52 protein-coding genes and 2 tRNA genes (1 of these 54 only partly in view) are annotated in these 56,638 nt (G+C 61.1%); 35 read left to right on the plus strand and 19 right to left on the minus strand.

What is annotated here, in order from left to right; genetic code table 11:
* The 3 genes from NMB38_RS05625 to NMB38_RS05635 all read left to right on the plus strand — a co-directional run.
* Positions 1–20 (plus strand) — tRNA-Lys (locus tag NMB38_RS05625); it begins 56 nt to the left of the window's first position.
* 345 nt (positions 21–365) lie between these two features.
* Positions 366–917 (plus strand): hypothetical protein, encoded by a 552-nt coding sequence (locus NMB38_RS05630; RefSeq protein WP_225806674.1) that lies wholly within the window; start codon positions 366–368, stop codon positions 915–917.
* Positions 918–939: 22 nt separating this feature from the next.
* On the plus strand, positions 940–1,317 hold the full coding sequence (locus tag NMB38_RS05635) for a hypothetical protein (protein WP_490806094.1): 378 nt from the start codon (positions 940–942) through the stop codon (positions 1,315–1,317).
* A gap of 44 nt (positions 1,318–1,361) precedes the next feature.
* Here NMB38_RS05635 and NMB38_RS05640 read toward each other — a convergent pair whose 3' ends face one another.
* Entirely contained in the window at positions 1,362–2,156 is a 795-nt protein-coding gene (locus NMB38_RS05640) for an alpha/beta fold hydrolase (protein WP_392485290.1), read from the minus strand.
* 226 nt (positions 2,157–2,382) lie between these two features.
* Here NMB38_RS05640 and NMB38_RS05645 point away from each other — a divergent pair, with 226 nt between their 5' ends.
* Positions 2,383–3,168, plus strand: coding sequence for an EAL domain-containing protein (locus NMB38_RS05645; RefSeq protein WP_049696433.1), 786 nt, complete (start codon positions 2,383–2,385; stop codon positions 3,166–3,168).
* Between the two features lie 10 nt (positions 3,169–3,178).
* On the opposite strand, the gene NMB38_RS05650 is transcribed toward NMB38_RS05645, so the two are convergent.
* Both NMB38_RS05650 and NMB38_RS05655 read right to left on the minus strand, forming a co-directional pair.
* Positions 3,179–4,138 carry a cation diffusion facilitator family transporter gene (locus NMB38_RS05650; protein ID WP_028687389.1) on the minus strand — a complete coding sequence of 320 codons (960 nt, stop codon included), beginning with the start codon at positions 4,136–4,138 and terminating at the stop codon, positions 3,179–3,181.
* 12 nt (positions 4,139–4,150) lie between these two features.
* On the minus strand, positions 4,151–5,506 hold the full coding sequence (locus tag NMB38_RS05655; protein ID WP_494354916.1) for an APC family permease: 1,356 nt from the start codon (positions 5,504–5,506) through the stop codon (positions 4,151–4,153).
* A 431-nt stretch (positions 5,507–5,937) separates the two neighbouring features.
* Here NMB38_RS05655 and NMB38_RS05660 point away from each other — a divergent pair, with 431 nt between their 5' ends.
* Positions 5,938–7,449 (plus strand): YdgA family protein, encoded by a 1,512-nt coding sequence (locus NMB38_RS05660; RefSeq protein WP_490806096.1) that lies wholly within the window; start codon positions 5,938–5,940, stop codon positions 7,447–7,449.
* A gap of 225 nt (positions 7,450–7,674) precedes the next feature.
* Positions 7,675–8,733 carry a quinolinate synthase NadA gene (nadA, locus tag NMB38_RS05665; RefSeq protein ID WP_027914230.1) on the plus strand — a complete coding sequence of 353 codons (1,059 nt, stop codon included), beginning with the start codon at positions 7,675–7,677 and terminating at the stop codon, positions 8,731–8,733.
* A gap of 146 nt (positions 8,734–8,879) precedes the next feature.
* On the opposite strand, the gene NMB38_RS05670 is transcribed toward nadA, so the two are convergent.
* Positions 8,880–10,316, minus strand: coding sequence for a M48 family metalloprotease (locus NMB38_RS05670; protein ID WP_027914231.1), 1,437 nt, complete (start codon positions 10,314–10,316; stop codon positions 8,880–8,882).
* A gap of 121 nt (positions 10,317–10,437) precedes the next feature.
* Between NMB38_RS05670 and NMB38_RS05675 the strand changes: the two genes are divergently transcribed.
* Entirely contained in the window at positions 10,438–10,677 is a 240-nt protein-coding gene (locus tag NMB38_RS05675; protein WP_023536286.1) for a sulfurtransferase TusA family protein, read from the plus strand.
* An 18-nt stretch (positions 10,678–10,695) separates the two neighbouring features.
* A complete protein-coding gene (locus tag NMB38_RS05680; RefSeq protein WP_027914232.1) occupies positions 10,696–11,766 on the plus strand; it encodes an AI-2E family transporter in 1,071 nt (356 codons plus the stop codon).
* Positions 11,767–11,808: 42 nt separating this feature from the next.
* Here NMB38_RS05680 and NMB38_RS05685 read toward each other — a convergent pair whose 3' ends face one another.
* Together NMB38_RS05685 and NMB38_RS05690 are read right to left on the minus strand one after the other, a co-directional pair.
* Entirely contained in the window at positions 11,809–12,282 is a 474-nt protein-coding gene (locus tag NMB38_RS05685) for a peroxiredoxin (protein ID WP_023536252.1), read from the minus strand.
* A gap of 10 nt (positions 12,283–12,292) precedes the next feature.
* A complete protein-coding gene (locus NMB38_RS05690; RefSeq protein ID WP_023536329.1) occupies positions 12,293–12,853 on the minus strand; it encodes a glycine cleavage system transcriptional repressor in 561 nt (186 codons plus the stop codon).
* A gap of 258 nt (positions 12,854–13,111) precedes the next feature.
* Here NMB38_RS05690 and dapA point away from each other — a divergent pair, with 258 nt between their 5' ends.
* From dapA to NMB38_RS05715, 5 genes are all read left to right on the plus strand, one after another.
* Positions 13,112–13,999: a 4-hydroxy-tetrahydrodipicolinate synthase gene (dapA, locus tag NMB38_RS05695; RefSeq protein ID WP_027914233.1), complete on the plus strand. Its 888-nt coding sequence runs from the start codon at positions 13,112–13,114 to the stop codon at positions 13,997–13,999.
* 15 nt (positions 14,000–14,014) lie between these two features.
* Complete coding sequence (bamC, locus tag NMB38_RS05700; RefSeq protein WP_027914234.1) at positions 14,015–15,136, plus strand: NlpB/DapX family lipoprotein; 1,122 nt, start codon at positions 14,015–14,017, stop codon at positions 15,134–15,136.
* On the plus strand, positions 15,137–15,895 hold the full coding sequence (locus tag NMB38_RS05705; protein WP_027914235.1) for an MBL fold metallo-hydrolase: 759 nt from the start codon (positions 15,137–15,139) through the stop codon (positions 15,893–15,895). It abuts the gene before it with no gap.
* 29 nt (positions 15,896–15,924) lie between these two features.
* Complete coding sequence (gene purC / locus NMB38_RS05710) at positions 15,925–16,635, plus strand: phosphoribosylaminoimidazolesuccinocarboxamide synthase (protein WP_023536328.1); 711 nt, start codon at positions 15,925–15,927, stop codon at positions 16,633–16,635.
* 92 nt (positions 16,636–16,727) lie between these two features.
* A tRNA-Ser gene (locus NMB38_RS05715) sits at positions 16,728–16,817 on the plus strand.
* 186 nt (positions 16,818–17,003) lie between these two features.
* Here the strand turns inward: NMB38_RS05715 and NMB38_RS05720 are convergent.
* The 3 genes from NMB38_RS05720 to NMB38_RS05730 form a co-directional block, all read right to left on the minus strand.
* On the minus strand, positions 17,004–17,408 hold the full coding sequence (locus NMB38_RS05720) for a hypothetical protein (protein ID WP_028687393.1): 405 nt from the start codon (positions 17,406–17,408) through the stop codon (positions 17,004–17,006).
* Positions 17,405–17,869 (minus strand): ImmA/IrrE family metallo-endopeptidase, encoded by a 465-nt coding sequence (locus NMB38_RS05725; protein ID WP_323157874.1) that lies wholly within the window; start codon positions 17,867–17,869, stop codon positions 17,405–17,407. The genes NMB38_RS05720 and NMB38_RS05725 overlap by 4 nt, the downstream gene beginning before the upstream one ends.
* 163 nt (positions 17,870–18,032) lie before the next feature.
* Complete coding sequence (locus NMB38_RS05730) at positions 18,033–18,311, minus strand: DUF3077 domain-containing protein (protein ID WP_027914238.1); 279 nt, start codon at positions 18,309–18,311, stop codon at positions 18,033–18,035.
* Between the two features lie 743 nt (positions 18,312–19,054).
* On the opposite strand from NMB38_RS05730, the gene NMB38_RS05735 reads away from it, so the two are divergent.
* Genes NMB38_RS05735 through NMB38_RS05745 form a run of 3 tightly spaced genes read left to right on the plus strand, consistent with a single transcriptional unit; the run spans position 19,055 to position 23,005 of the window.
* A complete protein-coding gene (locus NMB38_RS05735; protein ID WP_059184108.1) occupies positions 19,055–19,915 on the plus strand; it encodes an SH3 domain-containing protein in 861 nt (286 codons plus the stop codon).
* An 8-nt stretch (positions 19,916–19,923) separates the two neighbouring features.
* Positions 19,924–21,780, plus strand: a complete 1,857-nt coding sequence (locus NMB38_RS05740; RefSeq protein WP_236165680.1) for a hypothetical protein — start codon at positions 19,924–19,926, stop codon at positions 21,778–21,780.
* A gap of 10 nt (positions 21,781–21,790) precedes the next feature.
* Positions 21,791–23,005 carry a hypothetical protein gene (locus NMB38_RS05745; RefSeq protein ID WP_027914241.1) on the plus strand — a complete coding sequence of 405 codons (1,215 nt, stop codon included), beginning with the start codon at positions 21,791–21,793 and terminating at the stop codon, positions 23,003–23,005.
* 160 nt (positions 23,006–23,165) lie between these two features.
* On the opposite strand, the gene NMB38_RS05750 is transcribed toward NMB38_RS05745, so the two are convergent.
* The 5 genes from NMB38_RS05750 to NMB38_RS05770 are packed head-to-tail and all read right to left on the minus strand — an operon-like array spanning position 23,166 to position 25,865.
* Positions 23,166–23,600, minus strand: a complete 435-nt coding sequence (locus tag NMB38_RS05750) for a hypothetical protein (RefSeq protein WP_490806097.1) — start codon at positions 23,598–23,600, stop codon at positions 23,166–23,168.
* Positions 23,601–23,655: 55 nt separating this feature from the next.
* Complete coding sequence (locus NMB38_RS05755) at positions 23,656–23,976, minus strand: AzlD domain-containing protein (RefSeq protein ID WP_028687398.1); 321 nt, start codon at positions 23,974–23,976, stop codon at positions 23,656–23,658.
* A complete protein-coding gene (locus NMB38_RS05760; protein WP_027914243.1) occupies positions 23,955–24,656 on the minus strand; it encodes an AzlC family ABC transporter permease in 702 nt (233 codons plus the stop codon). Before NMB38_RS05760 ends, NMB38_RS05755 begins: the two co-directional genes overlap by 22 nt.
* Positions 24,653–25,135, minus strand: coding sequence for a GNAT family N-acetyltransferase (locus tag NMB38_RS05765; protein ID WP_028687400.1), 483 nt, complete (start codon positions 25,133–25,135; stop codon positions 24,653–24,655). Before NMB38_RS05765 ends, NMB38_RS05760 begins: the two co-directional genes overlap by 4 nt.
* Positions 25,119–25,865 carry a 2OG-Fe dioxygenase family protein gene (locus NMB38_RS05770; protein WP_027914245.1) on the minus strand — a complete coding sequence of 249 codons (747 nt, stop codon included), beginning with the start codon at positions 25,863–25,865 and terminating at the stop codon, positions 25,119–25,121. The genes NMB38_RS05765 and NMB38_RS05770 overlap by 17 nt, the downstream gene beginning before the upstream one ends.
* 195 nt (positions 25,866–26,060) lie before the next feature.
* On the opposite strand from NMB38_RS05770, the gene NMB38_RS05775 reads away from it, so the two are divergent.
* Together NMB38_RS05775 and mqo are read left to right on the plus strand one after the other, a co-directional pair.
* Positions 26,061–26,921, plus strand: coding sequence for a LysR family transcriptional regulator (locus NMB38_RS05775; RefSeq protein ID WP_042139635.1), 861 nt, complete (start codon positions 26,061–26,063; stop codon positions 26,919–26,921).
* Positions 26,922–27,160: 239 nt separating this feature from the next.
* The gene (gene mqo / locus NMB38_RS05780) at positions 27,161–28,801 is read left to right on the plus strand and encodes a malate dehydrogenase (quinone) (RefSeq protein WP_196110494.1); all 1,641 of its coding nucleotides are present in this window, start codon (positions 27,161–27,163) and stop codon (positions 28,799–28,801) included.
* Between the two features lie 168 nt (positions 28,802–28,969).
* Here the strand turns inward: mqo and NMB38_RS05785 are convergent, their stop codons facing one another.
* On the minus strand, positions 28,970–29,305 hold the full coding sequence (locus tag NMB38_RS05785; protein WP_027914247.1) for an ArsR/SmtB family transcription factor: 336 nt from the start codon (positions 29,303–29,305) through the stop codon (positions 28,970–28,972).
* A 48-nt stretch (positions 29,306–29,353) separates the two neighbouring features.
* Between NMB38_RS05785 and xenA the strand changes: the two genes are divergently transcribed.
* Positions 29,354–30,445 (plus strand): xenobiotic reductase XenA, encoded by a 1,092-nt coding sequence (gene xenA, locus NMB38_RS05790; protein ID WP_027914248.1) that lies wholly within the window; start codon positions 29,354–29,356, stop codon positions 30,443–30,445.
* A 9-nt stretch (positions 30,446–30,454) separates the two neighbouring features.
* On the opposite strand, the gene NMB38_RS05795 is transcribed toward xenA, so the two are convergent.
* Complete coding sequence (locus NMB38_RS05795; protein ID WP_286884738.1) at positions 30,455–31,342, minus strand: LysR family transcriptional regulator; 888 nt, start codon at positions 31,340–31,342, stop codon at positions 30,455–30,457.
* Positions 31,343–31,483: 141 nt separating this feature from the next.
* Between NMB38_RS05795 and moaB the strand changes: the two genes are divergently transcribed.
* Positions 31,484–31,999: a molybdenum cofactor biosynthesis protein B gene (moaB, locus tag NMB38_RS05800; protein WP_368607940.1), complete on the plus strand. Its 516-nt coding sequence runs from the start codon at positions 31,484–31,486 to the stop codon at positions 31,997–31,999.
* A 132-nt stretch (positions 32,000–32,131) separates the two neighbouring features.
* On the opposite strand, the gene NMB38_RS05805 is transcribed toward moaB, so the two are convergent.
* The gene (locus NMB38_RS05805) at positions 32,132–36,817 is read right to left on the minus strand and encodes a dermonecrotic toxin domain-containing protein (protein WP_494354917.1); all 4,686 of its coding nucleotides are present in this window, start codon (positions 36,815–36,817) and stop codon (positions 32,132–32,134) included.
* A gap of 249 nt (positions 36,818–37,066) precedes the next feature.
* Between NMB38_RS05805 and ihfB the strand changes: the two genes are divergently transcribed.
* From ihfB to NMB38_RS05880, 15 genes are all read left to right on the plus strand, one after another.
* Positions 37,067–37,366 carry an integration host factor subunit beta gene (gene ihfB / locus NMB38_RS05810; protein ID WP_023536263.1) on the plus strand — a complete coding sequence of 100 codons (300 nt, stop codon included), beginning with the start codon at positions 37,067–37,069 and terminating at the stop codon, positions 37,364–37,366.
* Between the two features lie 18 nt (positions 37,367–37,384).
* Positions 37,385–37,648, plus strand: a complete 264-nt coding sequence (locus NMB38_RS05815; RefSeq protein WP_023536255.1) for a lipopolysaccharide assembly protein LapA domain-containing protein — start codon at positions 37,385–37,387, stop codon at positions 37,646–37,648.
* Between the two features lie 102 nt (positions 37,649–37,750).
* Positions 37,751–39,184, plus strand: a complete 1,434-nt coding sequence (locus NMB38_RS05820) for an MBL fold metallo-hydrolase RNA specificity domain-containing protein (protein ID WP_494354918.1) — start codon at positions 37,751–37,753, stop codon at positions 39,182–39,184.
* 314 nt (positions 39,185–39,498) lie between these two features.
* Entirely contained in the window at positions 39,499–40,941 is a 1,443-nt protein-coding gene (locus tag NMB38_RS05825) for a mannose-1-phosphate guanylyltransferase/mannose-6-phosphate isomerase (RefSeq protein WP_027914253.1), read from the plus strand.
* 127 nt (positions 40,942–41,068) lie between these two features.
* The gene (locus NMB38_RS05830) at positions 41,069–42,430 is read left to right on the plus strand and encodes a phosphohexomutase domain-containing protein (RefSeq protein WP_027914254.1); all 1,362 of its coding nucleotides are present in this window, start codon (positions 41,069–41,071) and stop codon (positions 42,428–42,430) included.
* A 2-nt stretch (positions 42,431–42,432) separates the two neighbouring features.
* Positions 42,433–43,227, plus strand: coding sequence for an ABC transporter permease (locus NMB38_RS05835; protein ID WP_027914255.1), 795 nt, complete (start codon positions 42,433–42,435; stop codon positions 43,225–43,227).
* Positions 43,224–44,444: an ABC transporter ATP-binding protein gene (locus NMB38_RS05840; RefSeq protein ID WP_023536279.1), complete on the plus strand. Its 1,221-nt coding sequence runs from the start codon at positions 43,224–43,226 to the stop codon at positions 44,442–44,444. The genes NMB38_RS05835 and NMB38_RS05840 overlap by 4 nt, the downstream gene beginning before the upstream one ends.
* Positions 44,437–45,825 carry a methyltransferase domain-containing protein gene (locus tag NMB38_RS05845; RefSeq protein ID WP_494354919.1) on the plus strand — a complete coding sequence of 463 codons (1,389 nt, stop codon included), beginning with the start codon at positions 44,437–44,439 and terminating at the stop codon, positions 45,823–45,825. Before NMB38_RS05840 ends, NMB38_RS05845 begins: the two co-directional genes overlap by 8 nt.
* Complete coding sequence (locus NMB38_RS05850; RefSeq protein ID WP_457383839.1) at positions 45,825–48,350, plus strand: glycosyltransferase family 4 protein; 2,526 nt, start codon at positions 45,825–45,827, stop codon at positions 48,348–48,350. Before NMB38_RS05845 ends, NMB38_RS05850 begins: the two co-directional genes overlap by 1 nt.
* 81 nt (positions 48,351–48,431) lie before the next feature.
* Positions 48,432–50,021, plus strand: a complete 1,590-nt coding sequence (locus NMB38_RS05855; RefSeq protein WP_230396015.1) for a DUF6311 domain-containing protein — start codon at positions 48,432–48,434, stop codon at positions 50,019–50,021.
* Positions 50,021–50,971: a glycosyltransferase family 2 protein gene (locus tag NMB38_RS05860; RefSeq protein ID WP_033694998.1), complete on the plus strand. Its 951-nt coding sequence runs from the start codon at positions 50,021–50,023 to the stop codon at positions 50,969–50,971. Before NMB38_RS05855 ends, NMB38_RS05860 begins: the two co-directional genes overlap by 1 nt.
* Entirely contained in the window at positions 50,968–51,357 is a 390-nt protein-coding gene (locus tag NMB38_RS05865; protein ID WP_023536239.1) for a GtrA family protein, read from the plus strand. The genes NMB38_RS05860 and NMB38_RS05865 overlap by 4 nt, the downstream gene beginning before the upstream one ends.
* Before the next feature lie 67 nt (positions 51,358–51,424).
* Positions 51,425–52,468 (plus strand): glycosyltransferase family 2 protein, encoded by a 1,044-nt coding sequence (locus NMB38_RS05870; protein ID WP_080992900.1) that lies wholly within the window; start codon positions 51,425–51,427, stop codon positions 52,466–52,468.
* Entirely contained in the window at positions 52,465–52,803 is a 339-nt protein-coding gene (locus tag NMB38_RS05875) for a DMT family transporter (RefSeq protein WP_028687408.1), read from the plus strand. The genes NMB38_RS05870 and NMB38_RS05875 overlap by 4 nt, the downstream gene beginning before the upstream one ends.
* Before the next feature lie 57 nt (positions 52,804–52,860).
* Positions 52,861–54,927: an ArnT family glycosyltransferase gene (locus tag NMB38_RS05880; protein WP_345956655.1), complete on the plus strand. Its 2,067-nt coding sequence runs from the start codon at positions 52,861–52,863 to the stop codon at positions 54,925–54,927.
* Positions 54,928–55,015: 88 nt separating this feature from the next.
* On the opposite strand, the gene NMB38_RS05885 is transcribed toward NMB38_RS05880, so the two are convergent.
* Together NMB38_RS05885 and NMB38_RS05890 are read right to left on the minus strand one after the other, a co-directional pair.
* The gene (locus tag NMB38_RS05885) at positions 55,016–55,147 is read right to left on the minus strand and encodes a hypothetical protein (protein ID WP_345956884.1); all 132 of its coding nucleotides are present in this window, start codon (positions 55,145–55,147) and stop codon (positions 55,016–55,018) included.
* 390 nt (positions 55,148–55,537) lie between these two features.
* Positions 55,538–56,635: an acyltransferase family protein gene (locus tag NMB38_RS05890; RefSeq protein ID WP_345956656.1), complete on the minus strand. Its 1,098-nt coding sequence runs from the start codon at positions 56,633–56,635 to the stop codon at positions 55,538–55,540.
* Between the last annotated feature and the right edge of the window lie 3 nt (positions 56,636–56,638).

The following is a 56,638-nucleotide window of genomic DNA, read 5'->3' on the forward strand; positions in this document are numbered from 1 at the left end:
GAATCCTACACGACCCACCATCTTCGCAGCGGTTGCGAATACTTCAGCTAGACCACAGGGTCAGCGCCAAGTCTAGCAACCGTATGAATCGAGCAGTCAGCTCGCTTCTGTGTGAAATCTGTACGAAAAGCCCGCCCCTATCGGCGGGCTTTTTCGTTTCTGGTCAAAGCGCTTGGCCTATGGCCTGTCTGGCAGAGACTCTGCCTTTTTCACAGGCAGTGTTCTACATGCAAGTGCCCTCTGATGAAGTCTCAACGGGCGACTCCCTAGTGCAGGTGTACTAGATAGCCCTTTGCCCAATACTGCGGATGGGAAAATTCTCTGTCTAAGTAATGGCAGAGAGATGGCCAGTCATGCGCTCCCCAGTGAAACATCTGCTGTCGCTTGCACTCCTGTTAGGCGCCTTACCCGTCCACGCGGACAATGCCCCGAAGGGCGACTACTGGGTCGTTCATCATCAAGCCAGCCTGGGCAAGAGCAAGGCATACCTTGTAGACGGCGACCCCGGAAACATCTACGAGCGCCCCGGCGGCGTCAAATCCGTCGGCGTCTATCTGTTTGACCAGCAGCCCGGCAAGCCCGATTTCACGGTCTACGACGTCGAAGTCGACTGCAAGAACAAGCGGGCTCGTGTCACAGGAGCGCTTGACTTCAGCAGCGTGGCCAATACCTTGCGCAAGGCCAAGTTCTCCAACCAATGGCAGGGCGATCAACAACCGTGGTTGGCGCAAAGCCGTGATTTCATCTGTAAGCCAGCTGAGCGCCAAGCCCTCAAGATGGAGCACTTGGGCGTAATGTCAGCTTCGGAGTTGAGCCGCTCTGGCCCGAAGCTATTCGAGATACTGACACGCGAGGCGCTCAGGGCCGAGATCATCAGGCAGATCGATGACGCCTTCACACAGATGCCTGCCAAGTAACTGTCCACCAAGGAGAGAAGCCATGATCCGTCTGCTTGTGTTATGCCTGGGCGCTGTACTGCTTGGCGGATGCTCGTCGCTGGAGGCAACCAGTGCGTGGAAAGGCCGCCCGGTCGGCGAGCTGATCGATTACTTTGGCGTGCCCAGGATCATCATGGTGGCGCCTGATCAGGACATGGTGGTGCTCAGGTACGTGCGCGACAGCACGTATATTTCCCGGGAGGCTGCGGGCACCTATACCGGCCCTGAAAATGGCCAATTGGTGCACCGCGAGTATTGGCAGGATGTCGAGCACTCAGGCAGTTGCGAGATCAACGTTTTTGTCGACAGGGCGCACGTGGTGCAGAAAGTCAGGGCCAATGGTCGCTGTGCGGTCATTGACATGGCGCCCAAGGCGTAGCCCGGCAGTGGGAGGCAGGCACCGGGCGAATGCTCGCTGAGCGATTACCGATTTCGCCCCCCTTCATCATTGATTAAAAAAGCTTCCATCACAGGCAATAGCCATTGCGGATGCGTTTCATGAGGTGAATGATCAGCCAGTGCCAAGTTCAACAGCTGCGCCCCAGGCACTTGCTCTACCAACTCCAGTGCATTGGCTCGTGAAACCAGGCGATCACGATCGCCACGCACCACCAGCAATGGCGCGGTAATGCCCCCGACGCTGGCTGCGGGATAGCCGTGCTCACTGTCATCTAGCCACAACCCTCGGACGGCCTCCAGCAACCTTGCAAAGTCCGGTTGTGGGTTGATCGCCTCATAGCGAGCCACATCGTCGGCAAACAGGCCGCGCCACTTCGCGGCGGTGATGCCTTCGTACAGGGCCCGCGCAGGGTCGTTCTCTCCCAGCGCCCATTGAGCCCCAATGGTGACGAGTCGATCGACCGTGACGGCCTGCGAGGCGGCCATGCGCAGCGCGACGATTCCGCCATCGCTGTGCCCGATCAGGGTGACGCGTTCAAGCGCCAGGTGATCGATTACCCGCTCTACGTCGTGCTGCATGCGCGCATAGGTGAGTGGTGCGCCGCCTAGGGTAGACATGCCCTGGCCGCGGCTGTCGATGCCGATCACGCGCCAACGGCGGGCCAAGTGCGGGGTGATGGCATTGAAGCTTTCAATATGGCCAAGGCCGCCATGCAGCAGGATCAACGCGGGTGCGTCGGCTGCACCCAGTTGTTCGTAGTAAAGGCGTGCATCATCGACGGTGAGGTACTCGCCGCCCCGGTGGGTGAAGACAGTCATGTCGAAGTTGTCCATGTCGTCAGATGTTGGATCGGGCGACAGTGTACCGAGTTGCCCGCTTGAGCCCAATAAATCCAACCTATCGGGGCTTTTTATCGGGTCATCAACCTTGCGCACCGCACCTCTCGCCAGCCATGCTGTCAAAATGCCAACAACGCTGTTTTGACGTTCTCACGATCGTGTTATCCCAGCGCTACTTTCTCTTCATCAAGCTGCCGGAGACACCATGGCCGATTTGATCTTTGCGCAGCCTTTCGAAGCTGTAGGTTGCAAGCAATGCCGTGAGATGGCGGACCTGGGGTTCGGCATCACAATGGCCTTTCAACCTATCGTTCACCAGCCTTCGGGTAAACCCTACGCCTACGAGGCGTTGGTCAGAGGTGTCGGGGGGGAGGGGGCTGCGCAGGTGCTGGCCAAGGTCACACCCGATAACCTGTATCGCTTCGACCAGGCTTGCCGGGTCAAGGCCATCGAAAAAGCCTCCGAGCTTGGGCTCAACCGTGTGCAGGATTGCAAGCTCAGCATCAACTTCCTGCCCAACGCCGTGTACCGCCCCGCCACCTGTATCCGCGCGACGCTCGAGGCCTCCAGGCAGTTCGATTTTCCGGCCGACAGGCTGATTTTCGAAGTGACCGAAGGCGAACGGGTCGAGGACACCGAACACCTGAAGTCCATTTTCCGCGAGTACGACCGGCAGGGCTTCACCACGGCCATTGATGATTTCGGCTCAGGCTATTCGGGCCTGAACCTGCTTGCCGAGTTTCAACCGGACCTCCTGAAGCTGGACATGGCGCTGACACGCAACCTTGGCGCCGACCCGGTGCGTCAGGCGATCGTGGCAGGCATCGTGCTGGTGGCGCGGCGGCTGGACATTCTGTTGGTCGCTGAGGGCGTGGAAACAGCAGCCGAGTGCCAGGCGTTGGCCGCGCTGGGTATCGAGCTGATGCAAGGTTACTATTTTGCCCGCCCTGAAATCGAAGCGCTGCCGCTGATCGAACGCCTGCGTGGCTGAGTCCTGATGCTCATTCGGCCCACTCGGGGTCGCCGGTAAATACGACCGTCAGCCAGCGATTGGGCCCTTCGCCGCCGATGGCCTCGCCGATCTCGTTGCGCCAGGCATCCCACTGCTCGATGGTCTTGGCCGCCATCTGCGGCGGCACGATGAAGTACAGCTCAATCTCCCGCGAGCGTCCCACCTTGGCCACATAGGCGCGGTAGGACTGCAGGCCATGGCGTTCGACGAAAGCCTGCGCAACCGCGTCTACGTGCTGCTTGAGATCGCCCGGCGTGACGAGAAAGATATCCGCCAACGCCTGGCGAACGACCGACATTGGCAAGGGTACGATCACCAGGCAGACCAGTGCCAGCACGGCCGGGTCGATGTAGGGCGATACCCATTCAAGCGATGTGCCCTGCACGGCATAGCCAAAGCAGAAGGCGATCAACAGCGCCGCCGTGATGCTGGCGGACATCACCCAGCCCTTCACGTCCATGGCGACGAAGTCCGACCGCAGCTTGCGGTTGGCCTTGCCCTCGATCACCGCGATGCTCACGCAGGCGGTGACGGTGAGCGCCGCATAGACCATGGCGATACCAAACTCCAGGTGACGTCCACCTTCCAGCAGGCTGCTCACAGCGTTGATCAGGGCGTAGATGGCAACACCGCTGAGCAGGATGCCATTGAGTGCCAGCACCATCGGTTCCAGGTGCCAGAAGCCCATGGTGAAGCGCTCGCGCAGTTTGCGCGACATCTGCAGGCTGCTGGCATGGGAAGTGATCAGCCTGACCACCATCAACGACAGCCCGCTCATGCTGGCATCCACCAGCGAGTAGACGCCGTCGAACACGATGGAAAACGAGCCCGATGCCAAGCCAAAGGCAATGCCGATGCTGGCGATGAACAGGGTGACCGCGATCGAGGTGCGCAGCAGGCCCTGCTCACTGGTGATATCGAAGAAACCGGGTGGGGTTGAGCTGTGCATGGTCGGTACGCGTCATCCCTCGGCGATACAGTTGGGCGGCGCCGCTCTGAACGCCTTGGTCAACCAGGCCAGGTACACCAGGCCCAGCGTGGCCCAGACCCCGCCGAACAGCAGCGAGTGCATGTTCAGGTCCAGCCACAGCGAAACGATGATACAAAAGCCTGTGGTGGGCAGTACCAGGTACTTCAGCTGGTTGGCCAGCCCTCGGCGATTGCCCTCTCGCAGGTAGCAGTGATTGATCACCGACAAGTTGACGAAGCTGAACGCCACCAATGCACCGAAGTTGATGATGGAGGTGGCGGTGACCAGGTCGAAGAAGATGGCCGACAGCGAAATCCCCCCCACCACGGCAATGTTCAGTACTGGGGTCTTGTAGCGTGAATGCAACCGCGCAAAAACGCTCGCGGGTATGACCTTGTCACGGCCCATTACATATAGCAGGCGCGACACGCTGGTCTGCGACGCCAGCCCCGAGGCGATGGTGTTGATCACCGTGCACGCGATGAAGACCGACTGGAACAGCTTGCCGCCCACGTACAGAGCGATTTCCGGCAGCGCCGCTTCCTGATCGTGAAAGCGTGCCATGGTGGGGAAGTAGGCCTGAATGAAGTAGGAAACGGTGATGAATACAACGCCGCCGATCAATGCCGTGAGGAAGATGGCCCGCGGTATGGTTTTGGCTGGGTCGCGCGTTTCCTCGGACAGGCACGTGACCGCATCGAAACCCAGGAATGAGAAGCACAGAATGGTTGCACCAGCGGCCAGGGCGCTCAGGTGGGTCTGCTGGTCGGCGAAGGGCAACAGGCTCCATGCGGTGCCCAGGCCTTCGCCCTGGTCCAGCCCGCGTACGCACAGGTAGATGAACACCGCGATGATCGCCACCTGCACGCCAACGAACAGCAGGTTGAAATGCGCAACCAGATTGACGCTGCGCATGTTGATCAGGCTGATCAGGGACACGAAGGCCACGACCCAGACCCACTGTGGCACCTCGGGGAACATGGCAGACAGGTACAGTTTGGCCAGCAAGGCGTTGACCATGGGCAGCAACAGGTAGTCCAGCAAGGAAGACCAGCCTACCAGGAAGCCCACGTGTGGATTGATGGCACGTTGGGTGTAGGTGTAGGCCGATCCCGACTGGGGAAAGCGCTTGACCAGGGTTCCGTAGCTGACTGCCGTGAACAGGATGCCGGCCAGGGCCAGTATATAGGCGCTCGGTACGTGCCCAGCGGTGATGCCTGACACGATGCCGAAGGTGTCGAACACGGTCATGGGCGTCAGGTAAGCCAGGCCAATGATGATCACATGCCACAAACGCAAGGTCTTGCGCAGTTGGCCGGCTTCGGGTGCGTTGGGTTCAGGCTGCATGCTGACGGGGCTCCTGGGCGAGGGCTTGAAAGACAGGCACAGCGAAGGGCGCAGGCAGCAGCGGCGAGCGGGTGGGCTCCATATTGTTCACCTTTATGTTGGAGCAGCAGAGGCGTGACTGGATCACGCAAGTGATCAAAATAAAAAACGATAGGGTCTTGGGTGTCAAGTTAAACATGACAAGGTGTTTCGAATGCGCGATTTTTATCGATAAAACCGCAAACTCAAGCGTTTCTAACGTCGTTTTTGTGAATGCAAATGACATAAGCGTGTTCGTAAAAATTGACATCTTTGAAGTGGGCCTGTCCAACGGGCCGCCCTGCCTTTCCAGTGGCGCGGCCGCCAATCATCCTGGCCTTCGGTGATATGCTGCATTTTCCTGGCTGCGCAGGCGATGTGCGAGCCTTTATGGACATCAATCGGTTTAATTCATGACGAAGACTTCAGTAGCAATCCTGTCCGGCGTAGCGGTGGCCGTTGTCGCAGTGGTCGTTGGCGGAGCCTGGTACACCGGCAAGCAACTGCCGGGTGAGCTGGACCATGCCTTGGCCCTGAGCAACGCGCAGCTGCAAAAGTCACTGGTGAACACAGGTGGTAGCGTACGCATCGAGTTGGTATCGCTGGACCAGCGTTGGTTCAGCAGCACGGCACACTACCGTGTGATCGCTCGCGATGTGCATGCCAACAGCCAACAGGTGGTAAATTTTGATGTAGGCGTGACCGATCAGATCGAGCACGGCCCGTTCCCATGGTCTCGCGTCAAGACCCTCAGGTTGTTGCCAGTGTTGGCGCTGAGCAATACCACGCTGGACAAGGACGAAGTCACGGCGCCTTGGTACGCAGCCGCCGGTGACCGCGTGCCGTTCAGCGCCCAGACCAGCATGGGGTACGGCGGCAGTGTCGACAGCCAGGTTCACCTGGCGCCGGTCAAGCTCGAGGATGCCAACGGCACCAGCCTGGCGTTCTCGGGCATGGAACTTGGGGTCAGCGGGGATCGCGATGGCAAGGATTCGCGCTTCCATGGCGAGGCCGACCACTTCCTGATGAAACTGGTAAGTGAAGACCAGCCGCCCGTCATCTTTGAACTCAATGGGCTGAAGTTGGGTGGCAAGCTGGCGGCGACTGCGCATGACAACCTGTTCACGGGCAACGCTGACCTGTATCTGGCAGAGACCAAGGTCACTCTCGGGCCCAGGCAACAGGCGCTGGTCATCAAAGGGGGCGAGCTCAGTACCCTGCAAAGCCTCGAAGGCCCCGACACCTTTGGCGGGCGCGTTGAATACAAACTCGGGGACATCACTTGGGATGGGCGAGCGGTCGGTAAGGCCCAGATGATCGTCGGCTTCAAGTCCATCCATGCGCCCGCGCTGCAAGCGCTGAGCAACTGGTATGCAGCGCATTTGCCTGAGTTCGAGGCCGCGGCAACTGCCGGGCAGTCGGCGCCACAGATCAACATGACCGAAGCCGAAAAGGCCAAGTTCCAGGGCGACTTGCGCACGCTGCTGGCGGCAAAACCCAAGGTGGCGCTCGAAGACTTGAGCCTCAAGACCGCCAATGGCGAGAGTCACTTCAATGTGGCAATGGACTTCGATGCGCCGTCTTCCTTCGACTTGCCACAAGATCAGGCGCTAAAGCAGATGGTGACGCAGGTCACCGGCAAGCTGTCCTTGTCCAAGCCGATGCTAGGGGACCTGGCCACCTTGCAAGCGCTGCTGGACGGTCAGACCGATGCCCAGGCCATCGCTACGCAGTCTGGCCAGGCAGGGGAAATGGTCGGTTTGATGGCCGTGCAAAGCGGCCTGGCCACGGTGGAGGGCGATAAAGTGATCAGCGCGTTGCACTACGCCGATGGCATGGTTGATTTCAACGGCCAAAAAATGACGCTCGAAGCCTTTGCCGCGTTCGTTAACACGCAGCTGGCAATGCTCTCGCCGCAGCGCTGACAGCCCGGCGCTACCTGCCCTTGGGCCGCTGGCGCGAGGGCAGGTAGGGGTTGGATAAAAACCGCTTTAGAAATCTCGGGTTTCTCTGTAGCCTTCGGCCTCCATAATAATCCGCGCCCGCAGAGGGCCGTGGCGGCCTGCGCCGTCCGGCGCCCTTAGCCGATCTGTCAGGGCCGGGTGATACACTCGATTTGATGCGCGCACGCGCCTGCAGGTCCAGCGATCATGACCCAGATTTCCGAACGCTTGTTGGTTCAGGCTCACCTTGACGCCAAGCAGCCCAATCCGCTGACAGACGAGCAGCAGGCCGAATACCGTGCGGCCATCGCTGCCGAGCTCAAGGCGCAAAATGCCGTGCTGGTTGCTCATTACTACTGCGACCCGGTCATCCAGGCCCTGGCGGAGGAAACCGGCGGCTGTGTGTCCGACTCGCTGGAAATGGCTCGTTTTGGCAAGCAGCACCCTGCCGAGACCGTGATCGTGGCAGGCGTGCGCTTCATGGGCGAAACCGCCAAGATTCTTACGCCTCACAAGCGCGTGCTGATGCCCACCCTCGAAGCGACCTGCTCGCTCGACCTGGGTTGCCCCATCGAAGAATTCTCTGCCTTCTGTGACCAGCACCCCGAGCGTACCGTGGTGGTTTACGCCAACACGTCCGCTGCCGTGAAGGCACGGGCCGATTGGGTGGTCACCTCCAGTTGCGCGCTGGAGATCGTCGAAAGCCTGATGGACAATGGCGAGACCATCATCTGGGGCCCGGATCAGCATTTGGGTCGCTACATCCAGAAGCAGACGGGTGCCGACATGCTGCTGTGGGACGGTGCCTGCATCGTTCATGAGGAGTTCAAGTCGCGTCAGCTCGCCGACATGAAGGCCCTGTACCCGGACGCTGCGGTGCTGGTCCATCCCGAGTCGCCGGAGTCGGTGATCGACCTGGCGGATGCCGTGGGCTCCACCAGCCAACTGATCAAGGCTGCCCAGACGCTACCGAACAAAACCTTCATCGTCGCCACCGACCGCGGCATCTTCTACAAGATGCAGCAGCTGTGCCCGGACAAGGTATTTGTGGAAGCCCCCACCGCCGGTAACGGCGCGGCCTGCCGCAGCTGCGCCCACTGCCCGTGGATGGCGATGAATACGCTGGAGCGCGTGCTCGATTGTCTGCGCAATGGCGGCGACGAGATCTTCGTCGACCCAGCCTTGGTGCCCAAAGCCATCAAGCCGCTGAACCGGATGCTGGATTTCACCCAGGCGGCCAGGTTGAAGCTTTCCGGGAACGCGTGAGGCAAGCGCTGGCTTAAACGCTCATGTTGGCGCAATTACCCTCGTAGAAAAACCTCTATAGGAGCGGTCCGGCGCCCCGGCGAGACCGCTCCCACAGGCGCGCTGCTAAGCCTTGTGAGCGGTTCCGCTCCAGCCCCTAGAACGCCTCAGCGCCCCATCATCTCCCGCACCATGCGCTGCTGCTCCAGGACCTCTCGCTGGCGCTGGTCGATCTGCGAAGCCAGCGGGAAATTCCCCCCAGCGCGGCGCTTGGCATAGTCGAGCTGCTGAATGGCCTGATCGAAGTCCCCCACCAAGGTGAAGTATTCCGCACGCGCCCGGTGCAGGCCGATGGTATTGCCCGATAAGCCCCGCACCTCGGCCATGTCGTACCACACATCCGGATCATCCGGGCGGCTCTTGATGAGGTCGTTCAATACCTGCTCCGCCTCGGCCGGCTTGTTCTGCTTGACCAACAGGTCGGCGCGCACCTGCTTGAGCGGGTAATTACCCGGGTACAGCCCCTGCATACGCTCGGCCCGTTGCTGTGCATCGGCCAGGCGATTGTTGGTGATATCCAGGTCGATCTGCGCCAGGTTGTAGGTAATGTCATTGGGCGCCTTGGCCAGCAGCGGCTTGAGCATCTCCCGAGCCTCGTTGAGCTGACCACCCTTGATCTGTGCCAGCGCCAGCCCATAGCGCGCCGCATCGAGCTTGGGGTCTTCGTCGAGCTGGGCGCGAAAACGCTTGGCCGCAAGCCCCGGCGTACCCTCATACGTCAGCGCTACCCGGGCACGGATCAGCTGATAGCGCAGGCTGTCTTCCACACCGCCTTTCGGCGCCTGCTCGGCTCGGTTACGGGTGTCGGCGATACGCGACTCGGTTACCGGGTGCGTCAGCAGAAATTCCGGCGGCTTGGCGTCGTAACGGTACTGACGCGCCAGGCGTTCGAACATGGTCGGCATGTTGCGCGGGTCGTAGCCAGCCTTTTCCAGGTTCTGGATGCCGATGCGGTCAGCTTCCTGCTCGTTTTGCCGGGAGAACCTGCGCTGTTCCTGAATCGCTGCCGCCTGGGTGCCAGCAATCATGCCGATGCCGGCATCCCCAGCGCCACCGGCCGCCAGCACGATACCGGTAAGCAATGCCGCCATCATCGGCAACTGCATGCGCTGCTGGGCCTCGATGCCCCGGGCGAAATGCCGCTGGGACAAGTGCGCCAGTTCGTGCGCCAGTACCGAGGCGTACTCGCCCTCGGTCTGCGCATTGAGGAACAGGCCGCCGTTAACACCCACGATGCCGCCTGGCGCTGCAAACGCGTTGAGTTCGCGGCTGTCGATCAGGATGAATTCCAGGCGACGGTCCTGCAACTGGCTGGTTTCGGCCAGGCGGTACACGCTGGTTTCCACGTAGTCCTTGAGCTGCGGGTCGTTGAGCTGGTTGACCTGGCCGCGCAACAGGCTCAGCCAGGCACGGCCAAGCTGGTGTTCCTGCTGGGGCGAGACGATCGCCGAACTGGCGTCACCCAGCGACGGCAGGTCGTCAGCATGGCCAGGCAGGGCCATCAGGCAGGCCAGCGTCAGCAGGGTAGGGCGCAGTAGATTCATGCACGAAGCTCGCGTCGGTCAAAGATTGCTACTGTAGCGGGCTCACACGTTGGCGACCAGTGGCGCTATCCTAGGCGGCCGATCAGGCCGTAGGCCGGCATTGCCCTGGAGAGCCCCATTGATGAGCACCCCCCTGACCTGTGACGCCGAGCTCGATGCCAGCGGGCTGAACTGCCCGTTACCACTGCTCAAGGCCAAGATGGCGCTCAATGGGCTGGCCAGTGGTGCCGTACTCAAGGTCATCGCCACCGACGCAGGTTCCCAACGCGACCTGCGCACCTTTGCCAAACTGGCCGGTCATAGCCTGTTGCACGAAACGGCCGAGGCCGGTACCTACACCTACTGGCTGCGCAAGGCCTGAGTCCCACAAGGATCGTTCATGTTCAAAGTGCTACGCGACTGGGTCCAACGCTACTTCTCCGATGAAGAAGCGGTGGTGCTGGCGGTCTTGCTGTTTCTGGCGTTCACGGCGGTGCTCACGCTGGGCGGGATGCTGGCGCCGGTGTTGGCGGGCATGGTGCTGGCGTTTCTCATGCAAGGGCTGGTCAACGCCCTGGAGCGCCTGCGAGTGCCTACAAAACTGGCGGTCCTGCTAGTATTTGCCCTGTTCATGGGCGCACTGGCGGTGTTCATGCTGGTATTGGTGCCGCTGCTGTGGCACCAGCTGATCACCCTGTTCAACGAGCTGCCAGGCATGCTTGGTAAATGGCAGTCATTGCTGCTCCTGCTGCCAGAGCGCTATCCGCACCTAGTGTCGGACGAGCAGGTGCTGCATGCCATCGAGTCGGTCCGCGGCGAGATCGGCAAGTTCGGGCAATGGGCGCTTACCTTCTCCCTGTCCAGCCTGCCGCTGCTGGTCAACGCCATGATCTACCTGGTGCTGGTGCCGATCCTGGTGTTCTTCTTCCTCAAGGACCGTGAGCTGATTGGCCGCTGGGTCAGTGGCTACCTGCCGCGTCAGCGCACCTTGCTCAACCGCGTGGGCAGCGAGATGAACCGGCAGATCGCCAATTACATTCGGGGCAAGGGCATCGAAATTCTGATCTGCGGCATTGCGACCTACATCGCGTTCATCACCCTGGGCCTGAACTATGCTGCGTTGCTGGCCCTCCTGGTCGGGCTGTCAGTGGTGGTGCCCTATGTCGGGGCGGTGGTGGTCACCGTGCCGGTGACGCTGATTGCCCTGTTCCAGTGGGGCTGGGGAGACCAGTTCATCTACCTGATGACGGTCTACGCGATCATCCAGGCGCTCGATGGCAACGTGCTGGTACCGCTGCTGTTCTCCGAGGCGGTGAGCCTGCACCCGGTGGCGATCATCTGCGCGGTCTTGCTGTTCGGTGGGTTGTGGGGGTTCTGGGGGATTTTCTTCGCCATCCCGCTGGCTACCCTGATCAAGGCCGTGCTGGACGCCTGGCCTCGCCAGGAGCCCAGCGTGTCGCCCTTGCTCTGACAGGCTTGGGCTGCACCGAGGTTGGCGCAGCCCCTGCTTCGATCAGGCCTGGTTCAGCGTCTGGGCCGCGGCCAGTACCGCATCCACATGGCCGGGTACCTTCACCCCACGCCATTGCTGACGTAGCACACCGTCTTTGTCGATCAGGAAGGTGCTGCGGTCCACGCCCATGTATTCCTTGCCGTACAGCTTTTTAAGCTTGATCACGTCGAACAGCTGGCACAGGGCTTCGTCCTTGTCGCTGATCAACTCGAACGGAAAGCCCTGCTTGGCCTTGAAGTTCTCGTGGGACTTCATGCCGTCGCGCGAGACGCCGAGCACCACGGTATTGGCGGCTTCGAAGGCGCCATGCTGGTCGCGAAAGCCCTGGCCCTGAGTGGTACAGCCTGGAGTACTGTCCTTCGGATAGAAATACACCACCACCTGGCGGCCCTTGAGCGCCGACAGGCTGACCGTCTGCCCGCTGGTCGCCTGGGCAGTGAAGTCGGGGACAGGTTGGTCGAGTGCAACGGCCATGGGAACCTCCTCAGACAGGGTTTTGTGGGCGCCAGGGTTCGATCAGGGCGTCCAGGTTCAGCGCGTCGGCAAAGTCCAGGAACTGGTCGCGCAGCCAGCTGATCTGGGTGCCGGCCGGCAAGATCACCGTGAACTGAGCGTTGAGCATGCTGCTGCCGGTCTGCGGTGCCAGGTAGGTGTCGCAGGTCATGGCTTCGAGCTCGACACGGTGATCGAGGAAGAACTGGCACAGCTCGTTGATGATGTCAGGGCGGTAGGCGGCGCTGACATAGGCCACGTAGGGCAGGGCCTGCGGGCGCACTTCCTGGTCGGCGCTGCGCACCACGTCCAGGGTCAGGCCATGCTTCTTGCCAAGGCCAGGCAGCATGGCCTCAAGGCGCGCCAGGGCATCCCAGCTGCCGCCGACCTGCAAGACCAGTGCGCTGGTCTCGCCATGGCGGCTCAAGCGAGAGGTAACCACCGCGCAGCGGTTTTCGAAGGCTGCGCGGCTCAGTACATTGGCCAGCTCCATGGGGTTGGGCCCCAAGGCGCTGATGACGAGGAATTGTTCGCGGACAGTGGGGGTGGACATGCAGCATTCCTAAAGCGATGAGCGGTCGGTGCAGGACGGGCGAAAGCCTCCTGTAGGCAGCGCTCGGCACTCGCAGGCGAGGACGGGGCGCTGGCGGGGAGCAGGGTCTACGGCCCGGCGGGCCGTGCTGCACCGATCAAAGCATCAAGGGTAGCGAAATAAGGCGCCGAGGGGAATGCTCCGCCCGCCTGCTTCGCTTGTGCAAGGCCGATGCCCCCAGTACCATTACCGCTCTCTTTTTCCGGCAGGAGCAGATACATGATTGCGGGCAGTATGGTGGCACTGGTCACTCCCATGGATGCACAAGGGCGTGTTGACTGGGGCAGCCTCGACAAACTTGTAGACTTCCACCTGGAAAACGGCACCCACGCCATCGTCGCCGTCGGCACCACCGGTGAGTCCGCCACGCTGGATGTCGAAGAACACATCCTGGTCATCAAGCACGTGGTCGAGCGCGTCAAGCGCAGCAAGACCCCGATCCCGGTCATCGCCGGCACCGGTGCCAACTCCACTGCCGAAGCCGTGCACCTGACCCAGAACGCCAAGAATGCCGGCGCCGATGCCTGCCTGCTGGTCGTGCCGTACTACAACAAGCCGACCCAGGAAGGCCTGTACCAGCACTTCAAGCACGTTGCCGAATCGGTCGACATCCCGCAGATCCTGTACAACGTGCCAGGCCGCACCTCCTGCGACATGCAGGCCGAAACCGTAATCCGCCTCTCGACGGTGCCCAACATCATCGGCATCAAGGAAGCCACCGGTGACATGGCCCGCGCCAAGGCCATCATCGAGGGCGTTTCCAGCGACTTCATCGTGCTGTCCGGTGACGATCCAACCGCCGTCGAGCTGATCCTGATGGGCGGCAAGGGCAACATTTCGGTCACGGCCAACGTCGCCCCGCGGCAAATGGCCGACCTGTGCGAGGCCGCCCTTGAGGGCAATGCCGAGAAGGCCCGCGCAATCAACGACACGCTCATGCCCTTGCACAAAGACCTGTTCTGCGAGTCCAACCCGATCCCCGTCAAATGGGCGCTGGTCGAGATGGGCCTGATGAAAAAAGGCATTCGCCTGCCACTGACCTGGCTCAGCGAAGGCTGCCACGACAAAGTCCGTACTGCCCTGCGCCAGTCCGGCGTACTGGTTTAAGAGGAAGTACCCTGCATGAAGCGACTGGCTGGCCTTTCTGCCCTTGCCCTGATCATCTCCAGCACCAGTGGGTGCGGCTGGCTGTGGGGCGAGGATGGTTATTTCCGCGACCGCGGCAGCGATTACCTGCAGGCGCACTCGACCGCGCCCATGCAGCTGCCCTCGGACGTCAGCGGCGTCAAGCGCCTCGACCCCCTGCTGCCCATCCCGCGCAACGTTGCCGACGACAATGTCAGCGGTGAGTACGAAGTGCCGCGTCCGCAGCCGCTGACCGGCGGTGCGGGCCAGGCCAACGACTACAGCTTGCAGCGCAGCGGCAGCAGCCGTTGGGTGCTGGCCCAGCACGCCCCGGCCGAAGTCTGGCCGGTGGCGCGTCAGTTCTTCGAGGACAACGGCTTCCGTATTGCTCAAGAGCGCCCGCAAACGGGCGAATTCAGCACCACCTGGCAGCGTTTCGACGAACTCTCGGCCTCCCTTGGTCAGCGCCTGGCCAGCACGGCCAGCAGCAACGACAGCGAAGTGCGCGTGCGTGTGCGCATGGAGCCCGGCGTGCAGCGCAACACCTCCGAGGTGTACGTGGTCACCGTCGAGCGCCCGGCTGGTAGCAGCGCCGAACCCGACTTCCCGTCCAGCTCCACCAACACCGGCGCCGACGCCCTGCTGGTCGACGAGTTGCTCGCCAGCATGAACCGCAGCGCCGAGAAGGGCGGTTCGGTGTCGCTGCTGGCCGAACGTGATTTCGATGTGCCCAACCGCGTCAGCCTGAGCGAAGACGGCAGTGGCAACCCGGTCCTGAACGTGGGCGCCGACCTGGATCGCGCCTGGTCCAGCGTGGGTCGTGCCCTGGAGCAGGGTGGCCAGTGGCGGGTCGAGGACATCAACCGCAGCCTGGGCCTGTACTACATCAACCTGTCTGAAAAACCCGAAGACAAGGAGAACAAGCCTGGCTTCTTCGGTCGTGTGTTCGGCAGCGAGCCCACCAAGGAAGAGCGCGAAGCCCGTGCCGAGCGCTATCAGGTACGCCTGAGCAAAGTGGGTGAGAACGTGCAGGTCACGGTCGAGAAGAACATCAACACCGTGGCTCCGGCCGATGTCGCTCGCCGTGTGCTGAGCGCCATTCAGGACCACCTGGGTTAAGTGCGCTTCGCCGTACTTGGAAGCGGTAGCCAGGGAAACGGCACGCTGATCGCCAGTGGTGATACCTACATCCTGGTCGATTGCGGCTTTTCTTTGCGCGAGACCGAGCGGCGCCTGGCGCTGCTCGGTGTGTCGGCCGCTCAGCTGAGCGCCGTGCTGGTCACCCACGAACATGCCGACCACGTGCATGGGGTTGGTCTGCTGTCACGGCGCTACAATGTACCGGTCTACCTGAGCCAAGGCACCTTGCGCGGGCTGCGCAAGCCGGTGGAAGTGGCCGGTTTCCTGGCGTGCGGCCAGCGCCTGAGCGTCGGCAGCCTGGAGGTTACGGCATCGCGCGTTGAGCACGATGCCCACGAACCGTTGCAGTACGTGGTCAGCGACGGTACACGCCGTTTCGGCATGCTGACGGACCTGGGCTCGTACGACGCGCGGCTGCTGGACGGCTATCGCGACCTGGATGCGCTGTTGATCGAAGCCAACCATTGCCGCGACATGCTGGCGCGTGGTCACTACCCCTACTTTCTCAAGCAGCGGGTCGGCGGCATGCGCGGGCATTTGAACAACCACCAGGCCGCGAGCCTGGTACATGAGCTGGGCTGGAACACCCTGCAGCACCTGGTGCTGGCCCACCTCAGCAGCAAGAACAACCTGCCACACCTGGCCCGCCAGTGCTTCGTCGACACCCTTGGGTGCGACCCTGACTGGCTTGAGGTGGCAAATCAGGAACACGGGCTCGACTGGCGCGCCATCGCCTAGCCCACCCCTCACGCAAGCGGAGCCCAATCATGGAAAAACGCGACGAACTCTACCGCGGCAAGGCCAAATCGGTTTACAAGACCGATGACGCCGACCGCTTGATCCTGCTGTTTCGCAACGACACGTCGGCCTTCGACGGCAAGCGCATCGAGCAGCTGGACCGCAAGGGCACGGTGAACAACAAGTTCAACGCCTTCATCATGCAGAAGCTCGAAGAAGCTGGCGTGCCGACCCAGTTCGACAAACTGCTGGGCGACAACGAATGCCTGGTCAAGAAGCTGGACATGATTCCGGTCGAATGCGTCGTGCGTAACTACGCAGCCGGCAGCCTGGTCAAGCGCCTGGGCGTGGAGGAGGGCATCAAGCTGGAGCCTTCCACCTTCGAGCTGTTCCTGAAGAATGACGAGAAGGGCGACCCCTTTATCAACGAATCCCACGTTGTCGCCTTCGGCTGGGGCACCGCCGAGCAACTGGTCGAAATGAAGAAGCTGTCGCTCAAGGTCAATGACGTGCTGACCAAGCTGTTCGACGACGCCGGCCTGCTGCTGGTCGACTTCAAGCTGGAGTTCGGCGTCTTCCACGGCCAGATCGTGCTGGGCGACGAGTTCAGCCCCGACGGCTGCCGCCTGTGGGACAAGGAAACCCGCAAAAAGATGGACAAGGACCGCTTCCGTCAGGGCCTGGGCGATGTGATCGAAGCCTACGAAGAAGTTGCCAAGCGCCTGGGCGTGCCGCTGTAAGGCGCACGCACACGCAAGCGCCTGATACCACGCGGTTTTTTTGAAAATAAAGGTTTGCGTTTTCAGAATTCACTGGTATGATGCGCGGCATTGGAGAGATGCCGGAGTGGTCGAACGGGACGGATTCGAAATCCGTTGTACTGGCAACAGTACCTAGGGTTCAAATCCCTATCTCTCCGCCATACACGTAAAGCCCCGCAGATTTAGGTCTGCGGGGCTTTTTCGTTTTCCGTGATGTCTGGTAACGGGTAAAGCCAGGTAATGCTTTGGATTAATGCCTAATTTACAGCGCAATCCATAGATAGCTGCACGGACGAGCATTGTGGTTTGAACGCCTACGCGAAATACGGCCTTCAAAGAGGCGCGCGTCACTCCTTCTTCAAAAGATCCATGACGTCTTTCGCTGTCTGCAGGCTGGCGGGTAGTAGCGTCTCTTGCGCTTCGGATGGCTTGTCACGGTGGTGGAAATAACGAAGCAAAGCGATAAGCAGAATGGTAGGAATAGAGGCCAATGCCAGGATGATAGGTAGGTCGGTGACAGTGTGGGATTTGAAACTGGCTACGAAATACCATTTCCCCATAGCAATCCTGCCGTTTTCGATGAAAATAAAAGCGACGAGGAGGCTGTAAAAGAAAAGCGCCAAGCCGAGCGCTAACTTGGCAAGTCCCTGCTCCCATTTGAAACGCCAAAGCTCCTTTTCTAGATATCTCGAGAGTAGATTTTCATTGATGCTACTCTCACCTCCCGCTAGGCCTCCGTCTTCCTCGCTCATAGGATCCCAATATTCCTCAATCGGTACTCCATGGCAGCCGTGGAGACGCCGAATGCATTGGCCAGCCGCTTCAAGTCTGTTACTTTTTCTTGGAAAATCATGTGTTTGACCAGGGCAGCCGGCATCAAAAGAGCCGCTGCAAACCGGTTGGCTGCAACTTCCCTGGGGTCGCGTACCGATGCGCTCATTTGACGGTCGGTATCCCTTGGCGCGTCAATATCGCCATTAACGTGATGGCCGATTTCATGGGCAATGGTGAAGCGTTGACGAACTGTGGTTTCAGACGGGTTGTAGGTAATAAGCGGGGCCCCCTCTCGGAACACATAGTGCCCGCTTTCTCGGGAGCCTGGCTCTGCCGGCCGTACCTCGATACCCATCTTCTGAGCAATAGCCTTGGCGTCTACTGGGAGTTTGAAATCCCAATGGGCTTTGAGGACGTCAAGCGCGCTGCTGTACCTCATGCCGCCCTCCACGAAACATTCAGCCTATTTGATGCCGAATCATGTTCCCTTGCACTTCTGCGTCAACCGAATAATTGTGACAGTTCATCGCTTCCACACCGCCCTGTGAGCTAGGGGCAGCGACAGGGCGGCCGGCTATTCGGGCAAGCTGATAAGGGAAGCTCTACGACCCTTCGTTCATTAACCCGAGCTCCGCATCATCCAGCAGCGCCTTAGCCATCGCGCCTAGGTAATGCGAAGCCCATAGCAATTTCTGGTCGCTTTCCATCAGCCCCTTGATCACCATGTGGCATACATACCCCATCAATTCGGACGCCTGCTCCCTGGCATCCTGGCAGGGTATGCCAGGCTCGATGCGGAACAGCGGGTGTGTGTTGTCATCGCCCTGGTGAAAACGGGTCCTGCCAACGGTGGTGGGTTCATTTTTATCATCGGTTGGCATTTGTTTAGTCCCCATTCGCCGGTATGAACTGCATCAACGTCCGGTGCGAGCGGGGAGGGTGAGGTGGGTCAGGGACCATCTTGCGCATAAGTAGCTCCAGAGTCAGTCGGGCTGCTACGGCCTTGCTGTCAAACAAGAGGGTGGCAGCGATACGCGGGTTGACAGACCGAGGACTCCGGAGACTCGGCGCACACAAGGTGCCCCACGTACCACCGCCATAAGGGTTGCACGTGTGCGGAGAAGGGTCGGCCTGTCAAAGCCGGTCGTTGATCTGCAACGACCCGCCGAGACTAGAACGCGACCTGCCCCGTCGCAACCGTTTGAGCAGCGGGGCAGTATGTTTCGGAAACGGCCTACAAGGAAGGGGATTAATCTGAGTTCCGAGAGCAAAAGTACCGATTTAAAGCGATCCCGGGCCGCTCAGCCATCCGCAACATTTTGTCTTGATCTGCCATTCACCACCTGCGCTACAATGCCGCCTCTGTTCGCCTCTGTTCGCCTCTCATGCCTGGACAACACGCCGTAATGACTACGTGCGCCGGGCGATGAGTGCTTTCTGACATGGATTCGTTGGATGCTTTGCGCTTCGCTACACATACCCCTCACTGTTCGCTCACCCGTGGCGTCGCCTTCTGCGGCTTCCACTGGCTCCCCCCTGCAAGCCCATCACACCCACGCCCACGCTGCTGCCCGAGAGGCTGCGGTTTACGGCTGTGCGTCCACTGGAAAATGGAGTGATCCACGTGCATAAGAAATTCATCGCCTCCCTCTTGGCCGTCGCCATCGCCTCGACCACCGCCTGCGCCCAGCTTGGCATCAGCAAAGAACAAGCCGGCACCGTGATCGGCGGCCTGGCGGGCGTTGCCATCGGTTCGACCATGGGCAGCGGCAACGGCAAGCTGGCGGCCGCTTTGATCGCAGGCGGCATCGGTGCCTACGTGGGCAACCGCATCGGCAACATGCTCGATGAAAAAGACCAGCAGGCCTTGGCCATGCGCACCCAGGAAGTGCTGAGCCAGCAACAGGCCACGGCCAGTGCACAGCCGGTGACCTGGAAGTCCGACCACTCCGGCGCCAGCGCGCAGATCGTGACAGGCAAGGAGTACACCAAGACCAAGCAGGTCGAGGTCAAGCGCGCGCCGAAGATCCAGGCCGTTCCGTCGATGAAGCTGATCAACGAACCCTACGTGACCACCAGCGACAACCTCAATGTGCGCGCGGCGCCCAACGCCAAGGGCGAGAAAGTCGGCAGCCTGAAGAACCACACCGAATTCACGGCCGTCGGTTCAACCGGCGACTGGGTGTTGGTAGGGCGCAAAGGCGTGACCGTCGGTTACGTGCACAAGGACTACGTCGAGCCCAAGGCCCAGGCCGTGGCCAAGCGCGTTACCCCGGCGGTGAACCTGGATGAGCTGGACGTGGCGGCCAGTAGCGAAACCCAAGGCTTCGACCTGGATACGCTGCAAAGCCTGCCTACCCAGACCGTCGCTGCCGAAGCGGCTTGCCGCCCCGTGACGGTCAGCCTGAAGTCCAAGGAAGGCAAGACCGAACAGGAACAGAACACCTTCTGCAAACAGGCCAATGGCACCTGGGAACTGATTTGAGAACTTCCATGAAAAAGCACGCCCTTGCGCTCGCCGTGATCGGTGCTTGCGGTTTGGTACCGCAGGCTTTCGCCCACGAGCTGGCGTTTTCCAAGAAGGACAATATCAAGGTCGAAGTGCCCGGTGAGGCCGCGACCTGGTGCAAGCCCGAGGTCGAGCTGACCATCACCCGGCCTGCCTGGGACAACCCGGACATGCTCTCGGGCCTGCTGAACAAGTTGCCGTTCGTGTTCGCCAAGGACTGCTCCACGGCCAAGGTCAGCTGGAAGGCTGTCGATGGCAAGGGCGCGCTGTATGCCAGCGGCGCTGGCAATGCCAGCAACCTGGGCTTGATGAACCTGGCTGCTGCACCTGCTGCCTCCACGGCCCCAGCCCCTCAGCAGACTGAAACACCAGCGCCATCCTCTGCGCCAGCACCAGCAGAGGCACCTGCCCCTGCTGCTACACCTGCGCCTGCCGAGGCGCCAGCACCGGCCGTGGCGGCTGCCCCTACGCCGGCCGCCAAGCCAGAACCGGCCGCTGTTCCCACCCCAGCGCCCGCACCTGAACCGGCGCCAGCGCCTGCCGTCGCGCCCAAGGCAGCCGGCGCCGCTGTGACGGCAGCCCCCACCTCGGACTATGGCCGCGCAGTGGTGCTTAAAAACAGCAAGCTGATGCAGATCACTGATGCTGCGGGCTGCAAGTGGGTGCTCAATAGCACCATCATCAGTGAAGGCGACACCCTCACGTTCGGCACCACGCCAGCCATGCCCTGTCCGGCTTCCGGCTTTGGTGCGGGCAATTTCGAGAAGATCAGCTGGAAAGCCGAAGGCACCTATCGCGGCAACGACTGGAATCGCATCTACGTCCACCCCAGCGCCTTGATGTTCAGCAAGCGTTACGAGGCGGCGGTCAAGGACAAGTCGGTCAGCTACCTCACGGCCGAAGCGGACCAAGTGGCGTTGCTGGTGGGTGAAATTCCCGATCGGAACATGAAGGTGTACCTGGCGTTCGCCCGTCCTACCTACGGCGCTGTAGGGCCGTTCCTCGCCGACCCGTACTACGTCGGCGTAACCCCGGACGACGCCTTCGCCCTGGACCCGGCGAAATACAAGGAGACTGCGCTGCAGGCCTTCGACCTGATCAAGAACGCATCGCCGAGCACCACCGATGTGGCCGACCTGCTCATCGTCAAGGACCTGTCGGCCATTTCCAATAGAATCTGGGGCAACGACGACCAGAAGATCGTGCGCAACCGCATCGGCATGGGCCGCCAGGGTCTGTACTTCGATGTGCGCAACGGCACCAACTGGGCGCAGCAGCGCGAGAAGCAGCGCGTGCGTGAAGCCCGCAATCGTCAGCAGCAGTTGGCCTGGGAGCACACCCGTGTGCTTGAGCGCTACCAGCAGTTGCAGGAGCGCATGGGTGAATTCAAGGGGCGTGAAACCGAGGCACTGGCGCAGATGGCCGGCATCAAGGTGCGTTTCCCTTCGCCGCTGCAGCAGCAGGACCCTACGTCGTCGCAGAACGTGACGCCGATGATGGTGCATGTCACCGGCAAGAAGGGCGAGTTCTACACTGTCGACTACCCAGGCGAAGGGCGTCTGCTTGCCGAGCAGCAATACCCCGAAGGCTGGTACGTGGCCCAGGTTGCCAACGCCACCCCTTACTACCCGCTCGAAGACGGTCGCGCCATTCCTACCTACCGCGCCTACAGCGCGGGCGAGCCGAAGGCCTGCGAGCAGGAGCGCTGCGCCGATCGCGTGTCTTATGGCGCCGTGCTGGCCAAGGAATTCCCTAATGCAGGCATCGACTCCAACTGGACGCCCGAAGTCTCCCAACAGTTTGTGAACGACTGGAAAAACGCGTCGGCACAGGTCCAGTAAGGCATAACCCATGATCAAGCAGATGAACGCAAAGCAGAAGTTGATTGGCGGTGTGGCGGTCGTGGCGGTAGCGCTCGGCGTCACCTATGCCGTGGTGTCGAGCAGTGGCAAGAAGCAAGCCATGGCGTACTACGAAGACTTCAAAGAACGCTACTTCCTTGAAGACGTGCTGTCCGAAGGCGACATTTCGTACTCGGCGCTCTCCGGTAACCTGACAGTGGCCGACCCAGAGGTCCGTGTGGCCGCCGTGCAGACCAACGGCGCGCAACAGTTCATGCGCAGCATGGCCGGCGTGATGGCCTCGATGCGCGGCATGGACATGCACGAAGGCCTGGGCAACTGGGCCGAGTACCAGATGAACGCACTCGAATCACGCTACGTGACCGGCGTTTTCCTGAAGGCCGATGCGTTGAAACTGTCGCACAGCGGTGACAGCAAGGATGGCGAGATCCATGTCCAGTTGCTGGGCATGCAGATGGCCGACCCGTATATCGCGGCCCAGGGCCAGGACATCGTCCGTGTCGCCGATGTGAGCGACGAAATCCAACCGACCGCCGAGCTGACGGCCAACGGCCGCGCGAGCCAGGCGAAGATGCCTTGGGGGGTGAACCTGGCGGCGCGCCAGCCTGTCACAGGCGCTTTCCTGGTCAACAGCACAGGGCAATTCGGGACCAGGATCGACCTGGACCTCACGTTGCAGCGCTCCAGCGATGGCGAGGGCGTGATGACGTTCGTGGTCACTCACCGCAACGACGGTTCGAAGGTGGGCGAAATCGTGCGCAAGGCTACCTTGCACTCGATGCCCGAACTCGATGATGTGCAGGCCCAGTTCAAGGCAGCCCTGGGCGGTCAGATCGTCGCCGCCTTCAGCCCGCCTTCTGGCCTGGCCATGTTCAGCGAGGCAGTGTCGGAACTGGCGCGCAAGGCCAAGGTGGAGCGCTATGAGCTCAGCTACAGCGGCTTCAAGCCCGTGCGTACGGCCTTCGAAGCCTTCCAGCACACCACGCCCAACGCCAAGTTTGCCGACTTCTGCCAAGCGGTAGGGTTTTCTAGCTGGAGCAGCGACTTTGGCACCAAGGCCAAGCAGCACAGCGATTCGGAATGCGCCATTGCGCAGAAGCTGGCGGCTGGGGACGACTTCGAGGAAACCTACACCTTCAAGGAAGGCAAGAGCCTTTACGCCGCGTTGTTCGTGAGCAAGGCGTATGAGCTGGAGACGAACTAGGAGGTTGTTGGGGCGGGCCGTGTGCTAACCGCCTGCATGCCCGGGCCGCGTTGCGGCCCATCGCGGCCGGTCCGGTGCCCCGGCAAGGCCGTTCCCACACGGACTGTGTGACGCCTGAGTTAGCGGCCTTGCCGTTACACCCCCCCTGGGCGTCACCCACCTACCACACCCGCTCATCCCCCACATCTTCAAGCACCTGCCCCAAATCCAACTCAACGGACAGTGCAATCAAACTGGCATGTCCATCCTCGCCCTCAGGCCAAACCGTCACCTGGGTGTCCGCTGCCAGCACAAGCTGGTCGCCGCTTCTCATCAGCTGCTGCGTGCCATCGGCCTTGATAACCCTCAAGCCACCGGCGGTGGCGAACAGAAGCAGGTCGTTGACCGGGTTCAGCCGGGCTGCAGCACGCAGGTGGCGGTACTCCACGATCCAGCCCTCGGCCAGAAACGTCTTGCTCAGCTGGTAGTTCAGCGAGCACTTGAGCGACAGGTCATCCAGTGCCGCGATGACCTGGTCCTGTGGCAAGCCCTTGGGCATGAGGCGGGCAAACTCGCTCAGGTTTGCCAGTGTCACGTGTTTACGGGCAGGGCTCATGCCGGTGTCCTTGTAGATTCGATGCCGTTACGCACAGGTGCAATTGAGATCGACGTCACGCCACAAGCGTGATGGCGACGTGCGCGGCAATGCCTGCCGCCACGCTGAAAATCAAACTCCGGGTGAAGTAGGCCACGATCACCACCGGCACGGCGGCCAGCATGTCGGCGTTCATGGCCATCAGCGAGCCGTCCTTGGCCATCAGCAGCGCGGGCACGGTGATGCTGGCGATGATCGCCACGGGCAGGTACTCGATGACGTCGTTGAACACCTTGGGCGTGCCCTGCATTCGGAACAGCAGGGGCGTGGCCCGGGTGAAGTAGGTGATGGCCATCATCAAGGCCACCGCGCCGATCAGGTATTTTTCTTCAGGCATAGGCCTACTCCGCAGCCCACGGCCGTAGCCACGAACACATTCAAAGGGGAGGGGTACAGCGCGTTGAGCAGGCAGGTCGCGGCAATCACCACCAGGGCGACGATCAGCTTGGGCCGGCTGTTGCACAGCGACACCAGCACGAAGATCATCATGGCGGTGAGCGCGTAGTCCAGCTTGAATGCAGAGAAGCGACTCAGCGCATCGGAGGCCACGGCGCCGAGCAGGGCGCCGGCAATCCAGCTGGCGTGGCACCAGGTGTTGAACTGCAGCAGGTAGCCAGGCGGGGTGTACTTGCCGGCTTGCAGGCGTTGGCTGTGCAAGGCGAACGATTCGTCGGTCAGGCCAAAGGCATACATCAGCTTTTGCGACCTGGAGATGCCCAGCCCATCGCTCTGCTTGGCCATGTACATGGCCATGAGCATGTGCCGCGAATTGATCAGCAGCGTTGACAACGCGATGGTCAGCAACGGCGCACCCGAGGTGATCAGCGCCAGCGCCGCGAACTGCGCGGCGCCTGCGTAGACGAACACGCACATCGCCACCGGGAGCCACAAGGGCAGCCCGGCGTTGATGCACATCACGCCAAACACGAAGCTCACGACGAAGTAGCCGGTGATCACCGGTAAGGCATCGACGAAGCTTTCCCTGCGCGAGACCGGGTGCAAGGCGAGGTCGGTCATAGATCGACCTCGCAGGTAATCTCGCCGCGCGTCTGGCTGAAGCCCTGTCGGTTCCAGAACCGCACCGCCGACGCATTGTCCTGGTCAATGAACAGGAACACCCGGCGGATGCCATGCTGACGGAAGTCGTTGAGGATCGAGTTGGTCAGGGACGTGCCGATGCGGCTGTGGCGATAGTCCGGCGACACTGCCAGGTGGTTGATGGTACCGCGTGTACCCATCGTCCCCCCGGCCACGGCACCGATGATCGCCCCGCTGTGGTTTTCCGCCAGGTAGCAGAACGTGTTGTCATGGCTCAACAAGCCTTTGAGCAGGTCCTCGCTCTGCCAGTCACAAAACGCAATCTCGTCGAACCGCTTGAGGAAATTGACCAGGCGCGTGGCATGAAACGGCGTGGCCTTCTTGATGGTCAGGCCGTTCATGCGGTCGGGCACGGCAACGCTGCGCGTTGCCTGCTCAAGGCTATTTGACAATGTCATGTTCGGTCCCCGGCCGGGAGAAAGAGATGGCGATGATCTGCCGATAGCCCATTTCCGATTCGCTGGGGTTGGTGGCCGGGGTAACGTAGTGCTGCAGCTCGCGGTCGAGGAAATACGTGGTGTCGAGAATTTCCTGGTAGGTGCCGGAGTCGATCACGTTCGACTGTTTGTCATAGACCTTGCTGGTGGCGCCTTCGATGTTATGGCGGCCCCAGAAGTGCACGCCGCTGAAAGGATAGCCATCGCAATGGATGCCTTCTGGCGTGATTTCGATCTGCTCGCCGGGTTTGACCTCGATGCGGATCTGGTGAACCTGGCACTGCCAAGGCACGTTGTGCAGCTCTTCGGGCAGCACGGCCTTGTACACATCGAAGTCCAGCTTGATCAGGGCGCGCAGCACCGGTGAGTTGAAGACATCGCTGGACACATCGTCAAAGTGGCGCCGCATGCCACCCACATACTGGTTATGGGCCTCGGACTGTTCATAGGCACGGTGTTCGAGCTGCTGCAGCTCGCCGGTCGCCGGGTTGAAGTCGAAATCGCTGTAGCGGCGATAGCGGGTACCCTTGTCGGCCTGGCCGTAGTACTTGTCCACGCCCATGGTTTCCCAGCTCTTGGAGAACGCCACGAAATGGCCAAAACCGCCATTCAATGCGAAGTCCTTGCCCAGCACGTTGACCGTCTTGTTCAGGCGCAGTGCGTCATCAATATTCCGTTTGAGTGTAAGCATTGGCATCTCTTCCCGTTGAAATCTGGGCGCCAATCTAGCAGGCGAAATGATGGCAGAAACTTCACTTTTTTTTGAGGTGCCTCAACCGCCGCTTGTTGCCAGCCGACGTACCGAGCAGACAGCGGCGGCGGTTGTGCGTTATCCTTCCAGGCCTTGTTGCATGCGGGCTTGAGCACGTCTTGGGAGGGGTGTCGAATGGATATCAAGGTGCTGCGAAACATCGCCAACGTCGCGAGAACGGGGTCGATCACCGATGCCGCCGAGCAGGTCCACGTGACGGTGCAGGCGCTGGCGGCGCAGTTGAAAAAACTGGAGGATCACTGCGGCTTCAAGCTCTTTGACCGCACCAACAAAGGCGTGTCGCTGACGCAGGAAGGGGTCGGGATCCTGCCCCATGTGCTGGAGATCGTGCGCTGCTCCGAACGCATGCAACTGAAGATCAAGCAGCTGCGCGAACGCCAGAGCCAGCCATTGCGGGTCGCCCTGAACAGCACCCTGTCGATGGAGATCAACCAGCAGATCATGGCGGGTGTGGCCAGCAACCTGTCCGGGTGCAGCCCCATCTTCAGCTGTTCCGAATCCCCCGACAACCTCACCAAGCTGGCCAAGGGCGAAGCCGACATGGTGGTGATCCTGGGCGACAGCATGCCCGAGGGGTTCTATTCGGTTTCGCTCAAGGGCTTGCGCATCGAGGTAGTGGCCTGCTCGGTCAGTGGCGACACCGCCCCGTCGGTGGTCATCAAGCCGTTGCCCGAATGCCCGTACGCCTCCATCTTCTCGCGCTTCGCCAACCACCAGGGCGGCGGGCTCGAGGCAGCGACCGTGTTCCATTCCGGCAGCGAGATCGTCAGCGTGTCGATGATCAAGAGCTTCGGCGGTATGGGCGTGCTGTCGCGGGCTGTGGCCGAGGCGAACGACTTGCACGTCTGGGAGGGGTATTCCGAATACCTCGATGTGTACCTGGTGATGAAGGAGCCCTGGATCGTGGAGGAGGAGTTTCCTCAGTTCTACCCCAAGACGGCGCCGATGCACGCCTTCGAGTCGATCAATGCCTGAAGGGCCGTCAGCCTGAGACAACCTGTCGTCTTGCGCTTGGCCGCCCAATTTGTTTGTGCTGGCATTTCGGTTACAATCGGAAAAACGATTCAGTGATGTAGGTCAATGCGACAAAAGCCTGATTCGTTTTCCGGTTCTCTGGCTGCTGAACAATGATCAATAACAAGCCTGCGCTGAAGAACACGCGTTACCTGGGTCAGCCACAGGCCCACCTCCGTTCTCCTGACTGGAATTGATCAATGTTCAAGAAAGCTGGCAAGACCTTGCTGGGTCTGGCTGTCGCTGCAACTGTCATGCACGCACACGCCGCAGAAACCAAGAAAGTCGACGTACTGTTGGTCGGCGGCGGCATCATGAGCTCCACCCTGGCCGTCTGGCTGCACGAGCTGGAGCCGAGCTGGTCGATGGAGATGGTCGAGCGCCTGGACGGCGTGGCCGAAGAAAGCTCCAACGGCTGGAACAATGCCGGTACCGGTCACTCCGCGCTGGCTGAGCTGAACTACACCCCCGAAGACAAAGACGGCAACATCAACATCTCCAAGGCCATCGAGATCAACGAAGCCTTCCAGATTTCCCGTCAGTTCTGGTCCTGGCAGGTACGCCAGGGCGTGTTGAAGAACCCACGCGCGTTCATCAACACCACGCCGCACATGAGCTTCGTGTGGGGCGACGACAACATCAAGTTCCTGAAGAAGCGCTATGAAGCGCTGCAGGCAAGCCCGCTGTTCCGCCCGATGCAGTACTCCGAAGATCACGCGCAGATCGCCAAGTGGGTCCCGCTGATGATGGAAGGCCGTGACCCGGCCCAGAAGCTGGCCGTCACCTGGACGCCAATCGGCACCGACGTGAACTTCGGCGAAATCACCCGCCAGTTCGTCGGTCACCTGCAGACCCAGCAAGGCTTCGACCTGAAGCTGTCCAGCGAAGTGCAGGACATCAGCCGCAACAAGGACGGCTCCTGGCACGTCGAGTACAAGAACCTGAAGGACGGTAGCAAGTCGGCTACCGATGCCAAGTTCCTGTTCATCGGGGCCGGTGGCGGCGCGTTGAAGCTGCTGCAGAAGTCCGGTATTCCGGAAGCCAAGGAATATGCAGGCTTCCCGGTGGGCGGCTCGTTCCTGGTGACCGAGAACCCAACCGTTGCCATGCAGCACATGGCCAAGGCCTACGGCATTGCTTCCACCGGTGCGCCGCCCATGTCGGTACCTCATCTGGACACCCGCGTGCTCGACGGCAAGCGTGTGATTCTGTTTGGCCCGTTCGCGACCTTCTCGACCAAGTTCCTGAAGAATGGCTCGTACCTGGACCTGCTCAGCAGCACCACCACCCACAACCTGTGGCCAATGACCCGCGTGGGTATCGACCAGTATCCGCTGGTGGAATACCTCGCAGGCCAGCTGATGCTGTCTGACGACGACCGTTTCGACGCGCTGCGCACCTACTTCCCGAATGCCAAGAAGGAAGACTGGAAACTGTGGCAGGCCGGTCAGCGCGTGCAGATCATCAAGCGTGACGAAGAGAAGGGCGGCGTGCTGAAGCTGGGCACCGAAGTGGTGGCCTCTCAGGACCGCACCATTGCAGGTCTGTTGGGCGCCTCGCCAGGTGCATCGACTGCTGCGCCGATCATGCTGAACGTGCTGGAAACCGTGTTCAAGGAGAAGGTCGCTACTCCAGAGTGGCAGGCCAAGATCAAGGAAATCGTCCCAAGCTACGGCACCAAGCTGAACGACTCGGCCGCTGCTACGCAGAAAGAGTGGAACTACACCGCCGAAGTGCTGCAGTTGGCCAAGCCGCCGGTCATCGACGAAAGCGTCGGTACCGGCGCAGTCGCGCCAAGTCAGCCGGTTGAAAGCAAGCCCGAGAACGACATGGCCCTGTAATTCACGGCCCTGATGTAATCGAAAAGCCACGGGGGTCACCCCGTGGCTTTTTTTTTGCGCGGTTTACGGCAGGCAGGGCGCAGGCGAGGTCGCGCCTTCGCAGGCATTCGGCAGCCTTGAGGGTGCAGGAGGCGATCGCTTAAGAGAATCCGGGCAAGCGCAGGTCGCTCAGACCTGGCGCAAAATGCAGTCCAGCAACCCCGGAAAACGCTCCCCGAGCATGTCGCTGCGCAGCGAGTTCATGTGCGTGGTGCCCACATTGCGGGTGTGTACCAGCCCTGCGTCCCTCAACACACGAAAATGGTGGGACATGCTCGACTTGGGCCTCCCTCCGTCCAGCTCGCCGCAACTGGCCTCGGTCACCCCAGCAAGATGGCGGACGATGCCCAGGCGCACCGGGTCGCTCAAGGCGTACAGCACGCGTTCGAGAATAAGGTCATCTGGATTGGGATGTTTGTAGGCTCGCATGGTCTGCATGATACCGGGGCTTTTCATTATTGCCATAGTTCGATTATGATCGAACTACAGTATTCAATGATCCTGGAGTGTTCCATGGCAGCCCTGTTCGAACCCTATACCCTCAAAGACGTCACCCTGCGTAACCGCATCGCCATCCCGCCGATGTGCCAATACCGCGCTGAAGACGGCATGATCAACGACTGGCACCACGTGCACCTGGCTGGCATGGCCCGAGGCGGCGCCGGTCTGTTGGTGGTCGAGGCCACGGCGGTATCGCCCGAAGGCCGCATCACCCCAGGCTGCGCCGGCATCTGGAGCGATGCCCATGCCCAGGCGTTCGTGCCCGTGGTGCAGGCGATCAAGGCGGCCGGCTCCGTGCCCGGCATCCAGATCGCCCACGCCGGTCGCAAAGCCAGCGCCAACCGCCCATGGGAAGGCGATGATCACATCGCAGTCGATGATCCACGTGGCTGGGAAACCATCGCCCCGTCGGCCATCGCCTTCGGTGCCAACCTGCCCAAGGTGCCGCGCGCCATGACCCTGGACGACATCGCCCGGGTCAAGCAAGACTTCGTCGATGCAGCGCGCCGTGCACGCGACGCCGGCTTTGAGTGGATCGAGCTGCACTTTGCCCACGGTTACCTGGGCCAGAGCTTCTTCTCCGAGCACTCCAACCAGCGCACCGATGCCTACGGTGGCAGCTTCGAAAACCGCAGCCGGTTCTTGCTCGAAACCCTGGCAGCGGTACGCGAAGTGTGGCCTGAGCACCTGCCGCTGACAGCTCGCTTCGGGGTGCTGGAATACGATGGGCGTGACGAGCAAACCCTGGAAGAGTCCATCGAGTTGGCGCGCCGCTTCAAGGCCGGCGGCCTAGACCTGCTGAGCGTAAGCGTGGGCTTCACCATTCCCGATACCAACATTCCATGGGGCCCTGCCTTCATGGGCCCGATTGCCGAGCGCGTACGCCGCGAAGCCGGTATCCCCGTCACCTCGGCATGGGGCTTTGGCAAACCGGAGTTGGCCGAGGCGGCCGTACGGGCCGAGCAACTGGACCTGGTCTCGGTCGGTCGTGCTCATCTGGCTGACCCGCACTGGGCGTATTTCGCGGCCAAGGAGCTGGGCGTGGAAAAGGCTGCCTGGACCTTGCCAGCGCCCTATGCACATTGGCTTGAGCGGTATCGCTAACGGTCGCCGTCAGGGCGTTTTAAGTATCAACTGCGCCTCGGCGAAGCACTGCTCGGCAATTGCCGAGCGGGGCTCGCTGCGGCGCAGTAGCAGGCCTACCGGGCTGTGGATGGCGGCATCGGTGACCGGCACGATGCGCAGGTGCTCGCTGAGGCTTTCCAGGCCGCAGCCCAGCGGCATGATGGCGCAGCACAGGCCAGTGGCGATGGCCTGGATCAGCTGAAAGCTGGAGTCGCTTTCCAATACAGCATTCGGTTCCAGGCCGCGGCTACGGAAGCTCAAGTCCAGCGACTGCCGGTAATGCATCCCCTTGCTCAACAGGCCCAGTGGCGTATCGCCCAGCTGGTCCCAGCGCAGGCTTTGGGCGTCGAACTGAAAATGCCGGGTATCGTGCAGCAGGCCCATGGTCGTGGTACCGAGCTCGATGACGTCGAAAAACTGCGTGTTGACCTGGTCCAGATAGCAGATGCCCAAGTCCAGTTGGTTACGGCTCAGGCCGTCGATCACCTGTTCGGAGCTGAGCGAGCTGAGCTCGAAGTGCAGGCCCGGGTACTTGGCCCGCAACGGCAGCAGCAGTTGCATCGGGTTGAAACTGGCCAGCGGCACCGTGCCCAGGCGCAGGCTCCCCACCACTTGGCCGCGGCAATGGGCCGCCTCGGCGTGCAAGCCGTCATGGGCGGCCAGCAGGGTCCGTGCCCAGGCCAGGATGCGTTCGCCGGCCTCGGTGAACCCTTCGAACCGCTGACCGCGCTTGACGAGCACCAGGTCCAGTTCGTCTTCCAGGTTGCGCAGGCGCATGGACAACGTGGGCTGGGTGATGTGGCACAACGCAGCCGCCTGGCCAAAATGGCGAGTCTGGTCGAGGGCGATGAGAAACTTCAGTTGCTTGATATCCATGCCTGCGCCTGCTAAAGGGTTGCGCCGACAGTAACGTACCGTGGCGATAGATGCCATTGATCGAGCCGTTTGCGCTATCGATTGGACGCTGGCAGCGCATGTTACTAGCGTGACCGCCACCTCATTGGAAGGAGCTGTGCTGTGCGTGTTCAACCTGATGCGGTGTTCGTGCCGCTCAACATCGCTGTCTTGACCGTCAGCGATACCCGCACTGTCGAGAGCGATACCTCAGGTGCGCTGCTGGCGGACCGCTCGGTGGACATGGGTCACCACCTGATTGCACGGGTTCTGCTCAAGGATGATCTTTATAAAATCCGCGCTCAGGTGGCGACCTGGATTGCCGACGAGCAGGTGCAGGTGGTGTTGATCACAGGTGGCACAGGCTTTACCGACAGGGACACCACCTTGGAGGCAGTCGAATGCCTGCTGGAACGGCACGTGGACGGGTTCGGCGAGCTGCTGCACGCCCTGTCCATTCTGGATGTCGGCTCCTCGGCCGTCCAGCGCCGCGCCTTGGCAGGGCTGAGCAATCATACGCTGGTCTGTTGCCTGCCAGGTTCTACCGGGGCCTGTCGTACTGCCTGGGAAGGCATCCTTGCCGAACAGCTCGACGCCCGGCACCGGCCTTGCAATTTCGTCAAGCATTTGCGGCTTTAGCAGGAGCAGGTGCCTACCAAAGATCCCTGGCTCAGCAGCATTGACCGACCTTTGAGCGACCTTGTCAGGGCGCCAAACCGGCTGCGCAAGAGCCCCAATCGCTCGCAGCCGTCAAGGCACCCCGGCGTCTGGTCAGTGGAAAGGAATTACCCCACGTGCCTGAGCATAGGTCAGGTTGCCTCGGTGAATCCGCAACTCCTCGCCCACGGCAGCGCTTCTGACCTGTTCCCTGTAACCCAGCTTGCGCTGCCGCCACAGTTTCAGATGACCTTTGCCGAAAGCCGTCGGTGCGGCGGCCGCGTCATTGAAATGAAAGTGAGCGGCCCACAGGGGCTTGCCGCGCTCGCTGCCTGGCGCTTCGAGCACATCGATGCGGTACTCATCCAGATAACCTTCGGCCAGCGCCTGCCGCGGCCCTTGATAGGTCACCCGCACCAGCCCTTGCTTGTGCAAGTAGTGCAAGCCTTCTGCGCTGGGAAAGCGTGTGGTGCTGTGCAGCTTGACCAGCACCTCGCGTTTCCCGTCGCGCAAGGCCACCAAGGCATCGTCCAGGCGTTGCAGCAGTTCAGAGTCCGCTTCACTGTCGGCTAGCTGATCGCGCAGTGTCTGCACTTCCCCTATTTGTGCATCGAGCATCGACGTCAATGAATGGCTATCGATATCTTCTTCGACCAGCTTGCGCGCTTTGGCAAGTACGTTCTGATTCTGAGCAAGCATCCCTTCAGCCAGCGCTTGTTCCTGACGTTCGCTTTCCGGTGTGGGCGCCCTGGGGGGTGATACCTTGCCCACAGCAGGCAGTTGTTCGACCCATGTGCCACTTTCCCGGGTGAAGGTATGCAGTGCCGTCTGGCTGAAGGTCCCGCGAACTTGCAGCACAGGCTGCCCATCCACGATCGACTCCGAACCGATCACCGTCTGGCCGGCCGCTGTCTTGGCCACCTGCAACGCCTGCCGACGGTATACCGGACGGGTGGTGGAGTGTTGCTGGCCGACGGCCTGCTCGCGTAATGCGATGACCAGCGCGTCGCCGGCCATGGTCTTGAACTCGACCATCTGATGTCGATACGCCTCGAGGCGCTCGATATCCACGAGCTCGCTGCCCAGCTGGGCAATACGCTGACTGTTGAGAATGGCGGCCGAATATTCATCCCAGGCACTCTGCAGAATATCGATACGCTGAGCAGTCTGCAGGTCGGTGAACAGGGACAGATGGTGAGCATTAGCGGCCACCCGCAAGCGCTCCCCGGCAAGTGCAGCCCTGAATACCGCGTAGTGCGCATAGTCTTGCAAGGCCTCAAAACGCAGCGCCATCTCAACCAGGCCCATGGCCTGGAAGAACCGTATGTTTGGCGTGGTGGTGGTGCGCGCTTCGATGATCTGGGCGATGGTCCTGTCCGCTGCGTGAGTGCTCGGTACCGTCATGTCCAAATCGGTAACAGCAAGCAGCCGATCGAGCGCCGCCATGTATTCGATGATCAAAGGCTGGTCGATAATGATGCTTTCAAGCACTTCACGGTACTGGTCATACGCGGCTTGGCGCACCTCAGGTGGCGCGGCGTTGAGCGCCGTGGTCAGTCGGTCATACTCACTGAAGCGACCGGTATGCAACTGCTCTTCGATGATGAACTGCCCATAGCCAATCAAGTTGCGCCTGACATCTGCCAACGCCTGCCGCTGTTCTGGCGCATAGCTGGTGCTGGCCATGTAGCTACGGTCATCGAACAGGGCAACCATGTTGCGCTCGGCCTCAAGGTAGCTCTGGAAAATCCCTACAGCGGATTCGATACGCTGGCGGCGCAAGTTCTTTATCTGCGCCAGCAACTCCGTATGCCGTTTGGCAAACAGCCCGGTTGCCCGCTCGAACTGGGCATGCTGTTCAGGATCTTGCGGCGGCGGTTGCTTGAGCCGCTCATCCACTTTCAGCCATTGAGCGCGAGCGGCCTCGATGCGTGGGCGCAGGCCTTCATATTCAACGGCGCCTCTTTCCGCGTCGGCGAGGCTTTTTTCGACCGCCTGCTGCGCGGTTCGGATCCGACGGACCAACCGCTCGCGCAAGCGCTGCTGAGTGCTTGAACCGGGTCGGTCCCCGCCGCCGCGCAGTCGCGTATCGATACGCCACCCTTGTGGGTCGCGTCTGATCAGTGGCCCCTGGCTGCCATCCGGCCCGACGATGCGGGTAAGCCCATCGGCCGAGTCGACCGCATAAGCCTTTCCTTGCAGCCGCACATAGCGCCCATGCTCAAGCTCGTACAAGCCTTCCAGAGGCCCTTGCTTGATCACCGACCCGCCGTCCAGGCTTACCGAGGCAGCCATGGCTTGCAATCGCGTGCGTTGAACCCCGGATAGCTCATTGAAACCCTGGGCGCCCCGCCATGCAAAATCGAGTTGTGTGGTCGCTTGCGCCTGCAGTGCCTCGACCGTGGACACACTGCCCGGCTCAGGCAATGGCAACGGATCGATATCGCCGCCCAGTCGCACCGAGGCTGGATCGATACTCAGCCCAGTCTGCGCCCCGGCGTGGGGCGGCTCCGTTCTGGGAAGCTGCGCATGGATCAGCACCATCAGTGTGTTGTTCAGCAGATCCACCACAGCTTGGGTTCGATCCGTAGCGCTGCCTTCAAGCAGCAGTTTCAGGTCCTCGGCTACTGCAGTCATACCGATGTACAGCAAGGCAATCGAAGAGATCGGCCCCGGTAGAACGGGCGCGACCACGTTCAGCAACTGCCAGGCAAACGTCTTGATGGACTGCCAGCGTAACTCGCTGTTGCTCATGGCGCTGCGGTCGGCCAGTTCGAGCAGCATCGAGCGCTTGGCTTCGAACAGGTTCGCATCGATGTCATGGGTCCAGAACGTCAGCGCGAGTTCAACAGGGGCTGGCTTGCTCAGTGGCGCGTACGGATCGAACACCCAGTGGGGCAGATGGGGCTCTTTGAAGCCACCCTTGTCGTAAACGGCCCGGTGCGCTTGGTCGAGCCATGCCAGCACCTCTTCCTGCACGCGGCCGGGCTGGGCAATCTCCTGCATGAGGCCGTGCGGGTCCTTGAATTGTTTGAGCGCGCCCCTGTGCATCGGACAGTACAGCAACAGTGCGCCGCTATTGGCCACCTGGATGACGAAGAAACCGTGCGCCTTGTCGACCAACTGCGAGTCGGGCGAGCGCTTGAAAGCCAGGGGCGCGATGGCCAACGCCTTCTCATTGCTTGCGGGTAAACGGCAAAAGCTTGCCACCGCCGCATAGCTGCGTGAGTCGATATGCCCGGTACACAGCGCGAAGGCAGCATCGAGCATCAGGCCCAAGCGCCATTGCGCCGCAAAGGCGTTGAGGTGGCTGGCTTTGTACTGTTCATCCCCAAGCAAGCCATCGAGGTAGCGCGGATAGGTGCCGCCTATGTCTACAGTGGCAACCAACTGGCGCAGGTACTCGGGGTCAAGCCAGGAAGGGATCTGCCCATGGGTGCGATGGGCTACAGCGGCTACAGGGCTTGCGCCGGTTGCCTCAAGGCGACCGATGGCGTACTCGGTCAACGTCAGCGTCTTGCTTTCTATCAGCTGCGGGAAGCCCAGCCCATGGCCGTCATTGGCGTAGGTATTGACGGTCAGTAACAGGTCATCCGCGTCGAAGGCGCTGTCTGCAGGGTGATCGGCCAGCATCTGTTCGCGTAGCTTGCGCCGCGCATAGGGTTGCAGATCATCCGGTTCTGCAGGGGGCTGGGCATTTGCCTGGGAGGCCTGCAACACGCAAACATCTATCAGCGCCTGGAGATAGCGGCTCTGACTGTTGAAGTCGGCGTTCAACAATTTCTCAGGCAGATCGATGGCCAGCTGTTGAGTGGGCAGATCGGCCCTCTGGGCGAAGAACTGCGAGGGGTCGACCACGGCCTGATAGGCAGACGCCAACTCATCCACCGTGTTCAGATCGCTCAACCGTACACGGTTCAACCGCGACAGCAGGATTTCAAGCAATACGCCGGACAACAAAGCAAACGCGTTACCGTCAGTTTCGTAGAGCGCCCACGAAAAACCGTCATCGGTCGCTGTCGGCCGGTACTGCGTCTTCAAGTAGGTGCCAAAGTCCTCCAGCGAGGTGAAACCTTTCACATCCCCTGCAGACGTGCACCAGAGTGTCACGTTGGCCACTTCGCTACTGGCGTTCACCAGCAGCCCAGGCAGGAGTTCACGGGTGCTGTCTTCGCCCAAGCGCCAATGCATGCGTACGGTGTGCACGGCAAAACCCTCGGTTCTTTCGAGCAGCAGATCCTGCAAGCATCGCTGCTCATCAGCGGTCAACGCCTGATCGGCCAACCCACTCAGAAGCCCGGCGCGAAGCACCTGTTGAACCCAGGTATCGTGATCGTTGCCGTTGCCTGCATTCCAGTAGTCGATCTGAGCCTGTGCAAAGCACGCATGAAGGGTCGGCAGAAACGCATTGAATGCATCGTTAAGCGTGCCGGGGTCGACAAGGTCATCATCGGCTGTTTCGAACGCATCGGGGATGGCAAAAAAGCGAAGCGGTGGTTTGAGGCTGAAGCGGTCCTGGCGGGAAAAATCCACCGGTGCGCCATCAAGAAAGCGTTGCAGCACAACCTCGACAAGCGGGGTAACTGTCCAGTAGCCGTCCACGTGCCAGCGAAGAAATTTCAGCGGTTCGGCCGTTTTCATGTCGGGGCGGTGAACGGCCACCTTGGGGTAATGCGCGATGATCAGGTTCATCAGTTGCTCGCCTACCACTTGGCGCAGGGTAGGGCGGTTGCCAAAGCGCATGGCGATGGCACGATTGAGGTCATGTGGTGCAGGTGGATGGGGGTGGGAAGAGGGCATGCTTGGAGCTCCTTGTGGGTTGTAACCACAATGTTCCAAGCGTGCCAAGGCACCCGGTGCTATCTATGTGCTGCACATCGGTCAAGGCCTTTGGCTGCGCCCAGGCACGGCGCCGTGCTGTCTGCACTTGCCCGCCAGCCTGGACCAACATTCTTCGAATAAGTCAAGAACCGACCTGTTCAAATCCCTCGCACCGTGCTACAAACTGGTTAAGCAATGATCTAGCTGCTTGATAACGAAGGGAAAATCATGACGAAGTCGGAGCTGATCGAACGTATTGTCACCCATCAAGGGCTACTCTCGTCCAAGGACGTAGAGCTGGCCATCAAGACCATGCTTGAACAGATGTCACAATGCCTTGCTACCGGTGATCGCATCGAGATCCGCGGTTTTGGCAGCTTCTCGCTGCATTATCGGGCACCACGGGTAGGTCGTAACCCCAAGACCGGCCAGTCGGTCAGCCTCGAAGGCAAGTTCGTTCCGCACTTCAAACCCGGCAAGGAATTGCGTGATCGGGTCAATGAAGAAGAAGACGAGGCTCACACCTGATTTCCTAGGAGCAACCCAATGCGTAACCTCAAGCGTGCACTGGCAGCTGTCTTCGTTCTGCTGCTGGCGGCTGTAGTGCTGTTCTTCGTGCTGGAAAACCAGCAGACCGTAGCCTTGACCTTGTTTGGCTGGGTTGCGCCACAGGTGCCCGTGGCAGTGGTAGTGCTGGCAGCGCTGATCATTGGCCTGGCCGTTGGGCCTTTGCTGGGCGCCTACGGCGTGCAGCGCAGCAAGCGCAAAATCCGTGCTTCGGCTCGCGAAGCGGCGCTGAGCGGCAAATAAAGATTTTTCTTAGGTTGCTTTAGGAAATGCCTGCCTATTAAAGCAACAGTCACCATGGACTAATTGCTCACTTCGTTTTAGCCCCCGGCGAGAGTGCGCAGCATGGATTACCCCGGCCTAACCCACCACGGCGCGGTACGCGGCGTGACGGGTTCCTGCCATCAGCTTCATTTAGGCCCTGGCGTCAGCCTGCTGGTCGACTGCGGTGCCGAGCAGGGCGCCGATGCCACACCGGGCGCGCAGGGCAACGCGCTCGGGTTCGACATCACTGGCATCCAGGCCCTGATCGTCACGCACGTGCACCTGGACTACGTAGGCCGCATTCCGGCATTGCTGGCCCAGGGATACCGCGGCCCCATCCTCTGTAGCGAGCCCTCCGCCAGGTTATTGCCCCTGGTGCTCGAAGACGCCTTCAAGCTCGGCATCGACAGCACACCTGCCCAAGTGGCCCGCTACATCGCCCTGGTACAAAACCTGATCGTGCCCCTGCCTTTCGGGCACTCGCATACCGTGGTTCAGCACCCGCAGGTGGCATGCGCCATCCGCCTGCAGCGTGCGGGTCACCTCTTGGGTTCAGCCTACGTCGAATGCGACATCCAGCACGGGCCAAACAGCACGCGCTATGTATTTTCAGGTGACCTGGGCCCGGGCAACGACCCCTTGCTGCGCCCCTTGCAGCCCCCGGAGCACGCCGATGTGCTGGTGCTGGAAAGCACCTATGGCGACCGCCTTCACCCACCCACTGGTGATCGCATCCAGCGACTGGAAGCGGCCATTGACCGCGCACTGGCCGATCACGGCACCTTGCTGATCCCGGCCTTCAGCCTGGGGCGCACCCAGGTACTGCTCCATGACCTCGAAGAGGTCCTGCACCGCAAGGCCTTGCTGGGCAGGACAGGCCCCTCGCCACAAGGCGAGCCCGTGGAGTGGTCGCAGCTGCCGATCATTCTCGATTCGCCCCTGGCCCAGCGCATCACCCAGGCCTACCGCGACCTGCACCCTTATTGGAACGAGCAGGCCAGGGCGCGCCTGGCAAATGGCCGCGACCCGCTCGCGTTCGGCCAACTGATCAGCGTAGACACCCACGCCCGTCACCAGCAGGTGGTCAACTACCTAAAAAGCACCGGCAGGCCCGCCATCGTCATTGCAGGCAACGGCATGTGCTCGGGCGGGCGCATCGTCAATTACCTCAAGGCTATGCTGGGCGACCCCAGGCATGAAGTGATGTTCGTAGGCCATCAGGCCAAGGGCACTCCCGGTGCGGTGATCCAGGCCAGCGAACGGGGGCAGGGCCTGGGCCAGGTGGACCTGGAGGGGCAGTACTACAGCATCTGGGCCAAAGTGCTGACCCTCGGTGGCTATTCAGGCCACGCCGACCAGGCCGGCCTGGTCGCCTTCGCCACCAGCAGCGAGCGTGCCCCGGCGCGCATTGTGCTGGTGCATGGCCGGGCCGGTGCGAAAACGGCGCTGGCACAGGCGCTGCAGCGGCGCACGCAGGCGCTTGGCTGGCCAACCCAGGTGGAAATCGCAAGATAATGCGAGCGATTCACGGAACGATGGGCGCCGACGTTGTCTGATACACACCACGGCTCACCACCCCCTCGCGCGACCTGCCCGAGGCGATCACCAGGTAGGGCATGTCGGCCACGCTGGCCGCAGCCTGCGCGCAAGCTACAAAGCGTATTCTCTGGTATTCTTCGCCGTGATGCTTGCGTCTCGAGCCTATGGATAGCCAGAGATTACTCACGCTAGGCGCGTAACTTAGCGGCGTTGCGTTGTGCGCGACGACGATCAGAAATAAGACTCATGCTGGCCAATTGAACCATCAACTGGCTGTTAAGGATCCGAATATGGAATTGATCCCGGTTATTCTTTCCGGTGGCGTTGGCAGCCGTTTGTGGCCTGTTTCTCGTGAGGCTCACCCCAAGCCGTTCATGACCCTGCCCGACGGGCAAAACCTGATTCAGAAGACGTTCCTGCGCGCCTCCAAACTGGACGGCGTTGCAGAAGTTCTGACCGTCACCAACCGTGAACTGCTGTTCAAGACCGAAGACGAATACCGCGCCATCAATACCCAGGGCCACCCCCAGGGCTATATTCTCGAACCGTTCGGTCGCAACACCGCCGCCGCCGTGGCCGCTGCCGCCCTGCAACTCCAGCAGGTGCATGGCCCGCAGGCCTACATGCTGGTGCTGGCTGCCGACCACCTGATCCAGGACGAAGCGGCGTTCTCCCAAGCCGTAAACCGAGCGGTGCACCTGGCCGAGCAAGGTTGGCTGGTCACCTTCGGCATCAAGCCCCAGTACCCCGAAACCGGCTTCGGCTACATCGAAGCGGCCGCCGATGGCGCGCTGGACGGTGGCCTCAAGGTCGCACGCTTCGTCGAGAAGCCCGATGCCGCCACCGCCGAAGCCTATGTAGCCGCCGGCAACTATTTCTGGAACGCCGGCATGTTCTGCTTCCAGGTCGGCACCGTCATCGAGCAGTTCCAGGAACACGCCCCGGACGTGCTGCACGCCGTGGCCCAGACGCTGGAGGCCTCGCGCCACACCACCGCCAAGGGCTACAGCTGCATGGCGCTCGACCCCGACACATTCGCCAATGTGCCTGACATCTCCATCGATTACGCCCTGATGGAGCGCTCACGCAAGGTCGCGACCATTCCCTGCGACATCGGCTGGAGCGACATCGGGTCGTGGAACGCCGTCAGCGAACTGACCGCCCCGGACGAATCGGGCAACCGCTTCGAAGGCGAAGTGCTGGCCCATGCATCGAGCAACAACTACGTCACCACCGAAGACCGCCTGGCGGCCTTGGTTGGCGTGCAGGACCTGCTGGTGGTCGACACCCCCGACGCCCTGCTGATCGCCCACAAGGACCACGCCCAGGACGTCAAGCACATCGTCAAGCGCCTGAAAAGCGATGGCCACTCGGCGCACCTGCTGCACCGCACCGTGCATCGCCCCTGGGGCACCTACACCACCCTGGAAGACGGCGAGCGCTTCAAGATCAAGCGCATCGTGGTCAAGCCCAAGGCATCCCTGTCCCTGCAGATGCACCATCACCGCAGCGAGCACTGGATCGTGGTCAGCGGCATGGCCGTGGTGGTCAACGATGACAAGGAGCTGATGCTCAACACCAACGAATCCACGTTCATCCGCGCCGGTCACAAGCACCGCTTGCAGAACCCGGGCGTGATCGACCTGGTGCTTATCGAAGTTCAAAGCGGCGACTACCTCGGCGAAGACGACATCGTGCGTTTCGAGGACAATTACGGTCGTTGCGACGCCTGAGTCCAGGCTTTCCCGTCGGCCCGTCGTGCCTGGCCAGGCACCGGGCCGGTCTTCGGTCGCCCACCGTGGCCGGCTATCCCTGTTCAGACTGTCGGCGCCCCTGGCGCCACCGCATTGAGTGAGACGTATGTACCCACCCATCCAGACCCGTTGTTTCAAAGCCTACGATATCCGCGGCCAAGTGCCTGCCGACCTCAACGATGACGTGGCCTACCGCATTGGCCGCGCCCTGGTGGCCGAGCTGGGCGGGCGCACCTACGTGGTGGGCCGTGACATGCGCCTGGAAAGCCCCGGTTTGTCGCTGGCGCTGATCAAAGGCCTGACCGAAGGCGGTGCCGATGTGATCGACATCGGCCTGTGCGGTACTGAAGAAGTGTACTTTGCCACCAGCCATCACCAGGCCGACGGCGGCGTGATGATCACCGCCAGCCATAACCCCAAGGGTTACAACGGCATGAAGCTGGTGCGCGAGCAGTCCCGCCCGATCAGCGGCGACACGGGCCTGAACGACATCCGCCAGCGCGTCGAAGCCGGTAGCCTGGGTGAGCCTGCCGCCAAGCCCGGCCAGGTGCGCGAGGTGTTCGACAAGACCGCCTACATCGACCACCTGCTCACCTACGTCAACCTCGACACCCTCAAGCCGCTCAAGGTGCTGGCCGACCCCGGTAACGGCGCTGTGGGCCCGGTGATCGAGCTGCTCAAGGCACGCCTGCCCCTGGACATCACCCTGATCAACGGCGAGCCGGACGGCAACTTCCCCAACGGCATTCCCAACCCGCTGCTGCCGGAAAACCGCGACCTGACCCGCCAGGCCGTGCTCGACACCGGCGCCGACATGGGCATCGCCTTCGACGGCGACTTCGACCGCTGCTTCTTCTTCGACAACCAGGGCCGCTTCATCGAAGGCTACTACGTGGTCGGCCTGCTGGCCGAGATGCTGCTGGCCAAGCACCCTGGCAGCAAGATCATCCACGACCCACGCCTGACCTGGAACACCATCGAACAGGTGGAAGCAGCCGGCGGCGTGGCCATCCAGAGCAAGACTGGCCATGCCTTCATCAAGGAGCGCATGCGCGCCGAAGACGCCGTATACGGCGGCGAAATGAGCGCCCACCACTACTTCCGCGACTTTGCCTACTGCGACAGCGGCAACATCCCGTGGCTGCTGGTGGCCGAGCTGATGAGCGTGACCGGCAAGACCCTGGCCCAGCTGGTGGACGAGCGTATCGCCAAGTTCCCGTGCAGCGGCGAGATCAACTACGAGGTGGCCGATGTGAAAGGCACCATCGACAAGATCCTGAACCACTACCTGCCGCAAAACCCCAGCGTCGACCGCACCGACGGCATCAGCGTGGCCTTCGCCGACTGGCGTTTCAGCCTGCGCGGCTCCAACACCGAGCCCCTGCTGCGCCTGAACGTGGAAAGCCGCGGTGATGAAGCGCTGGTGGCGCAGCACGTCGCGCAAATCGCCCGTTTGATTCAAGGATAACTATGTTAGGCATGTTTCGGGGCGTCTGGGATTACCGGGGCTTCATCCTCACCTCCATCAAGAACGAGTTCATCTCGCGCTTTGCCCGCAGCAAGCTAGGCGGCCTGTGGATGATCATCCACCCCCTGGCCCAGGTGGCCATCTACGCGTTGATCCTGTCCAACGTGCTGGGCGCGCGCCTGCCCGGCATCGACAACAAGTACGCCTACGCGCTGTACCTGATTGCCGGCATCCTGGCCTGGAACCTGTTCGCGGAAATCGTCGGCCGCTGCCTGACGGTGTTCATCGAACAGGGCAACCTGATGAAGAAGATGCGCTTTCCGCGCATTGCGCTGCCGGTGATCGTGGTGGGGTCGTGCCTGCTCAACAACCTGTTGCTGTTCATCGCCGCCATGATCATCTTCGCCTTGCTGGGCCATGCGCCCAACGCGCAGATGCTGTGGCTGCTGCCCCTGACCCTGGTGGTGGTGGCCTTCGCCGTCGGCCTGGGCCTGGTGCTGGGTGTGCTGAACGTGTTCTTGCGTGACATTGGTCAGGTGGTGCCGATCATCATGCAGGTATGGTTCTGGTTCACGCCGATCGTGTACTCGGTCAACATCGTGCCCGACTACCTCAAGGGCACCCTGGACATCAACCCGATGTATGCCATCGTCACCGGCTATCACAACGCGCTGGTCTACAAGCTTGCGCCGAACATCGCCGAACTGGGCGTCACGGTCGCCATTGCCCTGGGCCTGATGGTACTGGGGCTGTTCCTGTTCCGCAGGGCTTCTGCCGAAATGGTGGACTCGCTATGACACTTCTGTCCGTCAGCAACGTAGGCAAGGCCTACCGCAGCTACCGCTCCGAATGGCAGCGCATCGCGCGCTGGTGCTACTTGCCGGTCAAGGCCAGCAGCGAGCATTGGGTGCTCAAGCACATCAGCTTCAACATCGAGGCCGGTGAAGCCATCGGCCTGGTGGGGCAGAACGGCGCGGGCAAGTCCACGCTGCTGAAAATGATCACCGGCACCCTGCAACCCAGCGAAGGCACCGTGCGCGTCAACGGCCGCATCGCCGCCATCCTCGAGCTGGGCATGGGCTTCAACGCCGAGTTGAGCGGGCGTCAGAATGCCTACCACGCCGCCGGCCTGATGGGCTTTACCACCGACCAGATCGACGGCGTGATCGACGACATCGAGGCGTTCGCCGAAATTGGCGAGTACTTCGACCAGACGGTGCGCACCTATTCCAGCGGTATGCAGATGCGTGTGGCCTTTGCCGTCGCCACGGCATTCCGCCCCGAAATCCTGATCATCGACGAAGCCTTGTCGGTGGGTGACAGCTACTTCCAGCACAAGAGCTTTGGCCGCATCAAGGAATTCCAGCAGGCTGGCACCACGCTGCTGATCGTGTCCCACGACCGCGCCGCCATTCAGGCCCTGTGCAACCGGGCGATCCTGCTGGACGGCGGCACCGTCATCAAGGACGGGCCACCTGAAGAGGTGATGGATTACTACAACGCCCTGATCGCCCAGAAAGAAAACGCCACCGTCGAAGTGCAAACCCTCGAGAACGGTGCAGTGCAAACCCGCTCGGGCAGTGGCAAGGCCAGCATCGCAGGTGTCTCGCTGCTCAACGCCCAGGGCGCTGCCGCCGAATACGTGACCGTGGGCGAGGACGTCTGCCTGACCGTGGACGTGGCCATCAACGCCCCGTTGCCCGAACTGGTGGTGGGCTATGTGATCAAGGACCGCCTGGGGCAGGACGTATACGGCACCAACACCCACCACCTGGGGTGTGCCCGCAAGGACCTCGCCCAGGGCACGCAGCTGTCGTACCGTTTCCGCTTCCCCGCCAACCTGGGCGTGGGTTCTTATTCCGTCGCCGTCGCGCTGCATGCGGCCGATGCCCACGTGGTGGACAACTACGAGTGGCGCGACCTGGCCTTGGTGTTCAACGTCGTCAACGTTTCGGAAAGTACGTTCGTAGGCCTTGCCTGGATACCTCCGACCGTGGAGTGCAGTAATGGATAGTCGATTCTACCGGGCGTTCGAAGACCGCCATCGCGGCTCCCGGGCGCTGATCGCCAGCCGCCTCGAAGTCTACCTGCCGTTTCTGGCGCCGCTCAAAGACCTGTACCCCCAGGCGGGCGTGCTGGACGTAGGCTGCGGCCGTGGCGAGTGGCTGGAAATGCTGATTCGTGAAGGCTATGACGCCAGCGGTGTGGACCTGGACGAAGGCATGCTCGAAGCCTGCCGCGAACTGGGCCTGCCGGTGCGCACCGACGATGCGCTCAACGCGCTGCGCCAGTTGCCCGATGCCAGCCTGATCGCCGTCAGCGGCTTTCATATCGCCGAGCACATTCCCTTTACCGTGCTGGAAGAAATGGTTGGCGAAGCCATGCGGGTGCTGCAACCCGGCGGCTTGCTGATCCTGGAAACGCCCAACGCTGAAAACGTGGTGGTCGGCACCAACAATTTCTTCGTCGACCCCACCCATGACCGCCCAATCCCCAGCCTGCTGCTGTCGTTCTTGACCGAGTTCAAGGGCTTTGCCCGCTCCAAGGTCCTGCGCCTGCAAGAAGCGCCGGACCTGCGCGAGCCGGAGCGCAAGCTTGGCGTGATGGACGTGTTGGCCGGCACCAGCCCGGATTACGCCGTGGTGGCGCAGAAGCAGGCACCGGCCGAAATACTGGCCGCGTTCGACGCACCGTTCGAGCAGGTGTATGGCGTAGCGCTGGACGAATTGGCCTCGCGTTATGACCAGGCCCTGGAGGGCCGGTTGAATATCCTAGAGAATCAGATGGCAACCGAAGTACATGACCTGCTCGGCTCCCTGAAAGCCGAACAAGCCGAGCGCGTGCAATTGCTCGAGGCAGGGTTTGCGCAAGAGCGCGAGCGCTTGCAAGCCCAACTGGACAACGAGCGCGAGCATGCCCAGCACGCACTGGCCCAGGCACGCGAGCAGGCCGAACGGCTGCAACTCGAGATGAACACCTCGCTGAGCAACGCCCACCACTGGTACCTGCGCGCCACCGCGCTCGAACAGCAGTTGACCACATTCCAGAGCAGCACCGTGTGGCGCGCGACCACGCCCGTGCGCAAGCTGGGCCACCTGGTCAAGCACCCTCGCAGCGCCGCAACTACCGCCAAGCACACCCTGCGCCGTGTCGCGCCCCATGCACGGCTGTGGCTGGCGCGTCGCCCTGCCGTCGAGCGCAAGGTCAGGGCCCTGGTTCAGCGCAGCCCCTGGCTTACTGGCGTGTTGCGTGACCTGTTGAAGGTGCCAGCGCCTGCAGTGCCTGTAGAGGCCAACGACCCACAGCACGGTTTGATCGACCATGCTCCATTGACCCCACGGGGGCGCCAGATCGAAAGCGCGCTCCGTGCTGCCGTGACGAAGGGCCAGAAGTAATGCGTATCGTAATTGACATGCAGGGCGCGCAGACCGAAAGCCGTTTCAGAGGGATTGGTCGGTACAGCATGGCGTTTGCCCAGAGCATCGTGCGCAACCGCGGCGAACACGAAGTCTATCTTGTGCTCAATGGCATGCTGCACGAGAGCATCGAGCCCATCCGCACCGCGTTCATCGGTTTGTTGCCGCAGAGCCATATCCGCGTGTGGTACGCCGAAGGCCCCGTCGCCGACAGCCACCCGAACAACCTGGCGCGTCGCCAGACGGCCGAACATATGCGCCAGGCCTGCATCGACGCGCTCGAGCCGGACGTGATCCACGTGACCAGCTCGGTGGAAGGCTACATCGATGACGCGGTGATCGGCAGTGCCACGCTGCACCATGATGCGCTGGTCAGCGCCACGCTCTATGACCTGATCCCGCTGGTAAGCCCCAAGCAGTACCTCGACGGCAACCCGGCCTACAAAAGCCACTACCTGGCCAAGGTCGGCGCATTCCAGCAGTACGATCTGCTGCTGTCGATCTCGGACTTCGCGCGTCAGGAAGCACTCTCCCTGCTGCCGCTGGATGAGGCGAAAGTCGTCAACGTATCCACCGCTGCCGATGACGTGTTCTACCCGGTCACGCTCGCCCACGAAGAGCGTCTGGCGCTGCTTGAGAAATTCGGCCTGCGCGAACCGTTCGTGCTGTACACCGGTGGCGCCGACGAGCGCAAGAACCTGCCTCGCCTGATCGAGGCCTTCGCAGCCGTCAAACCCAAGCTGGGTGAGACCCAACTGGTATTCGCCGGCAAGATGCCGCAATACCACGTGGACCTGTACCGTCAGCATGCCCGTGACCAGGGGCTGGCCCCGGACGACCTGGCATTCACCGGTTTCGTCAGCGATGCCGAGCTGCGCAGCCTGTACAGCATCTGCGAGCTCTACGTATTCCCGTCCTGGCACGAAGGCTTTGGGCTGCCGCCGCTGGAGGCCATGAAATGTGGCGCGCCCGTGATCGGTGCCAACGCCTCCAGCGTACCGGAGGTCATTGGCTGGGATCAGGCAACCTTCGACCCACACGATCCAGCGGCGATTGCCAGCAAGCTCGAGCAAGCCCTGCTGGACGACGCCTTCCGCAAGGCCCTGGCCGTTCACGGGTCAGACCGCGCCGAGCATTTCTCGTGGGACCGTACAGGGCAGGCCGCCCTCGAGGCCTTCGAACACGCCATGGCCCAGCGCCAGGCCGTCCAGGCGCACATCGAGCAGCCGCATGACCACCTGCAACAGTTGATCGAAACCCTCAGTGCCAGTGCGCCGCTGCAAAACGGTGAGGTCAGCGTCGAGCGCCTGGCCAAGGCCGTTGATTACTCCGTGCAACCGCCTACGGATGTACCAAGCCTGTTCGTCGACATTTCGGAGCTGTGCAAGCACGACGGCAAGAGCGGCATCCAGCGCGTGGTGCGCAGCATTCTGCTGGAATGGCTGGTCAATCCGCCTTCGACCTACAAGGTCGTACCGGTGTACACCACGCCTGCAGAGCCGTACTACCGTGAAGCGTCGGCGTTCACCGCCAAGTTCCTGGGCCAGGAGCCGAACGAAGCGTTGCAGGACGAAGTCATCAGCTACCGTGCTGGCGACGTGTACCTGGGCCTGGACCTGTTGATGGATGTGCTGCCGCACAAGAAGGCCTACTTCAACGCCATGCGTGACCACGGCGTCAGCATCCTGTTCGTGGTCTACGACTTGCTGATTCTGCAACTGCCGCACTGTTTCGTCGAAAGCCTGCACGAACACTATGCGAAATGGATACGGACGGTGGCCGAATACGACGGCGCCATCTGCATTTCCCAAGCCGTGGCTGATGAGCTCAATGACTGGTACCTGGAGCACATGCCTGCACGCAAGCGCCCGTTCCACATTGGCGCCTTCCACTTGGGCGCCGACCTTGACCAGTCCGTGCCATCGCTGGGCTTCCCGGAAGACCCGGCCATGCGCCTGGAAGCGCTGGAAGACAACCCTACCTTCCTGATGGTAGGTACGCTGGAACCCCGTAAAGGGCATGCACAAACGCTAGAGGCGTTTGAACAGCTATGGGCCGATGGGGTACAAGCCAATCTCGTGATCGTGGGCAAGCATGGCTGGCTGGTCGATGAACTGGCGCGCAAGCTCGAGAACCACGCCGAGCGCGGCAAGCGGCTGTTGTGGCTCTCCGGTGCCAGCGACGAATACCTGGAGCACCTGTACCAGGAGTCCGACTGCCTGGTGGCCGGCTCCTACGGTGAAGGCTTCGGCTTGCCGCTGATCGAGGCCGCGCAGCACAAACTGCCAATCATCGCCCGCGACCTTGCGGTATTCAGGGAAGTGGCCGGTGATCACGCCTGGTACTTCGAAGGCACGCACACAGAAGAAATTGCCGAGAAGATCAAGCAATGGCTGGGGTTGTTCGAAAAGGGCGAACACCCTCAATCCACCGAAATGCCATGGTTGACATGGAAAGCCAGCGCACAACAGCTGGTGGCTGCAATCGATAAGTGCGCGTTCTAACGCGCCTATAAAACACACACTGGGGCGTTTGCAATGAGTTCAAGGTTGGGTTCCACGGGGAGGACGGGCCTGGCGTTAGCGTTGGCTATCGCCGTCTGGTTCGTGTGGCATCATTTTCCTTCGGGGTTCATCGCCGGTACATCGTCGTACTGGCAGTCGGAAGTCGACGACGTTACGCAATACATCTCTGGCTTCCACGCGTTCTTCAGTGCGCCTTTCGGGTATCCGCTGCTGGCATTCGACAGCATCAATTACCCGCAGGGCACGCGCGCGACGTTCATGGACACCATTCCGCTGTATGCGCTTATCCTGAAACTGGTGGTGCCCGCGTCATACGCACCGTTCAACCCCTACGGCGTGTGGGTGGGCCTAGCATTCCTGGGCCAGGCCGTGTGTGGCTGGTGGATACTGCGCGAGCTTGAGGTCAAGTCCTGGCTGGCACTGGTGGCGCTGGTGGTGTGCCTGCTGATCTTCCCGGCCTTTACAGCGCGTGTGACCCATATCTCGCTGATGACGCACTGGATCCTGCTGGCAGCCATCGCACTCTACTTGCGTGGGCAGCGCCTGGGGCAGGTGCCCGTGGCAGGCTGGACAGCATTGTTGGTGGCCGGCTTCTACATCAACATCTACCTGTGCGTGATGGCGAGCGCCATTTATGTCGCCAACTGGCTGGCCAAGCCACGGCACTACCGCTGGGTGGACGTGCCTCGGGCGTTGTTGCCGTTCCTGATCATCGGCGCCAGCTTGTGGGTGACCGTGTTCCCCATGGACTCCACGAACGTGGCCAAGGAAACCGGTTTCGGCACGTTTTCCATGAACCTGCTGGCACCGTTTTCAGGGGGTACGTTCTTCCCCATCGAAAACGCCGAAATGCCGGGGCAATACGAAGGCTTCAATTACCTGGGCCTGGGTGTCTTGCTGGGGTTGCTGGCCGGCCTGGTACTGGGCGGGCGCAGGGCAGTGAGGTGGGCGGCGGACAACTGGCCGCTGGTGCTGGTGATGCTTGGGCTCACCCTGTATGCACTTTCCGACAGCATCTATTGGGGCACCCACCAGGTGCTGGTGCTGCATTACCCCGCGTTCATGGAGGCCATCACTACGCAGTTCCGGGCCTCTGGCCGGTTCTTCTGGCCTGTAGGGTATGCGCTGACCATCGCGGCCATCGTACTGCTGTACCGCAGGCTGCCCAAACGCGTTTTCGCGCTGGCGATGTTGGTGTTGATCGTGGTGCAGGTGGCGGACATGTCCATCCAGCGCCACCGCTTGATCGATGGCGCCAAGCGCCCGGCAACACCAATCCTGACCCAGGCTGCGTGGGACGCCCAGATAGCCGATGGCATTCAGTATCTGTATTTCTTCCCCAAGTTCCGCTGCGGGCGCTCGGACATGATCCTCAGTACGCTGATGCCGACCATGCGGTATGCCGTCGAGCACGGGCTCAAGATCAACACCGGCTACGTGGCACGCGCCAACTCCAACTGTGCAGTGGAAAGCACCCAGGCCGAAATTGCAGGCTCCGATGCGCGCCACTCCCTGTATGTATTCGTCAAGGGCGATTTCCCTGAAGTGGGCCAGGCGCTGGCGCTGTTCCCAGCCGACCATCAGCCCCAGTGCACCGAACTCGATTACGCCCATGTGTGCAAGTTTGATGTGGACAAGGAGCGCCACTGATGAGCCAGCCCAGGCGCTTGTTGTCGCTGATCTCACCGTTCTACAACGAAGAGCGCGGTGTTTGCGCGTTTTTCGAGCGTGTGGACGCCCTGTCAAAGACGTTGGCCGATCGCTATGACTTCGAGGTCATCGCGATCAATGACGGCAGCAGGGACCAGACCTACGAAGAACTGCTCAAGGCCCAGGCGGCTTACCCGTACGTAACGGTCGTTGACCTGTCACGAAACTTTGGGAAAGAAGCCGCGCTTTCAGCTGGCCTGGACTTTGCGACCGGCGATGCAGTCGTGCCCATCGACTCCGACCTTCAGCATCCTCCCGAAGTGGTGCTGGAACTCGTTGCCAAATGGGAGGAGGGCGCCGAAGTGGTGCTGGCCAAGCGCGTGGATCGGCGCACTGACCACGCGGTGCAGAAGTTCACCGCCAACGGGTTCTACAAACTGCACAACTCCATCTCGGACATCCACATACCTGCGGACGTGGGCGATTTTCGCTTGATGGACCGCAAGGTCGTCGAGGCGCTAAAAAGGCTTCCTGAAAACCGTCGCTTCATGAAGGGGCTGTTTGCCTGGGTAGGTTTTCGCACCGCCACCATCGAATACCAGGTGGCGCCACGCAGCACCGGCAAGACCAGCTTCAACACCTGGAAACTCTGGAATTTTGCCATCGAAGGCATCACCAGCTACAGCTCGGCCCCCTTGCGCATATGGACTTACCTGGGCTGTGCGGTATCGGCCATGGCCTTTGTGTATGCGGTTTACCTGCTGATCAAGACCCTGTGCTTTGGCGCCGATACGCCCGGCTATGCCTCGTTGATGATCACCATCCTGTTCGCCAGCGGCGTGCAGCTGATCGGCATAGGGGTGCTTGGGGAGTATGTCGGGCGGATCTTCGTGGAATCCAAGCGCCGGCCCGTGTACATCGTGCGCGAAGTGGTCAAGACCGACCGATGATCATTCCGGGCAAGTACTACCAGTTTCTGCGTTTTGCCTTGGTCGGCGTGGCCAACACGGCGGTGCATGCCGGCGTGGTGATTTTGCTGATGGAAACCCTGGCGCCGCCGGCAGCCGTGGCCAACGCGTGTGCATTCATCGTGGCCAACCTGATGTCCTACTGCATCAACAGCCGGTTCACCTTCCGTGTGCCGATGAGTTGGCTGGGATACCGGCGCTTCTTGCTGGTCTCACTGGTGTCGCTGGGCCTGACGCTGCTCATCACCTCGTGGGTCGAATACATGGGTTGGCACTATGGCGTGGGCCTGGTGATGGTGGTCTTCATCGTGCCAGTGCTCAACTTCATGGTGATGAAGCTCTGGGCATTCGCCCCGGCCAAGTCATGAAAACGCCACCCTGCCGCCACGCCCACCGCAATGACTATTTTTTGGAATACGTAACAGGACTCAAACTATGACAATTGGCCAGCAAGAACACCTTTCGCCTGGCAGCGTACAACCTTGCGAAGATCGCGCGACCAGCATTGCGGTGGTGATCCCTTCCTACAAAGTGACCGCGCACATCCTGGGCGTCATTGCCGATATTGGCCCGGAAGTCGAGCGCATCTACGTAGTCGATGATTGCTGCCCGGAAGGCTCCGGCCGTTATGTCGAGGAACACGCCACCGACCCGCGTGTAGTGGTGCTGCGCAACCCGGAAAACCAGGGCGTGGGCGGTGCGGTCATGACCGGCTACCAGGCGGCTATCCAGGACGGCATGGACATCATCGTCAAGATCGACGGGGATGGCCAGATGGACCCAGGCCTGCTGATGAACTTCGTCACGCCCATTCTTGAGGGCACGGCCGACTACACCAAGGGCAACCGGTTCTACGACCTGGAAGAAATCCGGGCAATGCCCAAGATTCGCCTGTTCGGCAACGCTGTCCTGTCCTTCATGACCAAGTTCTCGTCCGGATACTGGGACCTGTTCGACCCCACCAATGGCTACACGGCCATCCACCGTGACGTCGCCCGCCACCTGCCATTCGCCAAGATCAGCCGTCGCTACTTCTTCGAGACTGACATCCTGTTCCGGCTCAATACCCTGCGCGCGGTGGTGGTGGATGTGCCCATGGACGCCAAGTACGGCGATGAAGTCAGCAACTTGAAGATTTCCAAGATCGTGGGCGAGTTCCTGGCCAAGCACGTGCGCAACTTCGGCAAGCGGATCTTCTACAACTACTACCTGCGCGACATGTCGCTGGCGTCCCTGGAGCTGCCGGCTGGCCTGCTGTTGCTGATATGGGGTCTGGTCTTCGGCCTGTCTCACTGGGCTTCGTCCATCTATACCGGAGTCGCCAACTCTGCCGGCACCGTGATGCTGTCTGCCTTGCCGATATTCCTGGGTATCCAACTGATCCTGGCGTTCTTGGGGCAGGACATCGCCTCGGTCCCCAGAAGGCCGTTCCACCTATCGCGGTTGAAGTCCAAGTTCAAGGCAGGTAAGCGCCCATGATGTATGCCATTGCAATTCTATGCGTCGTGGGTATCGCGACCGGCCAGATCATGTTCAAGCTCAGCGCCAGTGCGCTGCAGCGCGCCGGCACCATCTTCGACCTCAAGACCCTGATGATTTTGGGCTCTGCGTTCGCACTGTACGGTGTGACCACCATCGCCTGGGTGTGGGTGCTGCAAAAGATCGAACTGGGCAAAGCCTACCCGCTGATGGCGTTGGCCTTCGTGCTGGTGCCAATCGGCAGCCACTTCATCTTGGGTGAGCGGTTCCAGATCCAGTACTTCATCGGCGTCGCATTCATCATGTTCGGCATCGTACTGGCCGTTAAGTCCTGATCGGGCGCACATGCAGCAGGTTGTGGAAATGAAGAGCAGTAGAAGGGATAGGGCAGTATGAAGTTGATAGAAAGGTCGCAGCTGAACGCGACCGTGGCAGTCGCGGCAATCATGGCACTGGCCTTCGTGCTGCTGATGATGCGTTCAAGCGGTATCTACCCAACCGTCTTCGGGGATGAATACACCTACAGCTCGATGGCACGCGTGCTGCCGCTGTCGAGCGCATCGATACCCAACTACCTGTACCTGAGCATCTACAAGTCCACGTTGATGTGTGGCGACGGGTTCGTGGGTTGTACCAAGCTGCTCAATGCCCTGTTCTTCGTGCTGGCCTCGCCGTTCATCTTCATGGTGGCACGCCGGTATTGCAGTGCGCGGGTGTCGGTGTTGATCGTGGCCCTGAGCATGCTCGGGCCGATCAACGGCTACACCACGTACTTCATGCCTGAAGCGCTGTTCTACCTGACGTTCTGGATCAGCGCCTGGTACTTTCTGACCCTGGCCTCGAACGCGCCTTGGCAACGCTGGGCGCTGCTCGGCGTGCTGATGGGGTGTTCGTCCCTGGTCAAGCCGCATGCGCTGTTCGTCATCCCAGCCTTCTGCCTGTGCATTGCCTACTTTGCCTACAAAGACCAGGACCGCTGGTTCGTGACGGCGGTAAAAAACGCCGCTGTGTTCGTCGGCGTCATGTTGCTGACCAAATTTGGCTTCAGCTACCTGGTCGCCGGCAAGGCAGGCCTGACGCTGTTCGGCAACTTCTACGCCACCACCCTTGAGTCCAGCGCCTCCAGCCTCGACCGGTACCTGGCCATCCTGAAAGCGGCGCCGACCATTGCGGCCGGGCACCTGCTGGGCAATGCCGTGATGTTCGGCTGCGCCTTGGCGATCATCATCACCACCAGCATCGCCACATTGCGAACTCGCGCCATCGGCGAGGACGGGAAGTTTGCCTTCTTCACCCTGTTCCTGCTGCTGAACCTGATCGCCGTGGTGGCGTTGTTCTCGGCATCCGTGGCCGGCACCAACGCCGTCGAAACCGCGTTGCGCCTGCACATGCGCTACTACGACTTCCTGTTCCCGTTGCTGTTCATCGCCGCAGGCGCCGAACTGGCGGGGGCCAGGCTCACGGCGCACCGTTACGTGCGCTGGGGCGTGGCGATCGTGGTGATGGGCGCTGTGGTGTATGCCGGCATCACGCGCATGTACCCGTTTACCCTGAGCTTTATCGATAACCCTGAGCTGCGCGGCTTTACCGCTGGTAATCGGGCCTTCTACGTACTCGCAGGGCTCTCGCTGATCAGCTTGATGCTGTGGTGTGCAAAGCCGCGCAAGGGCTTGCAGCTGTTCGTGTTCGTCTTCCTGCCGCTTTCCATTCTGGTCAGTACGGTATACGCCAGCATGTCGCTGCTCGAACGCAGGCATGCAGACGTGTATGACAAGGCCGGGATGTTCGCGCGTCAATACCTGCCCGTCAGCGAGCGTCCACATCTGCTGGTGGTAGGGGATAACCCGGCCTCGATTCTGCGGGCACTGTACTGGGTGGAAGATTTGAACGCAGGCCCGGACTTGTCGTATAAACCAGGCGAAATCTACACCGCCGACCAGTCGCCGGCTGACAAGAGATGGATCCTGGTAGTAGGGGATGTCGAGTTTGCCAAAGGCGACTTCAAGGTCCTCAAGCTCAATGGCTTCTCGTTGGCCAGAAAGCTGCCCAAGGACAACCCGCTGCTGCTCGATTTCCGCTCAAACATCCACACCGAGTCGGTAGACACGTTGCGCGGCATGTCCCATGCCGAAAGCTGGGGCGCCTGGTCCGAAGGTGACACCGTGACGTTGCAGTTCTCACGGCCGCTGCCCAAAACCTTCACGCTGGAAATCAACGCCAAGGCGTTTGGCCCCAACCAGGGCCGCACCTTTGAAGTGAAGGTAGATGATCGCCGCTATCCGCTGAAGCTGAGCGGTGAAGTGGAACCGTATAGCTTGAAGATCGACAACCCCGACGAAGTCAGCAAGCTGACCATCAAGGTACCCCAGGCCACTTCGCCCGAGCAGCTGGGTATCAGTGGCGACAAGCGCATGTTGGGGATTGGGCTTCGGCAGATTGTGATTCGGGAAGACAAATAGCAGTGCTGTGACGGTACCTATGCGCTTGGATCGATAGGTACCGTCAGGGCAGGGGAGTGAGCACCTTGCCGAATCAACAACCCGCCGCTCAGTTCGCCATGCCAGCGTCAGCATCGTCCATCAACGTCTTGGCCAGTGCGCCCAGGTAGTACGCGGCCCATACCAATTTCGGGATTTCGTCCATCAAGCCGCTGATGGTCAGCTTCGACGAGGCCGACACCTAGTGCTGTCAAACAAATGGGTGGCAGCTGTACGTGGGTTGACAGACCGGTCGACAGAGGAACTTACCCGGCGCACGCGAACGTGCCCCACGCACAGCCACCATAAGGGTGACACTACCTTTTTGTCGAAACAGCCTGCCAAAGCCGGTCGTTGATGAGCAACGACGGGGTGAGAGACTAGGGCTGCGCCTGAACAACGGCAATCGAAAAAAGGCGATGGGATTGTGTTTGGGAAATGGGCTACAGGAAAGGCGTAAATTCCGATCAATAGGCCGGCTGCGGCGGTACCCACGCCCTCGGAAAAATACAAAACCGGCAGTTAAGCGTGGTGCAGGCGAATCGAACGGTGCGATGAAACGCTGATCTGCTCCAGAAGGGGACCGGTTGGGTTAGTTAGGTGTTAATGCAGAAACCTGCCGCTCTCGCTGTCGCAGCCAAGCTTGGGCGGGGCGCTCCAAGTACCGATGGGTGGCAAGGCTCAGGGGTATGAGTACAGCAAAGAACAGCACCATCACCCACCCTTGATAGAACACTGCTCGTGAAAGCGCCAATGCGTCGAAGGCCATGGCGAATATGATCTGCAATGGGAAATGAGTGAGGTAGGACGAGTAACTAATGTCGCCCAGCCACGCCCAGCGCCGCGCCAGACCGGGCCAGCGCGAGCCCGCGGCCGCCAGTGCGGCAATAAGTAATGGGTAGCACACGTAAAGCAGCAACGGGTTGTTCAGCCCGGCGGGTGTTTGCAGAAGCCAGACCCAGGCCACCAGACACAGTGGGCCTGTGATGAGCAGCGCACCCCCATCGCCCAGATACCGGCGCACCCACGTCAGCACGCCATAGGTCATGCCACCGACGAAAAAGCACACCAGACCACTACCCAGTTTGTAGATGTCTGGATAAAGGAAGCTGCCAATCGCGATGGCCGCCAGGGTCAATGGCCATTTCCAGCGCTTGGTCAGGCAGATGATGAAGAAGATCGCGTAGAGCAACACTTCCACCGACACCGACCACACAGGCGCGTTGAAGGACCAACCCTTTTCCAAGCCCCAGGCCGGCACCATCAAAATATTCAGCACCGCGTGATAGACGTCATTGAACGGATAGACGAAATAGGTGCCGTGGCTGCTGAGATAGGCCCATTGCAGGGCCACGACAGCCATGAACGTGACGATGTGCAAAGGGTAGAGCCTGCTAAACCTGTCCTGGGCAAAACGTGACACCGTCAACGAGCGACAGCTGATGCCGTTTGCGAACAACCAGTAGAAAACGAACCCCGATAATGTGAAGAACAGCTGCACAGCCAAGTTGCCATGCCGATACAGCAGTTCAAACGTGCTGAAGAACGGTTGCTGTGCCGGGTCGAAGTCATGGGCTGCGCTACCCACATAGAAGAAGTGCTGCCAATGCCAGAACACGACACACAGGGCAGCAACGCCACGCAGCACATCCAACGTATAGAGCCGATTACTGGGGTTAGGAAGAGTCATGTG

This window comes from Pseudomonas sp. FBCC-B35 (assembly GCF_059133755.1).

Excerpts from the sequence above, each read along its gene's own strand:
- NMB38_RS05635 (WP_490806094.1), top strand. The coding sequence starts at position 940 with ATGATCCGTCTGCTTGTGTTATGCCTGGGCGCTGTACTGCTTGGCGGA.
- NMB38_RS05640 (WP_392485290.1), bottom strand. The coding sequence starts at position 2,156 with ATGACTGTCTTCACCCACCGGGGCGGCGAGTACCTCACCGTCGATGAT.
- NMB38_RS05645 (WP_049696433.1), top strand. The coding sequence starts at position 2,383 with ATGGCCGATTTGATCTTTGCGCAGCCTTTCGAAGCTGTAGGTTGCAAG.
- NMB38_RS05650 (WP_028687389.1), bottom strand. The coding sequence starts at position 4,138 with ATGCACAGCTCAACCCCACCCGGTTTCTTCGATATCACCAGTGAGCAG.
- NMB38_RS05655 (WP_494354916.1), bottom strand. The coding sequence starts at position 5,506 with ATGCAGCCTGAACCCAACGCACCCGAAGCCGGCCAACTGCGCAAGACC.
- NMB38_RS05660 (WP_490806096.1), top strand. The coding sequence starts at position 5,938 with ATGACGAAGACTTCAGTAGCAATCCTGTCCGGCGTAGCGGTGGCCGTT.
- nadA (WP_027914230.1), top strand. The coding sequence starts at position 7,675 with ATGACCCAGATTTCCGAACGCTTGTTGGTTCAGGCTCACCTTGACGCC.
- NMB38_RS05670 (WP_027914231.1), bottom strand. The coding sequence starts at position 10,316 with ATGAATCTACTGCGCCCTACCCTGCTGACGCTGGCCTGCCTGATGGCC.
- NMB38_RS05675 (WP_023536286.1), top strand. The coding sequence starts at position 10,438 with ATGAGCACCCCCCTGACCTGTGACGCCGAGCTCGATGCCAGCGGGCTG.
- NMB38_RS05680 (WP_027914232.1), top strand. The coding sequence starts at position 10,696 with ATGTTCAAAGTGCTACGCGACTGGGTCCAACGCTACTTCTCCGATGAA.
- NMB38_RS05685 (WP_023536252.1), bottom strand. The coding sequence starts at position 12,282 with ATGGCCGTTGCACTCGACCAACCTGTCCCCGACTTCACTGCCCAGGCG.
- NMB38_RS05690 (WP_023536329.1), bottom strand. The coding sequence starts at position 12,853 with ATGTCCACCCCCACTGTCCGCGAACAATTCCTCGTCATCAGCGCCTTG.
- dapA (WP_027914233.1), top strand. The coding sequence starts at position 13,112 with ATGATTGCGGGCAGTATGGTGGCACTGGTCACTCCCATGGATGCACAA.
- bamC (WP_027914234.1), top strand. The coding sequence starts at position 14,015 with ATGAAGCGACTGGCTGGCCTTTCTGCCCTTGCCCTGATCATCTCCAGC.
- purC (WP_023536328.1), top strand. The coding sequence starts at position 15,925 with ATGGAAAAACGCGACGAACTCTACCGCGGCAAGGCCAAATCGGTTTAC.
- NMB38_RS05720 (WP_028687393.1), bottom strand. The coding sequence starts at position 17,408 with ATGAGCGAGGAAGACGGAGGCCTAGCGGGAGGTGAGAGTAGCATCAAT.
- NMB38_RS05725 (WP_323157874.1), bottom strand. The coding sequence starts at position 17,869 with ATGAGGTACAGCAGCGCGCTTGACGTCCTCAAAGCCCATTGGGATTTC.
- NMB38_RS05730 (WP_027914238.1), bottom strand. The coding sequence starts at position 18,311 with ATGCCAACCGATGATAAAAATGAACCCACCACCGTTGGCAGGACCCGT.
- NMB38_RS05740 (WP_236165680.1), top strand. The coding sequence starts at position 19,924 with ATGAAAAAGCACGCCCTTGCGCTCGCCGTGATCGGTGCTTGCGGTTTG.
- NMB38_RS05745 (WP_027914241.1), top strand. The coding sequence starts at position 21,791 with ATGATCAAGCAGATGAACGCAAAGCAGAAGTTGATTGGCGGTGTGGCG.
- NMB38_RS05750 (WP_490806097.1), bottom strand. The coding sequence starts at position 23,600 with ATGAGCCCTGCCCGTAAACACGTGACACTGGCAAACCTGAGCGAGTTT.
- NMB38_RS05755 (WP_028687398.1), bottom strand. The coding sequence starts at position 23,976 with ATGCCTGAAGAAAAATACCTGATCGGCGCGGTGGCCTTGATGATGGCC.
- NMB38_RS05760 (WP_027914243.1), bottom strand. The coding sequence starts at position 24,656 with ATGACCGACCTCGCCTTGCACCCGGTCTCGCGCAGGGAAAGCTTCGTC.
- NMB38_RS05765 (WP_028687400.1), bottom strand. The coding sequence starts at position 25,135 with ATGACATTGTCAAATAGCCTTGAGCAGGCAACGCGCAGCGTTGCCGTG.
- NMB38_RS05770 (WP_027914245.1), bottom strand. The coding sequence starts at position 25,865 with ATGCTTACACTCAAACGGAATATTGATGACGCACTGCGCCTGAACAAG.
- NMB38_RS05775 (WP_042139635.1), top strand. The coding sequence starts at position 26,061 with ATGGATATCAAGGTGCTGCGAAACATCGCCAACGTCGCGAGAACGGGG.
- mqo (WP_196110494.1), top strand. The coding sequence starts at position 27,161 with ATGTTCAAGAAAGCTGGCAAGACCTTGCTGGGTCTGGCTGTCGCTGCA.
- NMB38_RS05785 (WP_027914247.1), bottom strand. The coding sequence starts at position 29,305 with ATGGCAATAATGAAAAGCCCCGGTATCATGCAGACCATGCGAGCCTAC.
- xenA (WP_027914248.1), top strand. The coding sequence starts at position 29,354 with ATGGCAGCCCTGTTCGAACCCTATACCCTCAAAGACGTCACCCTGCGT.
- NMB38_RS05795 (WP_286884738.1), bottom strand. The coding sequence starts at position 31,342 with ATGGATATCAAGCAACTGAAGTTTCTCATCGCCCTCGACCAGACTCGC.
- NMB38_RS05805 (WP_494354917.1), bottom strand. The coding sequence starts at position 36,817 with ATGCCCTCTTCCCACCCCCATCCACCTGCACCACATGACCTCAATCGT.
- ihfB (WP_023536263.1), top strand. The coding sequence starts at position 37,067 with ATGACGAAGTCGGAGCTGATCGAACGTATTGTCACCCATCAAGGGCTA.
- NMB38_RS05815 (WP_023536255.1), top strand. The coding sequence starts at position 37,385 with ATGCGTAACCTCAAGCGTGCACTGGCAGCTGTCTTCGTTCTGCTGCTG.
- NMB38_RS05820 (WP_494354918.1), top strand. The coding sequence starts at position 37,751 with ATGGATTACCCCGGCCTAACCCACCACGGCGCGGTACGCGGCGTGACG.
- NMB38_RS05825 (WP_027914253.1), top strand. The coding sequence starts at position 39,499 with ATGGAATTGATCCCGGTTATTCTTTCCGGTGGCGTTGGCAGCCGTTTG.
- NMB38_RS05830 (WP_027914254.1), top strand. The coding sequence starts at position 41,069 with ATGTACCCACCCATCCAGACCCGTTGTTTCAAAGCCTACGATATCCGC.
- NMB38_RS05835 (WP_027914255.1), top strand. The coding sequence starts at position 42,433 with ATGTTAGGCATGTTTCGGGGCGTCTGGGATTACCGGGGCTTCATCCTC.
- NMB38_RS05840 (WP_023536279.1), top strand. The coding sequence starts at position 43,224 with ATGACACTTCTGTCCGTCAGCAACGTAGGCAAGGCCTACCGCAGCTAC.
- NMB38_RS05845 (WP_494354919.1), top strand. The coding sequence starts at position 44,437 with ATGGATAGTCGATTCTACCGGGCGTTCGAAGACCGCCATCGCGGCTCC.
- NMB38_RS05850 (WP_457383839.1), top strand. The coding sequence starts at position 45,825 with ATGCGTATCGTAATTGACATGCAGGGCGCGCAGACCGAAAGCCGTTTC.
- NMB38_RS05860 (WP_033694998.1), top strand. The coding sequence starts at position 50,021 with ATGAGCCAGCCCAGGCGCTTGTTGTCGCTGATCTCACCGTTCTACAAC.
- NMB38_RS05865 (WP_023536239.1), top strand. The coding sequence starts at position 50,968 with ATGATCATTCCGGGCAAGTACTACCAGTTTCTGCGTTTTGCCTTGGTC.
- NMB38_RS05870 (WP_080992900.1), top strand. The coding sequence starts at position 51,425 with ATGACAATTGGCCAGCAAGAACACCTTTCGCCTGGCAGCGTACAACCT.
- NMB38_RS05875 (WP_028687408.1), top strand. The coding sequence starts at position 52,465 with ATGATGTATGCCATTGCAATTCTATGCGTCGTGGGTATCGCGACCGGC.
- NMB38_RS05880 (WP_345956655.1), top strand. The coding sequence starts at position 52,861 with ATGAAGTTGATAGAAAGGTCGCAGCTGAACGCGACCGTGGCAGTCGCG.
- NMB38_RS05890 (WP_345956656.1), bottom strand. The coding sequence starts at position 56,635 with ATGACTCTTCCTAACCCCAGTAATCGGCTCTATACGTTGGATGTGCTG.